Here is a 56094-nt window from a genome sequence, read left to right as displayed (position 1 = left end):
TTCGGCGGCCGACGGAGGCTGAGCGCACAGCACATTCCGCCGAGCAGCGCGCCGAACAACGTGGCAGAGGGAAGCCCGAGCAACCGCAGAAGCAAGATCGCGGCCGTGGCGCTCCCGACGACCAGCAACCACACCCGGCCCGCACGCAGTTGTGCGGGCCAGGTGGTTGGGTCAATCGCCACGGCGGACGACCATACGCGATCTCGGCGTTCCCCTATCCATACAGGACAGGTAATGCAGGCAACAGGATGCCGCCGGGGAGGTCGATGTTGCCGTAGAGGTAGGCCACAGCGAGGACAGCGACGGCCACCATGGTGTAGGCCACGGTCCGCAGTGGGCTCAGGCGGGAGACGCGAATCAGGAACAGCGGCACGTAGATCAGCGTGGCGACGGAGAATCCAAGGAGGAAGACGAGGACCACGAAGAGCAACAGCCAGCCGAAGGCCAGCCCGGTCTGCGCCACCCGCAGATTCCACGAAAGGACCCGGCGGTCGCCCTTGACGACGGCTCGCCCTTCGCGCGCGACGAACAGACCGGTCAGGGCGATTCCGAGCACAGTCACAAAGACCGGCATGAGTCGCGCCCGCGACGCATAGCCTTGAGCCAGAACGAAGGCTACGACGAACGTGCCCAGCACCAGCACCCCGAAGACCAGCGGCCATCTCGATCCCGCGAGTCCGCCTTCCTCGGCGTCATCAGGAAGTTCCGCGTCCCCGGAACCCCCTCCGGTCGGTGTGGCATGCCACCCCGCACCAACCCCGCCACCCACATCGCCCGTCGCTCGCTGCGAGCTGCCACCGGAAGCCCCCACCAGAACGTGCTGAGGCGACTCCTGCACCTGCTCGCGCTCGTCGGTGACCGACGATCCGGCGTCGTCAACCGACCGGCGCCTCCGCATCGCGTTGAAGAGCTTAAGGGCCAGCGGTGCCAGCAGGATCAGGGCCATCACGATGACGAACGGCCGGTGGATCCACTCACCCGTGGTGTAGAGGCTGTCGGTAAGGAAGTAATAGCGCTCCATGGGCACGCTGAGGATGAAACCGATGAGCAACGGCGCCCGGGGGAAGTCGGCTTCCTTCATCACGTAGCCCATGACACCCAGGACGAGCATGGCGACGATCGCGCCGAACTGGCCGGACTCGGCATACGCCGCGACCAGCATGATGAGCAGCAGTCCGGGGGCAAGGTACTGGAAGGGCACGAAGCTCAGTCTCGCCAAGGGCTTGGCGAGGAAGAAGCAGACCACGGAACCGACCACGCTGGCGATCGCGAATGACCACACCACGGTGTACATCACGTCGAGGTGGTTGGTGAGCATCTGCGGCCCCGGCTGAATGCCGTAGGCCAGCAGCGCACCCAGCAACAGGGCCGCCGGTGCACCGCCCGGGATGCCGAACAACAGCGTAGGGATGAGGTCACCCGCTTCCACCGAGTTGGCGGCGCTCTCTGCGGCCACCAGGCCCTTGGGGCTGCCCTTCCCGAACGCCTTGCGGTCCTTGCCCTTCGCTGTCGCGGCGGCCTGGCCGTAGGCCATGTAGGTACCCGCAGTGGCACCCAGGCCGGGCAGCACGCCGGCCCACATGCCCACGAGTACACCGCGCAGCATCATCTTCCACTCGCGCAGCGCCTCGCGGGCGCCCTGCAGCCACCCACCGCCGATGTCGATCTTCTCCGCGATCGCCGTCTTGCGAGCCACCATGTGCGCGATCTCAGCGAGGCCGAACAGGCCGAGTGCGAGTGGAATGAGGCCCACTCCGTCGAGCAGCGAGTCCGCTCCGAAGGAGAACCGGTAGACCGCAGCGGCCGGTGCGGCCCCGATCATGCCGATCAACAGACCCAGGCCGGCCGAGACCAGGCCCTTGAGCATGTTGCCCTTGGACAGCAACGCGGCGAGGCTGATGCCGAGGATCGTGAGCATGAACAGCTCGGGAGACCCGAAGGCCAGCACCAGGGGCTCCGCGATCGGGATCGAGAAGGTCAGGCCCACCGCGCCGAGGGCTCCACCGATCATCGACGCCACGAAGCACAGGGACAAGGCCCGCGCCGCTTGGCCGCGCCTGGCCATCGCGTTGCCGTCCGGCATGATCACCGCCGCTGACGCGGAACCGGGCACCCGCAGCAGGATCGCCGTGATGACGTCCGAGTGGTGCACCACAGCCACCGCGCCGATCAGGATCGGCAGGGACTGGCTCGGATCCAGGGTGATGACGAAGGGCAGGAGGATCCCGACGGCAGCGGTGCCTCCCAGTCCCGGCAGCACGCCCATCGCCAACCCGGCGGCGACCCCGATCGCGAGCATCATCAAGGTGGCAGGGTTCGCAAATCCCGCAAGCGCGTTCAGCGCAGCATCCAGCATGGTGGAGTCCTCCGGTCGGTCCTGGTCCTACTGGACGGACGTGTGGTATTCGTTCTTGAGCATGTCGAAGACGTACTTCTTGACCGAGTCCGGCACGGTCAAAGCCTTCTTGAGCGCCTTGCTCACCTCGGGGCCTGAGTGCAGCGGGTAGTCGCCGAGCGAGTCCTTGCGCTGCTGCTCGAACTTCTTGTCGTCCTTCAGGGTCGGCACGGCGCCGATCACGGCCTGCCGCACTCCTTCCGGGGTCTCCGGGGTGGCCCACACGCTCTTCTCGAAGGAGAAGCCTGCAGCGAGGAACGCGACATACGCATCGTGGGCGGCACCGGACGGCTTCTTCCCATAAAGCATCTGGTAGACCTCAGGCACCGTCGGGAGGTCCTTGAAGTTCGGGTCCCGCACGACGTTGCCGTTGTCGTCGAGGACGCCGAAGGACATCAGCGGCACGGCCTGACCCTTGTCCACCATCGGCTTCACCTGCGTGAGGTAGGCGGACGTGGTCTGGTAGTCGATGTTGGTCTCGCCCCGCTGCATGGCCAGACGGGCCGGTCCCCGGCCCTCGAACCCGAACGTGACCTTGGGGTGGAGCTTCAGCAGGTTGAAGGCCAGCAGGGTGCTGAGGTCGAGACCGGTCGCGCTGATCCCACCGTAGGACAACGGCTTCGGCGGACTCTTCAGGTCCTGGACGGAGTTGATGCCGGAGTCCTTCGAGGCGTAGATGACCCCGCCGGTCCCGGCCACGATGAGCGGCTTCAGAGTGTTGAAGTCGTACTTGACCTGGGGGATGTCCAGCAGCCATTGGTAGGTCGTGGTGGCCGAGGCCACGAGGAACTGCGAGCCGTCATTGGGGTTCTGCTTGACGAACTGGTTCGTCCCCGTGATGCTCTCGCCGCCCTCGCGGTTGACCACCTGGATGGAGGGGCTGCCGTCGAGAGCCTTGCCGAGCGGCGGCGCGAGGACCCTGGCAAAGGTGTCGGTGCCGCCGCCGGCGGCGAACGGGACGATGAGCTGCACGCTGCCCGGCACCTCACCCACAGCATCGCTCCTCGTGCCCTTGCACGCGGTCAGCGTCAGGGATCCGGCCACGGCCAGGCCGATGGCGACGGGAAGGGCCTTGCGCCGTCCAATGATCATCATGGGTATACCTCCGTGGGGTTGACTAAGTGGTCCGGGGCCTCGCCCGGCTGGTGGCTGGCGTTCTGATCTGCTGTCGTGAGGTAGGCGTCGGGCACGATGACATGTCCGTCCATCAGCCGGCGTGCGGTCCTGAAGGCCGAGACCGATGGAACCCGCCACGTGTCGCCGTCGGGATGTACCTCCGCGGCGAGCGGCAACACGCCGGACGGGTGCCCGATGTGGACCGTTTCCCCCTCTTGGCGCGCGACCTCGTGCGGGATGGTGCCACGGATCATGGTGGCGACGGCCGTGCAGATACCACCGGTGACCGCGTAGCTGCGGTGCAGCCGACCCATCGACATCATCGACGCACGCAGCGTCGTCTCACCGGCGCTCTGCTTCGTGCCGTCGGTCCGCTGGTAGTCCCTCGGCGTCCCCACGAAAGTCAGCTTGGGCACCGACGGGCTGGTCGCGGTCGAGGTCGCGGCATCGGGGCTGATGCCGGCCAGGACCGCCGCGTGCGAGCGCACCGCCTCGATCCGGCGCAGCAGTTCCGGGTCGCCATCGATCTGGTCGGGCGACTCGAGGCCTGTGAGGCCAAGGTCCTCCCAGCGCACGAACGCCAGTGGGTTCGCTGCGTCGACCAGACTGACCTCCAGGGTCCCCACGCCCGGCACGTCGAGCTTGTCCGTGGTGTTGCCAGTCGGCAGGAGCTTGCCCGTGACCGCACCGCTCGGATCCTCGTAGTCCAGCCGCAGCGCCGAGCCGCCCCGCGGCACTCCCGGCACGAAGAAGTCGCCGGTGGGGTCGAAGCGCCCGCCCTTGGTCGGCACGTGGGCGACGATCACCTTGTCGGTGTTGACGTTGAGGAAGCGCACCAGCGTGACCGGGTCGGTCGCCTCAACGAGGCCCTCGTCCACAGCGAACGGTCCCACCGCCGCTGAGATGTTCCCGCAATTGCCCCGCCGGTCGATGAGCTCCTGATCGATCGAGACCTGGCCGAAGTGGTAGAGCACGTCCACGCCACGGTCCCTCCCGTCCGAGATCACGGCCACCTTGCTGGTGCTCGAGGTGGCGCCACCGATCCCGTCGACCTGGCGCCGGTCGGGGTCCGGACTGCCGTACGCGGCGAGGATGAACTGGTCCCTGAGCGTCGGCTCCTCGGGGAGGTCCCTCCGGTGGAAGAACAGGGCACGACTGGTGCCACCTCGCATCAGCACTGCGGGGATTCGCAAGACACACCTCTTTGCATGCAACTTGGACTCGGAATGCACGCCACCTTCATGCACTCTGACGCATGAAGTCAATCGCTACTTCTTTCAGGGGGTGTTTACGTGTGCTTAACTCGGAGGCGTCGCGGAGCCCCCATCGCGCGCCGCGCGGGCCGAGCCCAGGTCGGCAGCCGCCTCCGCCCCGACATCCCGGAGCACCTGCGCCATGGCCCGTTCGGCGGGTGTCGGTGAACGCCCCTTCAGGGCGGCGAGCAGGATGCGCCGCCGAGGTGCCTCGTCGCCGAGGGACAGCACGGTGACGTCGTCGCGCAGGTTGGCCAACGCGAGTCGTGGAGCGAGCGCGACACCGAGGCCCACGGCGACCATCGCCTGCGCCTCCTGGTAGTCATTGGCCTCGAACGCCACCGTCGGTTCGAAGCCCGCCCGGAGGGCCGTCCACGACAGCACCTCGGCCACCGGGTGCGCGCCGCCTCGGGTGACCCAGCTCTCATGGGCGAGTTCCGCCATACGGACTTCGCCGCGCCCAGCGAGGTGGTGCGTCGCGGAGACGACCACCTCCGTCGGGTCCTGCAACAGCTCGATGAGCTCGACCTCGGGAACCTCGATGCGCGACCAGGGGTAGTCCCACAGCAGGGTCATCTCGACCCGGCGCCGCTCGAGATGCTCCATGAGCTGTTCCAGCCGGGCGCTGACCACCTTCAGGTCCACACCGGGATGTCCCTGGTGGAACCGGTTGACAGCGACCGGCAGCAGCGACGCGGCGACCGTGGGAAAGGTCCCGAGTCGCAACGATCCGGCGCGCAGGCCGGCGATGTCGTCCAGTTCGCTCTGCAACGCCGCCAGCTGGTTGTCGATCGAGGCGAGGTGCCGCACGATGGCGCGTCCCGCGTCGGTCAACCGCACACCGCGGGTATGCCGTTCGAGCACCGGCTGGCCCACCTCGGCCTCGAGGCGGCGCACCTGTTGGGAGATCGCAGAGGGGGTGTACTGCAGGTCGGCGGCGGCGCCGGTCATCGACCCCCGGCGCGCGATCGCGCCGAGGACTCGGAGCCGGTTGACGTCCAGGCCCACGGAGTCCACTCAGCCTCCGAGGAGGACAGCGATCCTGATCTCGCGGGCGCGGCGCATGTGGGCTCGGGCCAGCCGCTCGGCCGTCTCGGCGTCGCTCGCCTCAATCGCAACCACCATCTGCTCGTGCTCGGCGATGACTTCGTCGATCCGCCCGGGGTGGGCCAGCGTGGTCTTCGGCAGCCGGCGCACGGCGTGCTCGACCTGCCCGAGGAACCGGTCGAGGTAGGTGTTGCCGGCCCCCTCGCGCAGGGCGCGGTGCCAGTCGCGGTTGATCTTGGACAGCCGGGCCTGGTCACCCGCGTCGGCGGCCGCCTGCATCTGCTTGCCGATCGCGCGCAGCTGACCGATGACCTCCTGGTTGGGCCGGCTCGCGGCAAGCCGGGCGGTGAGGCCCTCGAGGTTTTCCCGGACCACGTAGAGGGCGAGGATGTCCTCCAGCGAAAGGGGCGCGACCACGGTGCCGTGGTTGGCCGTCTTGACCGCCAGCCCCTCGTCAGCGAGGCGGCGCAGAGCCTCGCGCACCGGGGTGCGGGACACCTTGAACGCGGCGGCCAGCTCGTCCTCGCGCAGCCAGGCGCTGGGCTGCATGACGCCGTCGAGGATCGCCTCGCGCAACGCGTTGGTGATGCTCTCGGTCGTGCGACCGCGCAGCACTCCCCCGGGCAGGTACTTCTGCAGCTGCCGGTAGGACGGGTTCTCCGAGGCGTCGGTCACCCCAGCACCGTAGCCGCTCTTGGCAACTGCTCACACTGCGGGTACAGTCCGTCGTACACTTTGCATGCAAATTGGATATATCATGCGCCCAAGTCCCGCTTGGGACGAGAGAGGTAGGCCGCGTCCACGAACAACGTCGCAGGAGGACTTCGTGACCGCGAACCGCTCGACCGGCAAGGGCCGGACCACCGCGGCTCCCGTGCTGCGGCTGGCCGTGATCCGCGGGGACGGCATCGGCCCGGAGCTGGTCGACAGTGCCCTTCGGGTGCTGTCGGCCGCGACCGCCCGCACGGGTGACGACCTGGCCGTGACCGAAGAGCCCGGGGGTGCCGAGGTCTACCGCGCCACCGGCGCTGCTCTCGCCCCGGGCACTCTCGAGCGGCTGCGCACCGACTACGACGCCATTCTCAAGGGACCCGTCGGCCTGCCCGAGGTCCGCAAACCGGACGGCACGGAGGCGGGTCTGCTCGGCGGAATCCTGCGCACCGGCCTCGACACCTACGCCAACGTGCGGCCCATCCGCCTGCTGCCGGGCGTGCAAGCCCCTGTCCGGCGCGCGCCAGGCGAGATCGACTACGTCATCGTCCGGGAGAACACCGAAGGCCTCTACCTGTCCCGCGGGCTGGGCGTGGTGACACCGAGTGCGGTGGCGGACCAGCTCATGGTGACCCGCGAAGGATGCACCCGGGTCGCCCGGTTCGCCTTCGAGCTCGCCCGATCCCGCCGGGGCGCTCCGGTCGATGGGGTTCGGCGGGTCACCTGCGTGGACAAGAGCAACGTGCTGCGCAGCTACGCGTTCTTCCGGAGGATCTTCGACGAAGTCGGCGAGGCCTACCCCGACATCGCGCGTGACTACCGCTACGCCGACGCGGCCGGGCACGACCTGGTCGCCCACCCGGAGCTCTTCGATGTGGTGCTGACCGAGAACTTCCTGGGCGACCTGCTCAGCGACGTCGGTGCCGCCACCGTCGGGGGGCTGGGCATGTGCCCGTCCGGCAACATCGGTGACGACGCGTCCTACTTCGAACCGATCCACGGCTCTGCCCCGACCATTGCCGGGCAGGACCGCGCCAACCCCGTCTCGCAGATCCTGTCGGCCGCGATGATGCTGCGCCACTGCGCCCGGCACAACGCCGCCCGGCTCATCGAGGACGCCCTGACCGCAGTGCTCGAGTCCGGTGACGTCCGGGTGCGGGCCGACGGCTCGCCGCAGGCTGGGACCAGCCACTTCACCGAAGCCCTGATCACACACCTACCGAAGGAAGAACCATGATCGATGTCATCGTCGTCGGCAGTGGCAACGCCGGCTTCGCCGCCGCCCACGCCGCCGCGACCCGCGGTCGGCAGGTCGTGCTGCTGGAGAAGGCTGACCAGGCCAACGCGTTCGGCAACAGCTACTACACCGCCGGCGCCACACGGATCGCGCACCAAGGGCTGCCGGACCTGCTCGACATCGTCGACCCGGACGACCGGCACGCGGTCACCGAGGTGCCGGCCTACTCGCCCGAGGAGTATGCCGCGGACCTCGCCAAGGTGACCGAGGGACGCAACGACCCAGCGCTGACCGAGGTGCTGGTGCACGAGTCCGGTCCGACGCTGCGCTGGCTGCACTCGCTCGGCCTGCGCTTCCGGCTCATGTACGAGCGGCAGTCCTACCGGAGGGCGGACGGCAGCTACCTGTTCTGGGGCGGCCTGCACGTCGGCAACACCGGAGGAGGCGAGGGTCTGATGGCCGACCACTTCCGCGTCGCCCAGCAGCTCGGGGTCGACGTCCGCTTCTCCACCCCGGTCACGAAGCTTCTGGTCGAGGACGGCACCGTCGCGGGCGTTGTCGTGGATGACGGGACGGATCGCCAGGAACTCCGGGCGGAGTCGGTTATCCTCGCCGCGGGCGGTTTCGAGGCCAACCCGGAAGCGCGCGCCGAGCACCTCGGCGCCGACTGGGCTCACGCCAAGGTCCGGGGCACGCCCCACAACACCGGAGACCTCATCGCGGCCGCGCTCGCGATCGGCGCCCAGCGCGGCGGCGACTGGTCGAGCTGCCACAGCGTGCAGTGGGATGCGTTCACGTCACAGAACGAGAGCAACCGAGAGTTGACGAATCGGCTGACCAGGCAGAGCTATCCGATCGGCATCATCGTCAACCGAGACGGCCGGCGGTTCGTCGACGAGGGCGCCGACTTCCGCAACTACACCTACGCGAAGTACGGCCGCGACGTGCTTGCCCAGCCCGGTGCCGTCGCCCACCAGATCTTCGACGCCAAGCTGCGTCCGATGTTGCGGGCCGAGGAATACGAGATGCCCGGGGTTTCCGTCGTCGAGGCGGACTCCGTGGCCGAGCTGGCACGGGCCGCGGGGATCGACCCGGACGGGCTGGAACACACCATCACGGAATTCAACGCCGCGATCGACGACGACAAGCCGTTCGACCCCAACGTCAAGGACGGTCGCCGGTCCGACGTCGTGCCGCCCAAGAGCAACTGGGCGGCCATGATCGAAACACCGCCGTTCTATGCCTACGGCGTGACGTGTGGGATCACCTTCACCTTCGGCGGCGTGAAGACCGACACGCACGGCCGGGTGCTCGGCAAGGACGGCGATCCCATTCCCGGTCTGTTCGCGGCAGGCGAGATGCTCGGCGGTCTGTTCAGTGGCAACTATCCGGGAGGCTCGGGCCTCGCGGCAGGCGCGGTATTCGGACGCCGGGCTGGCGCTTTGGCCTGATTTCCTCTGAAGTCCTGAAGCGGAGCCCGGTCGGCGACGTCAGGGTTTGGGGACCGGGACCTCGCTCACGGGCGTGATGGTGCTCGTGCAGATCCGGAACCCGGGCCAGAGGAACTGCTGGAGGGCGGAGACATCGTCGGCCTCGACGACGAAGAAGAGCGTGTGCTGGGCGTTGGCGCCGTAGCGACCGATCAGCCTGACACCGTCGACGGTCGCGTCGTAGAGCGAGTTGGAACCGCCCTCGTCCCTGGGACAGTGCTCCGCGCTGTGCACCTGCGTGATGTGGAAAAGCATCGGGTCTCCTCGTGAGGCTACGGGCCCGCTCCTCATCGTGGCCCTCGTGGCCTCGCTTGTCAGCCAGTCGGCGATATTGTGTCTCAGGCCCACGACGGTCTTCGGGCCAGTTGCAGTTGGCTGACGCCGAGGTAGTCGCTGCGGAATCCCGCCTCGCAGTAGGCCAGGTAGAACTCCCACATCCGGCGGAACGTCTCGTCGAAACCCTGCCCTCGCACCTGTGGCCACTGCTGCCGGAACTGCTCGCGCCACAGGGCCAGCGTCCGCGCGTAGTGCGGCCCAAGCTCTCGGCGGCCCTCGACCCGCAGCGTGGTGTGCGACCGCAGGGTCTGCTCGATCGCCGGCAGGGACGGGATCAGTCCACCGGGGAAGATGTACTTCTGGATCCATCCGTAGCTGTGCCGGGTCGCGAGCAGACGGTCGTGGGCCATCGTAATGGTCTGGATGCTGGCCGTCCCGCCGGGAGCGAGCAGCCGATCCACAGCGGACAGATAGGTGGCCCAGTAGGCCTCCCCCACTGCCTCGATCATCTCGATGCTGACGATGGCGTCGTAGCTCCCGTGGACCTCGCGGTAGTCCGTCAGCGCGATGTCGACGCGGTCGGCGACCCCCGCCGCCCGGGCCCGCTCCAGCGCGAGATCGCGTTGCTCCGCCGACAAGGTGATCGACGTGACGTTGGCGCCGCGCTTCGCGGCGCGAACCGCCAGCGATCCCCAGCCGGTGCCGATCTCCAGCAGCCGGGTGCCCGGGCCCACGCGCGACAGGTCGAGCATGGCGTCGAGCTTGAGCAGCTGCGCCCGCTCGAGCAGAGCACGATCGTCGGCCTCCCCCAGGTGTGCATCGTTGTCGAACAACGCGCAGGAGTAGGTCATCGTGGGGTCGAGGAACGCGGCGAACAGCTCGTTGCTCAGGTCGTAGTGGGCAGCGATGTTGCTGCGCGAACCCGAAAGGGTGTTGTCCTGGTCCTGCGGCAGGCGCCGGTCCACCAGCGCCCGCAACCGTTGCAGCGGAGGCGCAACCAGGCTCGTGAGCCTGGCCGCGAACGGCGTCAGCAGGTCTGCCAGGTCGGTGCCCTCACCCGCCTTCCAGTCGCCGGCCATGTAGGACTCGCCGAACCCGATCTTGGTGTCACGTCCCAGCCGGGCGAAGAAGGCGCCCGGCCGCACCAGCTCGAGCACCGGCGCGCCCGGGGAGTCGTCGCCACGACTGCTCCCATCGGGGTAGTCGACGCGGACCGGGACCATCCGGATCGCGCGCTCGAAGACGAGTCGGGCAACGGTCGCGCTCACCGGAGCCGAAGGCGTCGTGAAGACGCTGGGTGACGTCGTAACGGTCGATGCCGTCATGGTCATACCCCTTCCTGGGGGTGCTGTGGGGGTCGAGACTGGATGGGGAGACGGCGCAGCCAGAGCCGTATGCCGTGGATCCGGATGAGTGCCGAAACACGTTGCGGCATCAACGGATACCGCAAGGCGTAACGGACCAGGGCGGGACCGCTGGCGGCCTCGGGCCGACCTGCGAACGCTGCGCTGAAGACGTTTGCTCCGTCTCGGTGCAGCGCCACCGAGACCGCCACCCGGTCGTGGCTCAATGTGAACCGAAGCCGATAGGAACCGGTGACGTCGAAGAACGGGGAGACGTAGAAGGCCTTGTCGGTGGTGGCACGCCCGTCACGGTCGGGGCGCAACAGGTAGGCGTGGCGCTCCCCATAGGTGTTGTGCACCTCCGCCACGACGCAGGCCAGGTCGCCCTCGCCGGTGAAGCACCAGTGGACCGTCAACGGGTCGAAGACGTGTCCCAGCACCCGCGCATTGGCGAGCATCAGGATGCGGCTTCCCGCGCCGAGGTCGACTCCCTCGACGGCGAGGAATCGTTCCACCTTGGCCTTGATCGTCAGCGTGTCGTCGCCGTCGTGCGCGCCGAAGTGGTCGTCGTGGTCGAACCGCGCGAGCGCTCGCAGGTACCAGGGTTGCCGTGGCACGTCGTCCAGGTCGACGAGCCACTGGTAGACGCGGCTGCGGAAGGAGTAGCGGACCGCTCCGAACCGGTGGTGGGTCAACCGGCCACCGACCAGGGCAGGCAGGTCCGGCAGGTCCGGCAGGTCCGGCAAGGCCGTCAGGCCCGGGACGCTCGCGGAGTCGGCGGTCGAGGGCCCTTGCGCAGCCTCCGGCCCGCTCACCAGTCCACCCCGAAGTGCCGGGCGGCCGCGACACCGGAGCGGCAACCGTCCTCGTGGAAGCCCCAGCCGTGGTAGGCGCCCGCGTAGGCCGTGCGCTCGGTCGCCAGCTCGGGCAGCCGGGCCTGGGCGCGCAGTGACTCGGGGGTGTAGATCGGGTGCTCGTAGGTCATCTGCGCGAGCACCGACTCCGATGCGACCTGACCCGGGTCGTTCAGGGTGACCAGGTACTGGTCCGCTGCCTCCAGCCCCTGCAGCCGGTTCATCCAGTACGACACGACGGGGGGTTCGTCCGGCGTGGTGCAGCCGCTCATCCGGTAGTTCCAGGAGGCCCGGGCACGGGGTGACCGCGGCAACACCGAGGCGTCGGTGTGCAGGACGGTCTCGTTGCGGGAGTATGCGAACTGTTTCAGCGTGGTGACCTCCGCGTCGCTCGGGTCGGTCAACAGCGCCAGCGCCTGGTCCGCATGGGCCGCGAGGACGACGCGGTCGACCCGGGTGACCCGGCCGGTGGCGTCCCGCAGGTCGACCCCGTCGGCGTGGCGGGTGACGTCGGTCACTGCGTGTGCCCGGCGCACGTCGACGAGGCGGTCGGCCAGCCGCTCGACGTACACGTTCGACCCGCCGACGACGGTGTACCACTGGGGAGAGCCGGTCACCGCCAGCATCCCGTGGTGGTCCAGGAACTCGAAGAGGTAGCGCGCGGGATAGACCAGCGAGATCTCCCGGCCCGACGACCACACGCAGGAGACCAGCGGCACCGCGTAGTGCGCGATGAAATGGTCGGTGAACCCCTCGGCCGCCAACCACTCGCCATACGTGCCCAGGTCGTCGCCGCTGCTGCGCAGGAAGGTCGCTGCACGACGGTGGAACCGGCGCACCTGCGCCAACAGGCGCAGGAACCGCGGGTACAGGACGCGTCCCGGTTGGGCGAGGATCCCGCCGGCGCCGCGGCCACCGGCATACTCCAGCCCGCACCCGTCGCAGCGGATGCTCATGCTCATCTCGGTCGGTCGCACCTGCACGTCGAGCTCCGCGAAGAGCTTGCGCAGCCACGGGTAGGTGACGTCGTTGTGCACGATGAAGCCACTGTCCACCGCGTGCTCGGCGCCGCGCGCGTCACGCACTTCGTGGGTGTGCGCGTGTCCACCCAGACGAGGCTCGGCCTCGAACAGCACCACCTCATACCGCCGGGACAGCAGGTGGGCCGCGGTCAGCCCGGAGACGCCCGCTCCCACCACGGCGACCGAACCGCGAGATCCGCCCTCGGCTCGCGCCTGCGATGGGTGCGCACGTGTACTCATGATCTCTCCTCAGGGCGGGTCGCCGAGGGCCCGTGCCGGACCCGGCCGGATGCGACCGCAAGCCAAGGTTAGGGACACTGTTGAAGGTATGTCAAATGTATGTCTAATACCTGTATAGCGCCTTCATGAGCTCTTCGGACCAGGGGCGGCCTGCGGATTGGGGCGCGGAGCAGCCGCGTCGGGCTCTCCAGCCACACCCCGCGCGAGTGGGAGAGCGCGGGGGTGAGCGTGTGGGAGAGCAGGTATGGCGTGCTGGACCCGACGCGGTCAGCCGGCGGTACCGGCTCTACTCACCCGGCGACGAGGCGCGCATCGAGCGGATGAAGGGGCTCATGGCCGAGGGCCTCGCGCCGCCCAGGCGGCCGAGGCACTGGCCGGTCGCAGCACGTCGGCCCTGGCCGGTGCGGGCGCGGTCCGTGCCTGCGAGGTCAGCCGGGCAGCTGGTCGTGGTGGCCGGAGAGGACCTTCTCGGCGACCTCGGCCAGCTTGAGGTTCAAATCCATCGAGGTCCGCCGCAGGATCTCGAAGGCAGCGGCGTCGTCAATCCGATGGTGGGCCATGAGCAGCCCGATCGCCTTGCCGATCTCCCGGTTGGAATCCAGGCCCTGGCGCAGCTCCTGCGCCTCTTGCCCCTGCTCGGCCGCATTCAGCGCCACCGAGCAGAAGGCGGCCAGCACGGAACCCTGGTGGACGGCAGCGTCGGTGAACCCTCCCGCACGGTCGGTGAAGAGGTTCAGTGCACCCAGCTTGCGGCCACCGGGCACGGCGATCTGGAACCCCAGCATGCCCCGCACCGGAGTGGTCGCCAGCACTCGGGCACGCAACGTCGGCCAGGGCACATCCGGGTCGGTCAGGTCGGGGGCCAATCGTGGCTTGTCGTCCACCAGCGCATCCACGCAAGGACCGGCGTGGACTTCCTGTTCGAGCTGCTCCACCATCCGCGCGACCGAGTCCGTGGCCGCGGGGCTGGCCAGCTCTCCTTCGGGCGAGCGGGTCATGACACTGGCGTGGTCACAGCCGGGGACCAGCACCACGGCCGCTGCACAGATCGCCTGATGGGCGTGGTCGAACGCCGGCCCGTGGTAGAGCATCTGCCCCAGAGCGATGAACACCTCGCCGGGGTCGGCCGTACCATCGGAACCTGCCGTTTGTGGCACGTCATTCTCCATCGCCTGTCGAGTCTTCCATGTGTACCCGATCCGTGACCACAGTCTGGACCTTCTGGTCGCCGTGATCCGGAACGGCCCGGCTAGAGGCGCGTCTCCTTGCCCAGCACGTGTCTCAGGGCGGGCTCGAGCTGCGGGTGCCGGAAGACGTGCGCGGACTGCTGCAGGCGGGCCGGGACCACCCGCTGGCTGGCGAGCGCGAGCTCGTCGGCGCCCTCTGACCCCAACAGCAATTGTGGCCCCAGTCGAGGGATGGGCAGCAGGGTTGGCCGACGCAGGACGTTGCCCAGCACCTGTGTGTACTCCCGCCCCTGGACCGGCACCGGAGCGACGGCATTGACCGGCCCGGACAGGTCGTCGTCGAGTACCGCCCGCAGGTAGATGTCGGCGAGGTCGTCGATGCCGATCCACGACATCCATTGGTCACCCGAGCCGAGCCGCCCACCCAGGCCCGCCAGGAAGAGTGGTCGCAGCAGCTGCAGCGTGCCGCCCGCGGGTGACTGCACGATGCCGGTGCGCACCTGCACCGTGCGTATGCCGGCCGAGGCCGCAGGCGCGCCCGCTGCCTCCCATTCCTGCACCACGTCGGAGAGGAAGTCCGAGCCCGGCGCCGCGTCCTCCGCGAGGGTGAGGTCGCCGCGGTCGGCGCCGTAGTAGCCGACCGCGGACGCCGAGACGAAGACGCGCGGACCGTCCTGGGCGCGAGCTGCCAGCTCGGCCAGCGCCCGGGTCGGACCGACCCTGGTGTCGCGCACCTTCGCCTTGTGGGCGTCGGTGAAGCGACCGGCGATCGGAGCACCGGCCAGATGGACCACGGCGTCGACACCGCGGAGCAGGTCGGCGTCGGGGGCCTTCGGGTTCCACTGCCGTTCCAGGAGACCGCTCGCGGTGTGACGCACCAGCCGCACCACCCGGTGACCGGACGTGCCGAGCAACGCGCACACCGCGGTGCCCACCAGCCCGCTGGCCCCGGTCACCGCGACGGTCAGGCCATCCGCTCGCCAGGCTCTGGCCCGTGCGAGGGCAGCCAGATCGGTCGCGAGCTGCCGGTGCCGGTAGACGAACATGGATCGCAGGGCCGCCGCCGGGACGGACGTGCTGACCCGGTCGGTGAGGCGGGTGCGGTCGTCGGACACCGGCCTGAACAGGTGCGTGTGCCTCCACGACAGGACCGAGCCCAGCGGGGCGCCGGTCAGTTGGTCGACGAACTGGCGCGGCGGGTCATAGCCGCCGGGCTGGTGGGAAGCCACCCAGCGCAACCCGCCCGGAAGGCGCAGCACAGCGGTCCCGTCGCGCACCGAGGCCGCCTCCGCGAGCACGCGGACCGGCTGCCACGGCGGGGTGAGCCGGTGGATGGCACCGGGTCGCTCGTGCCAGGCGAAGACGTCCTCGACCGAGGCGGAGACCTCGCTGCTGTGCTCGAAGTCGGTCACGGTGACTCCCGTCGTCGCGGTTGCTTCGTCGTCGTGGGCCGCCGCCCCGGAAGACCCGGGTTGCGGCGCACGATCTCGAGGTTCAGGGCAGTCGCGAGGGCGACCCAGCCGGCATACGGGAGCAGCAGCAGTGCTGCCGGCCGGTCGATCCGGCGGGTGCGTCGAATCAGGTCGAGCGTGGAGACCTCGAGCAGCGCCGTGTCGACGAGGGCGGCGCCAGGACGGCGAGCAGTGAAGAACAACCAGCTCCAGCCGGTGTTGAGCGCGAGGTTGACCGCCCAGCACCGGCTCAACCGTTGCCGATCCGGCCCGGCCGACCCAGACAGTGCCCGGTCGGCGGAGACGGCACCGAGCGTGTAGAGGGCCGTCCACGCGGGCCCGAAGACCCAGCCAGGAGGCTGCCACGGTGGTTTGTCCAGCTCGCGGTACCACCGGGTGCGCACCCGAGTGCCGAGCGCCCCGACCACGGCCGCTGTCAGCGCTCCACCCGCGGTCACCAGGTGAATTCGTCGATCGTCTCTCATCGGGTCGGGTCCTCCTCGCGGCCGGCAGGTGCCTCGTCCAGGTCGGCGAGGATCACCTCTGCCGTCCGCCGGCCGGAGACCAGGGCGCCCTGGATCGAGCTGGTGTCGCGGTGGTCACCGCAGACGTAGCAGCCGGCCCATCGGATCGTGCGCCGGAAGGGGTGTGGGGCCGGCATGGCGGGCAGGGCCCGCGGCAGGTCGTAGGTGGCCAGGTGTTCCCACGCGGAGGTGCTGGTGCCGTAGAGCTGCGCGAGCCGCCGTCGCACGTCGGGCTCCTGCGGCCTCTCCCCCGGCCCGTGCACCCACGAGCTGGCCACGAGGGCACGGTCATCGGGCGAGTACGACGGCGCCGCGCAGGTGATCACCACGGTGTTGTCGACCGGTGACCGGTCGGGGTCGACCACCAGCGTGGGCGTGGCCAAGGGCGGTTCAGGGGCGGCGTGGTACCAGGTCGTCACGCCCTTCCAGGACAGATCCCGCAGACCCGGCAGCAGCCCGGAGGCGGTGCTCCCGTCGGTGGCCACCACGACGGCCCGCGCGGTCAGGTGCTCGTCCTCGGTCTCCACCTGCGTACCCGTCACACGACGCGCACGGCTCTCCAACGTCACCTCCAGGCCCTCAGCCAGTTGCTCTGGGAGCCGCTGCATCCCGCCTGCGGGCACCGCGGACCACCCCCTCACGAAGGTCCGCAGCATGAGGTCGGTGAACCTGCTGGACGTCGACATCTCGCGCTCCAGCAGCAGCCCCGCGAAGAAGGGGGCAAGCACTCGCTCGACAACCTCGTCGGACAGACCCCACCGATGCCATCGGGATCGCGTGGCCCGGTCGGTGCGTCCCCTGAGCCACGTGGCCGGTGCATAGCCGCAGCTGATGGCGTAGGCCGCGAGCGGCAGCAGGTCGCGCAGTCCCCCGATCGGAGCGCGCCGCGCCTCCAGGACCGCCGCGGGACGGTGGCGCGGGTCGTCCAGCCGCCAGAGCCTGCCGTCCAGCTGCACCAGTGCTGCCCGCTCGAAGCGACAGGGTTGGAGGGCGGGGACGTCGATCTGGCGCGGCAGTTCGGGGTATGCCGTGCTGAAAACCTGGAAGCCGCGGTCCAGCTGGAAGCCGTCGAGGCGGTCGGTGCGCACCCTGCCACCGACCGCGTCGGAGGCCTCGAGCAACCGGACGCGCAGACCGCGCCGGGTCAGGGTCCGGCTGCAGCTCAGCCCGGCCAGGCCCGCCCCCACCACCACCACGTCGACCTGCTCAGCCATCTGCGCCACCTACTCCGTCGTGCCCGGTGCGAGACCGGCCGACAGGGCGCACCAGGTCCACATGGACTCACGGGCCGCGGGGGTCTCGCGGGTCCACGGCACCAGGTGCTCGGGCCGGGGCCGTCGATCGTGCCACAGCCGGCCGGTCGGCGGCGCCGGATCGGTGGCGGCCAACCACACCGTGGTGTCCGCGCCGTCGGCGGCGTCACGCAGGATCGGCGCGGTGACGCGCTGGAAACCGGGGAGCGAGGACACGACGCCTGGGGTGTCCGCCCAGCCGGGATGCATGCCGCACACCGTGATCCGGTCGGACGCCCATCGCTCGGCGAGGATCGGCAACAAGGACGCCTGCACCCGTTTGGATCGGGCATAGGCAGTGGCTCCGCGGTATGCACCGCCCAGGTACTCCGGGTCGTCCACCGGCAGGCGCTGGGCGTACATGCCGCCAGAGGTCACGAAGACCACCCGACCGCCGGCTGCCGCGGCCAGCGCCGGCCGCAGCGACTCGGTCATCAGCAGCGGACCCAGCACATGGGTGGCGAGTGACAGCTCGTGGCCCTGCGCCGACTCGGTGCGCCGGGCCGGCATCACACCCGCGTTGTGCACCAGGACGTCGAGCCGGCCCACCTCACGCGCGAACTCGCCCACGAACCGCCGCACGTCCGAAAGGTCGGAGACGTCGCACCGCCACAGCCGCAGCTCGGCGTCGGGAAACCGGCGGCGCAGCTCGTCGCGCACTCCGGCGCCCTTGTCGGCGTTGCGGACCACGAGGTGGACGACCGCGCCGAGAGCCGCCAGGTCGGCACAGGTCTGGCGACCCAGGCCTGACGTAGCGCCCGTGACGGCCACGTGTCTGCCGGCCAGGGCACCCGGTGCGGGGTCGGCGGGCCAGCCCGCCAGTCGCCGCCGGGCGGCGATGCCCAGGCGGGAGTATCCGCCCACCAGGCTCCGGTCCAGGAGGGTGTCGGCCAGTCGGGCCCAGGCCGGGGCCCGCCCCCCGGCCGTCACAGGGCCTCCAGGGCAGTCCGCAGGCCGGCTTCGGCCTCGTTGCCGAGTCGGGTGAACGCTGGCCGCAGCAACCACGCGACATACTTCAGCCCGCCCGAGAAGGCGAAGTGCGCGTCATACGTGACGCTCGTGCCCGACCCGACCGCTGTGAACGTCATGGTGTCCCGCGCGGACATGGTCTTGGTCTGTGCCTCGGCTGTGAACCGGCTCCCCGGAACCACCTCGGTCACGGTGTAGACCAGGGGTATCCGGCGGCCGGCGAAGACGGAGACCACCGCGTAAGTCGTTCCGACACCGCCATCACCGCTGCTGCGCACCGCCTCCTGGGTGCCCGGATCCCACTGCGAGACGTGGCTGAAGTCGGCGAGGTAGGCAAACACCCGCTCGAGGGGCCGGTCCACCACGACGGTGCGACACACCTGCATCACGCCACCACCTTCGTCGAGCCCCCACTGCACCACACTCAATCCTCCCTCGCGAGCCGACTCGGCCACCAGACCCGCGGCCCGAGGTCATGCACCAGAGCCGGGACCAGGAGGGAACGGACCACCACGGTGTCCAGCAGCACGCCGAAGGCGACGATGAAGGCGATCTGCGCGAGGAACAGCAGCGGGATGACCGACAGCGCGGCGAAGGTCGCGGCAAGCACGACCCCGGCCGACGTGATCACCCCGCCGGTGACCGCCAACCCGCGCAGGACCCCCTCACGGGTGCCGTGGCGGGCGCTCTCCTCCCGCACCCGGGACATCAGGAAGATGTTGTAGTCCACCCCGAGCGCCACGAGAAAGACGAAACCGAACAGCGGCACCGACGGATCGGCCCCGGCAAACCCGAGCAGATGGTTGAAGACCAGCGCGGACACCCCGAGGGTGGCGGCAAAACTGAGCACCACCGTGGCCAGCAGCAGCAGGGGTGCCAGCAGCGCCCGCAACAACAGTGTCAGCAGCGCGAAGATGACCACGAGCACGATCGGGATGATCAGCGTGCGGTCGCGCTCGGCGGTGCTGCGCGTGTCCAGGGTCGTCGCGGTGCTTCCCCCGACCTTGGCTTCGGGGACCGCGTCATGGACGGCGCCGCGCAGCGACCGCACCGTCTCGATCGCGCGCTCGCTGTCGGGCGGCGACGTCAGCGTGGCCTGCACCTGGGCGAGGCCGCCCACGGTGGCCGGCTTCTGGCCGGGCTGCACCGGGCCGCCTTGTGGCCCGACGGGACTCACCTGGCTGACGCCGGTCACCTGCTCGGCGGCGGCAACCATCGCCGTGACGCGGTCGGCGGGGCCGATGATGACTGCCGGGCTGCCGGTGCCTCCGGGGAAGTGCCGGGCTGCGACCTGCTGCCCGGTCACCGACGGGACCGGGTTCAGGAAGAGCGAGTCCTGCGACGTGCCCCCGGCCTGGAGTGTCGGGGCGAACGCCGCCAGCACCACCAGGGCCGCGCCGGTGCCCAGCCACAGCGCGCGCGGGCGCCGACCGACGAACCGGGCCACCCCGCCCCAGATCCCCGAGCGCTCGGGGTGCGGCGAGCCGAAGCGAGGTGCCCTGGGCCAGAAGGCGGCCCGGCCGAGGAGCACCAGCACTGCGGGGAGGAAGGTCAGCGCCGACAGGAGCGCCCCGAGGATTCCCAGCGCGCCCACCGGGCCGAGGCTGCTGGTCGAGTTCAGGTCGGACAGCAGCAGGCACAGCAGCCCGGCCATGACGGTCAGCCCGGAGGCCAGCACCGGCGGCATCGACTGCCGCCAGGCCACCGCCATCGCCGCGAACCGCGACTCGTGCTCACGCAGCTCCTCGCGATACCTGGAGGTGAGCAGCAGGGCATAGTCGGTGGCGGCCCCCACGACCAGGATGAACAGGATGCCCTGGCTCTGGCCGTTGAGGGTCAGCACGCCGTGGTCGGCCAGCAGATAGACGAGACCGCTGGCCACCGCGAGCGCGAACAGTGCGCTGATCAGCACCGCGAAGGGCAGGACCGGGCTGCGGTAGACCAGGACCAGGATGACCAGCACCACCAGCACGGCAACCAGCAGCAGGATCCCGTCGATTCCCGCGAAGGCGGCACTGAGGTCTGCGGTGAACCCGGCAGGACCCGTGACGTAGCCGCGCGCACCCCCGGGCAGGCCCGCGCTCACCCGGGCGCGGAGCCGATCGACCACACCGGCCACGTCGGAGCCCGCGTCGACCGGCACGATGAGCTCGACCGCCTGGCCGTCCCGGGACGGGATCGGGCCAGCCACCTGCCCGACCACTCCGTCGAAGTCGGCGAAGGCCTTGGCGTCGGCACGGGCCCGGTCGGTGACCGCCGCGTCCAGCCCGGACCGGTCGGCATACAGCACCACGGCCGGCACGGTCTGCTGGTCGGTGAACTGCTTCTGCAACCGCGCGACCCGGGTGGCTTCGGCGCTGGCCGGCAGGAAGGCCGCGGCGTCGTTGGTCTGGACGGTGCTCAGTTTGCCGGCCAGCGGACCGGTCACCCCGCCGACCGCCAGCCAGACGAGCACCAGAAGGACGGGTGCGGCCCACCGCCACCCGCTCGCCCGTCGGCCGTTGCTTCTTGAACTACGCATGGCTAGACAGTCTAGGGATTATCTAAAGATTGTCTAGCCCTTGCTCGATTGATTAACTCCACGGGTCAACCGACTCGACGCGGACCCTAGCGAGGCCTCCCGGGGGCGTCGGTCGGAAGGTCACGCCCCGACGCCCTGATATCGCCGCAGCGCCTCCCGGCGCTCCTCGGCGTGGTCGACCAGGCGCCTCGGGTAGTCGTGTGCGTAGCCGTCCGGCGCCCTCCAGGGACGATGGACCGCCGAGCCAGCCAGGTGGCGCAGTTCGGGCACCCAACGGCGCACGTAGTCGCCGTCGGGATCGAAGCGCTCGCCCTGGGCCGTCGGGTTGAAGACCCGGAAGTAGGGTGCGGCATCCGTGCCTGTCCCGGCCACCCACTGCCACCCGTGGTTGTTGGACGCCAGGTCACCATCGATGAGGTGCTGCAGGAAGTGGCGGGCTCCCACCGGCCACCACACGTGCAGATCCTTGGTCAGGAAGCTCGCGGTCACCATGCGGAGCCGATTGTGCATCCAACCCGTCTCGAGCAGCTGGCGCATGCCGGCATCGACCAGCGGGTAGCCCGTGCGTCCCGCCTGCCAAGCGTGGATCGCGTCCCGCGGCTCGTCATACCGCAGCCCGGAGAGTGACTCGCGCAGATCCGTCCAGGCCGAGCTGGGGTGGTGCCACAGCACGTCCGCGTAGAACTCGCGCCACGCGAGCTCGGTGACGAATCGCTCAGCGTTGCCACCGTGCTGTGCCAGACGTGGTGCAAGGTCCGCCAGGAGAGTGCGCGGGTGGACGACACCCAGCTTGAGATAGGGCGACAGTCGCGACGTCCCCTCCCGGTCCGGTCGGTCCCGGTCGACGTCGTATGCCGCAAGGCCAGTCGCGAGGAACCGTTGCCACGTCTCCCGCGCGCCAGCCTCCCCCGGCACCGGGAGGCCGGCCGACTCGCTGCCGTTCGCCGCCTGATCCACCATGCGGACAGCCTCGAGGTCGTCGTCCACCTCGAGCCAGCGCGGAGTCGTCACGCGCTGCTCCGGGCGGGGCCAACCGTGCTCGCGCCAGGCCCGCGCGAAGGGAGTGAAGACGCGATAGGGCTCGCCGTCGCCCTTGCGCACGCTGCCCGGGCCCACGGCATACGGCGTCCCTGTGGGCACCAGCTCCACGCCTCGTTCCGCCAAGGTTGTCGCCACCTGCCGGTCGCGCCGCCGACCGTAGGGAGTGGTCTCGCGCGAGATGTGGACCGAGCGGGCGCCGACGGCCGCCGCGAGCTTCGGGATGACCCTCCGGGGATCGCCGACGCGCAGGACCAGCCGCCCGTCGTAGGCCTCGTCCGTGGCCTTCAGTGTGGCCGCGAGCCAGGCTCGCCGGGGGCCGCCCGCCGACCGCCACAGGCGAGGATCGACGACGAAGACGGGCACCACTCCCGCTGGCCCGGCCGCCCGGTGCGCGGCAGTGAGCGACGGCAGGTCCTGTCGCCGCAGGTCCCTCCGCAGCCACAGGATGCTGGCGTCTACCATCAGGCCACGCCACCGTGGAACGTCCCTGGGCGGGACCGAACTGGACGCATCGGGGTCCGTGCTCCGCTCAGTGGCGGCGGAGGCGGGGGTGGCGATGCTCCCAGCGCTGCAACGTGTCGCCGATGAGCCACAACGTGGGTGGCCACAGGCCCACGAACAGCGCCCGGCGCTCCGCGTTTCCGCGCTCTTCCTGGTCGACGGTCTTGGCGCGGATCCACAGACCGATACACAGTCCAACCGCTCCCAGCGACGCGACGTGCAGATGTGTGCTCCGCGCACCCAGCGTGTGCAATGTCTTGTCCACCATCAGGTCTCCCGTGTCAGTGTGGCCCCGTGGGGTAATGGGCCATCACGTTAACCCCCACGACGGGACCCCGCCTTCCGGACCGGTCAAAGGAGACTTCCGATGCTGACCATGCTCACCCGTTGGATGCTCGGGACCGGTTTGGTCTCCTGGCGATATCTGTGGATGACCACCCCGCTGCACCGGTCCCAGAGCATGGCGGCCGGCGACGAGGATCTGCCACCGGTCCTGCCACGCGGTCTGCTCGACGAGGCCAACCAACTGGCGGGTCACGGCGTCGGTCCCCTCTTCCACCGCACCTTCACCATCCACATCGCCGAACCTCGGTGCACCGCCGAGGAATTGATGGCCGAGATCGTCGACGACTTCGCCCGATTCGTCCCACGGGAGGTCGTGGGGGTCGCCAAGGACGACGCGGATGCCTTGAGCGTCGGCACCGAGATGGTGGTGCAGATGCCCGGTCCCTGGGACGGGCCGGTCCGCGTCGTCGAGGTGACCCCTCGGGTGCTGCGGCTGGCCACCCTCCGAGGCCACCTCGAGGCGGGTCAGGTGCGTTTCAGCGTCGAGCCGGACGGCCCGGACCTCCTCTTCCAGGTCGAGACCTGGGCCCGCAGCGCCAGCTCGCTGGTGCGGCTGCTCTACAGCCACCTGAGACTGGCCAAGGAGATCCAGCTGAACATGTGGGTCCGCTTCTGCCTCGCAGCGGCCAAGGCGGCACACGGCCACCCTCGAGACGGCGTGCACGTGCGCACGCGGGAAGTGCCCGAGGAACTCCTGCCCACCGAGCCGATGCCCGATGCGGGCACTCGGCTGACGAACCGTGTCCCCGGCCCGGTCAACATCCTGCCGTTCCGGTTCGCCCCGTCCTATCGGCACGCTGCGGCGTTGTTCGGAATCACCCCGAGCACCTCGGCCGTGACCGTCACGCCACACGAGCTCATCGTGCACTTCGGCCCGTGGCGGCTCCGCACGGCCCGCTCGAACATCGAGGGCGCGCAACGCTCCGGCGGATTCTCCTGGCCGCGGACCGCGGGGCCCGCCCACCTGTCGCTGGCGGATCGCGGCATCACGTTCGCGACCAATGCCGACGACGCGGTTTGCGTGACCTTCCGTGAGCCGGTGCCGGGCCTCGAACCGACCGGTCGGCTGCGCCACCCGGGCATGACGGTGACCGTGGCCGACCCCGACCTGTTGCTCTCACTGCTGGCCTGACACTGGCTTGACCGACCTCCCCGGCTGTGATCCGTGCCCGCGCGGCCGGGCTGCGCGCCGACCCCTCAGCCCGGGTGCTTGCTGTGCAGCGCGAAGCGGTCTCGGGTCCGGGGGGCGGCATCCGAAGGCGCATGCACCAGCCCGTCGACGACCACCGGCCTCGGGAAGCGATGCCCATCCTCCAGCGAGGCGCTGACGATGCGCTGCATGCGTTGGCCGCAGCGGCGATAGAACCGCACCTGGGTCCTCCGCCCGAACAGGCTCCAGCCCAGTCGCAGCAAGGGCCCCAGGGTCGGCGCGGGCTCGGAGACCCCGCGCGTCACGAACTCCACGTGGCCACTGTCCACATGTTTCACGACCTCGTAGCTCATGCGGCCCCGCTCCACGTGGCCCTCCAGCGTGTCGTAGGACCAACCCCACACGCGGGTTCCGTCGTCGCGGAGCTCATCGATAACGTGGGTCACCCGCACCCCCATGGAGAAGTGCAGGCCGTAGAAGCGCGCCTCCAGCAGCATGTCGCGGCCGATCAGGGGGCTGGCCGCGGCATACGCACCCCTGATGATGGAGGGCTCCGGGGCCTCGTAGATGTCAATCAGCCGACGGGCCAGCTCCCAGGCACCACCCGGCTGCGGGTCGCCGGGCAACTCGTCGGGCAGGCGGCTGCGGTGCAGGTCGTGGTGCCAACCGGGCTGCGCCAGCTCCTCGTCCCGGAAGTTGGGTTCACGAGTCCGCAGGTCTTCCAGCGCCCCTCGGTGGTCCACCCGACCAAACCAGTTCCGATAGCCCACCTTCACCTCCGGAACTCTACGGCGCCGACCAGGACCCAGCGAGTCGAGGGCCCACACCGCTGACGTCGAGCCCGGCCGGTGAGCCGGTGTGTGCTGAGCGGAGTCAGACGTCGAGAGGGCCGCGGCGTCTGGCTGAGCGGTAGGCCGGCTCCCGCAGCCGTTCCACCCAGGAATATTGCTCCGTGCCCGGCAACTGGTGCCGGATGGGATCGTGACGGTCGTGCTCGTGGTCGGTGACCTCGGCGCCCAACTGCATGGTGCCCAACGGCATCCACCGGCCCGTCCCGAAGGCGCACGAGACCGACATGGTCAAGGGGGGCGTGAGGTGGTCCCCGGTAGACGGTGTGAGCGGCGCCAGGCGCAGCAGGAGCGGACCGGCCGGGGTGCGCACGGGCAGGAGGGTCGTGAGCGGGCCGACAGCCGACGACGGACGCAACCGGAGCACGAAGCGGCCGAGCGCGTTCTCACCGGTCGAGGCAAACAGCAGGTCGGCCCAACCGCGATCCTGGCCCGTGTCACCGTCATCGCGTTCTTCGTCGGACAACGGGATGCGTACCGCCATGCCGTAGATGTCCGGGAGTCCGGGTGGAAGGCCCATGGCGCGTGACATGCGCACCAGGACTCTGACCGGTCCGGTCTCGTCCAGCCACGGCACTCCCGTGTCGGCGCCAACACGCTGGAGTATCGCTTCGTAGGTCCGGCCCTGGGGGTGCAGAGGCCGCCCGCGTCGCAGCGAAGCGGCTGCTCCGAAGATCAGCGCAAGGCAGCGGCCGGCCGCCGCCGACGCAACGGCCGTGGCGTCTGTCGACCTCGTCATCATGATCCTTCCCTTGCCGTGGCTCTACTACCCGCAGTCACCGGTTCCACGCTGTCACCCGACCGACGACCCGGCGTCGGCGTCGGCGTCGGGCAACGCTCAGCGCCGCGTCTGACCCCCGCCGGCCCGGCCCCGCCTACGCCGCGCCCGGCTGCCGGGGGGTGCCATGCTGGGCCGGTGCGTCGGGAAGAGCTGTGGTCACGGCTGCGCCACCGCCTGCGGCGGCTGGTCCGACGCATCTGGCCCGGTGCGCCCCGCAGCTGGTCGGACATCCCGTCGACGCTTCGACCGGCGACGGCCCAGGTCAGCAGGTTGACCGGCGCGGCAGTGCTGGCCTACCTCGCCTCGGCGGCTCTCCACTCGCCTGTGATCGACCTGACCGCACCGCTGACCGCCCTGCTGGTGGTGCAGGCGTCAACCGTCAGCACGCTGCGCATGGGCCTGGTGCGTGTCGGGGCGGTGCTGACCGGTGTGTTGCTGGCGATCGGGGTCTCGTCCTCCTTCGGGTTGGCCTGGTGGAGCCTGGGGGCCGTGGTGGCCGTCGCGCTGGTGCTGGCGCGGGTGCTCCGGCTCGGCCCCCAGTCCTTGGAGGCCGCGATCAGCGCCATGCTCATCCTCGGCGTGGCCTCGCACAGCCTGGCCGCCGAGACCCGGGTGATGAACACCCTCGTCGGCGCCGGAGTGGGGATCGTGATCAGCCTGCTGGTGCCGGTCACCATCCCGAACACCCGCGCCCGGCATGCGGTCCGGGGCGTTGCCCGTGCTCAGGCGGCCCTGCTGGACCGGGTCGCCGACGCACTCGCCTCGCGAGTGCCGGCTCCGCAGGAGGCGGACGAGTGGCTGGGCTCCCTGGACGACATCGGTCGGGAGCTGGCCGAGGCGGCAGACGCCGTCGACGTCGTCGAGGAGCGGCGCAAGCTCAACCCTCGAGCCCTCGCCGCGTTGCGCATCCATCCGGAGCTGCGGGTCGGCCTGCAACGGCTGGACCAGTGCCGATCGGCCGAGCGCGCCCTCATCGTGGTGATCAAGCAGGAGACCACGACGCCGAGAGCCCGCGACGACCGGACCCGTGAGCTGCGCCGCGCCTTCTCGGTGGTGGTGGACTCGCTCAGCCAGGCGCTGGACGTCTTCGGCGACCTCATCGCCAGCGACCGGGCCGAGTCCGCCGAGGAGGCCCGCGACCGGTTGGCCGAGCTCGTCGCCGAGACACGGGCCATCCTGACCGAGCTCACCATGATCGACGTCGACGCGCAGGTCGACAGCGGCACCTGGATGCTCCAGGGCTCGATGCTCGTCTCCATCGACCACGTCCTGCGGCAGCTCGACCTGGAGCATCCCGAACAGGCCACCTCCGCATGGAACCCGCGCCCCGGCCTGGAGTGGTTGCCGCGCACCGTCGCAGAGACGGGCCAGAGGCTCGGCAGGCCGGTGCGCGGCCGGGTGAGCGCGCTCATGCGGGGTCGCAGGCGCCCCTGACCGCGGCCGCCGGCGCGCGCCGTCCCCGGGCTGGCGTGGACGCGCTACCCCGTGCGCGAACCCCCCCCCCCCGCATCGTTCTCAACCATTTGGTTGACGGGCCTTGGAGTGGCGGCCTATCCTCGTGATCAACCAAAAGGTTGAGGAGAAGGACGACGACATGGCCGACCAGCTCTCCCGGGTCTTCGCAGCGCTCGGGGACCCGACCCGACGCGACATCGTGGCTCGGCTCGCCGCGCAGGACGCCACCGTCGGAGAACTTGCAGCGCCGTATGACGTGTCGCTGCAGGCGGTTTCGAAGCACCTCAAGGTGCTCGAGGACGCCGGTCTCGTGACCCGCACTCGGGACGCGCAGCGCCGACCGTGCCATCTCGAGGCGGAAGTGTTCGACCTCATGACCAAGTGGATCGAGCGCTACCGCAGCGAGGCCGAGGAGCGCTACCAGCGTCTGGACGCGGTCCTCGCGCAGATGCAGGGCAGGACCATCAGAAGCCACGACCAGGGAGCAGCATCATGACCACCACGCAGCACGGCACCAACCACGCGGAGGCGACCATCGAGGCGATCCCCGACCTGCCGGTGGTGAGGATCACCCGCGACTTCGAGGCGACCCCCGAACAGATCGTCCGGGCGCACACCGATCCCGACCTGTTCGTCCAGTGGATCGGTCCGAACGGCATGGACGTCCGGATCGACCGGTGGGTGACCGGGACGGGCGGGAGCTACCGCTACTGCTGCTCGCGGGACGGCGAGGAGTTCTGGTTCTACGGATCGTTCCACTACGTGGGCAGCGACCGCCTGGTGCAGACCTTCACCTGGGAGGGCATGCCCGAAGGAGTCTCGTTGGAGACCATGACCTTCGAGGACCTCGGTCACGGCCGCACTCGGATGGTCAGCACCGCGGTGGTGGAGAACCTCGAGGCCCGGGACGGCATGCTCGCCAGTGGCATGGAGGTCGGCATCAACGAGGGCTACGCCAAGCTCGACGGTCTGCTCGCCGCAGGTGCGTTGTGAGCGACAGTGCCGCCGCGGAGCGGCACCGTCGCGTTGCGCAGCGGTTTGGCTCCGCCGTCGCGGGCGTCGCGCCCGGCGACTGGGATTCACCCGCCCCCGTGGCCGGCTGGACGGCACGTCACGTCCTCGACCACCTGCTCGAGTGGAGCCGGGCCTTCCTCGCCTCGGGTGCTGGCGTCGAGCTGCCGGCAGGCCCGTCCACGAGCACCGATCCCGCGGGGGCGTGGGCAGTCCACGCAGCAGCTGTGCAGGAACTCGTCGAGGAGCCCGGTGACCGGTCACTGTCCAACCCGCACACCGGCGACGTGCCCCTGGCTGTCGCGATCGACCAGTTCTACACGAGCGACGTCTTCATGCACACGTGGGACCTCGCCCGCGCCACCCACCAGGACGACCGGCTCGACGAGGCGGAGTGCGCGAACCTGTTGGCAGGGATGGAGCCGCTCGACCAGATGCTCCGCGAGAGTGGACAGTACGGCGCTCGGGTGCCCGTGCCGGACGACGCAACGGCCCAGGACCGGCTGGTGGCCTTCATCGGTCGTGATCCGCTGTGGCGCCCACCCGCCCGTTCCTGATCGGTCGCGAGACCTGTTTGGCCAGGCACGGCGGCATCCCCGCGGTGGCCGTCGCCTCCTCGCGCCGGTAGACGCTGGGCGGGACACCCACCAGTTCGGTGAAGCGAGTGCTGAAGGTGCCCAGTGAGGAGCAGCCCACCGCGAAACAGACGTCGGTGACGCTGAGGTCGCCGCGGCGCAGCAGCGCCATCGCACGCTCGATGCGCCGGGTCATCAAGTAGGAGTAGGGCGACTCTCCGTAGGCCAGCCGGAACTGGCGGCTGAGGTGTCCTGCCGAGACGTGCACGCCCCGGGCGAGTGCCTCGACGTCCAGGGGCTGCGCATAGTCGCGGTCGATGCGGTCGCGCACCCGGCGCAACAACGCGAGGTCGCTCAGGCGCGGCGAGGCGGGGCGTGCCGCAGCAGGGACGGCCGCGGTCGGAGCGAACTCGCGGATCATCACCTCATGGTACGCAGCGATGCAGTTCATGACCCGAACGCTAGGGACGATCGCATGCCGTGTGCTTCTCGATTCCTGACCGGTTGACCGCCCGCAGCGCCCCGTGGCCGCACCGCGCCTGCGAGAATCACGCCCATGAACCGGTATGTCGTGCTGTTGCGTGGCGTGAACGTGGGCCGGGCCAAGCGGATCGCCATGGCGGACCTGCGCGCCCTGCTGTCCGACCTCGGCTACGAAGACGTGCGGACCCACCTGAACAGCGGCAACGCGGTCGTCTCCGCGACGCGCACGTCGCCCGAGCGGGTTGCCACCCGGGTGCAGCGGGCCCTGGCCGACCGGCACGGCCTCGAGGTCGGATGCGTCGCCCGGTCCGGCGACCAGTTGCGCGCGACGATCGCCGGGCTCCCGTGGCCGGAGAGGGCGACCGCGGGCGCCAAGCTGCTGGCCCACTTCCTGTCCGCCGACCCCGACCCGGCCCTGCTGGAGGCCCACGACCCGAGATCGCTCGACCCCGGGCGGATCGCCCTGGGCGAGCGGGTGATGTACCAGTGGTGCCCCGACGGTGTCCTCGCCGCGCCACCGGCCTCCGCCTGGCTCGAGAAGCAGACCGGGGTGGTTGCCACCGGCCGCAACTGGAACACCGTCACCAAGCTCGCCGCGATGCTGGACGCCTGATCCTCGACGGTCCGTGCTCGTCAGATGTCGACAATTCAGTAGTCGGTACTGAGGCTGCGGCTGCGCGACGCGGGGCACGCGGACGAGACGATCGCCTGCGCGCTGGGCATCCCCGCCCAGAGCGGCTCGGTCATCCTGCGGGTGGCGACGGCCAAGCTCGACAAGCTCGCGCAGAACTGCCCCGAGCGCTCGCTCCGGTCCGCCGAAGGGGCCCCGCCCTGGTCCAGGCACTGGCAGTACCGCAGCTTAGGGTTCCGCGCGGGCGTTCAGCCGCCACAGACCTCGTCCACGTGTCTGCGGGCGGGGCTCTCGAGTCTCGCCCGGAGGGCGCTGAAGAGCTCCGCGGCGCGCGTTCCGGTCCAGTCGCGGGGCAGCAGCTCGGTCGCGAGGCCGGGGTCGAGGAAGGGCAACCGACGCCAGGAAGTCAGGGCACGGACGTAGTCGGCGAAGGCCTGCTGCTCGTCGTCGGGGCCGCGCCGGCGCCGCCACCGGGTGAGGACCGGTCCGTGAGCGGCGCGGAACTCGGCATACAGGCGATCCAGGCCGTCGAGGTCCCACCAGGTGCTCGCCTCCTCGCGCACGTCCCGGAAGCCGAGGTAACTGGCCCCGAACAGGTCGACGTAACGGCTCAGTCCGTGCCGCTCCAGCACGTCCCGCGTCTCGCCCTCCAGGTGGCCGGGCGCGATCCACACGCCGGGGCCGACCGTGCCGAACCCCAGCCAGGTGAGCCGTGACCGCAGAGTGTGGCGGTGCTGCCGCTCCGTCTCGGGGACGCTGAAGACGGCGAGGATCCAGCCGTCCTGCAGGCTGGCGCGTGGCCGCTGGAAGATCCTTCGGTCGCCCTCGTCGAGGATGCTGCGGGCCCGCTCCGACAGCGCATAGCCGGCGGTGCCGCCGTGCCGCTCGGGCTCGAGGATCCCCCGGCGCTTGAGCCGCGAGATCGACGAGCGGACGGCGGCCTCGTCGACGTCAAGAGCGGCCATCAGGCGGATCAGCGAACCGACCCCCAGCCAGCCACCGACGTCCCGCGCATACAGGCCGTAGATCGTGACGATGAGCGCGCGCGGCCGTGCGGCAGCCGGGCTCGGCCCCGGTCCGGCGCTGGCGGTGGAGGACACGAGGATGACCCTAGCGCCTTCGGCACGGTCGTCACGAGAGCGCGATGTCCATTCATGACGAACTCTTGACTGTCGTCACAGTCGGAGCATACTGGTGCGCACACCACCCGCGGACGCGAAGAGGTCACCGATGGAGCTCGCCCCCTCAGCCCACGTGGACACGTTCTGTCGTGACAACCTGCCGCCGCAGGACCTCTGGCCGGAGTTCCTCTTCACCATCCCCGACGTGCAGTATCCCGAGCGGCTCAACGCCGGCGTCGAGCTGCTCGACGCGACGATCGAGCGGTTCGGGCCCGACCGCCGCTGCCTGCTCACCCCCGACGGGCAGACCTGGACGTATGGCGACCTGTTGCGTCGGGCGAACCAGGTCGCCGGCTACCTCGTGGACGAGTGCGGGATCGTGCCCGGCAACCGGATCATGCTGCGGGGACCCAACAACCCGTGGCTGGTCGCCTGCTGGTTCGCGGTGCTCAAGGTCGGGGCCGTCGTCATCCCGACCATGCCGCTGCTGCGGCCGCGCGAACTGCTCACCATGGCGGAGATCGCCACGTTCGACCTCGCTCTGTGCGACCACCGGTTCACCGCCGACCTCGAGGCCGCGGGCATCCCGGGGTTGCGGATCGTGGAGTACTCCGGCTCGGGCCAGTCCGACCTGGCCGCCCGGATCGCCGACCAGCCCACCGAGTTCGACGCGGTCGACACCGCGGCCGACGACGTCTGCACGCTCGCCTTCACCTCCGGGACGACCGGCCGGCCCAAGGCGACGATGCACTTCCACCGAGACGTGCTCGCCAACGCCGACACGTTCTCCAAGCACCTGTTGCGCCCCGAGCCGGACGACCTGTTCACCGGCACCCCGCCGCTCGCCTTCACCTTCGGGCTCGGCGGACTCGTCGTCTTCCCGATGCGGGCCGGCGCCGCCACGCTGCTGGTCGAGAAGGCCACCCCCGACGAGCTCGCCGGGCTGATCGGCGAGCACCACGCCACCATCTGCTTCACCGCGCCGACCGGCTACCGCGCCATGATCGCCGGCCACCACCACCAGGAGCTCCGGTCGCTGCGCCGCGGGGTGTCGGCGGGCGAACACCTCCCCGAGGCCACCTGGCGAGCCTTTTACGAGGCCACCGGCGTCAAGCTGATCGACGGCATCGGGTCGACCGAGATGCTGCACATCTTCGTCTCGGCGGCCGACGACGACATCCGGCCCGGCGCCACGGGGCGTGCGGTGCCCGGCTACGAGGCGGCGATCGTCGACGCGCAGGGGCAGCCGATCCCCGACGGCGAGCCGGGGCGGCTTGCGATCAAGGGACCGACCGGGTGCCGCTACCTCGCCGACCCGCGCCAGACGGCATACGTGCAGAACGGCTGGAACCTCACCGGGGACACCTTCATCCGCGACGAGGACGGCTACTTCTGGTACCAGGCGCGCAGCGACGACATGATCGTCTCCTCCGGCTACAACATCGCGGCCCCGGAGGTGGAGGAGGCCCTGATGCGGCACGACGACGTCGTCGAGGCAGCCGTCGTCAGCGTGCCCGACGAGGCCCGTGGCGCACTGGTCAAGGCCTTCGTCGTCCTCCACGACGACGCGAAGAAGGCCGTGCGCGACCCGGCGGCGGGGGCGGCCAAGATCAAGGAGCTGCAGGACTTCGTCAAGGCCGAGATCGCGCCCTACAAGTACCCCCGCGCGATGGAGTTCATCGACGACCTGCCGCGCACCTCCACCGGCAAGCTGCAGCGCTTCCGGTTGCGTCAGGACGGCTGAGGCATGCGGATAGCCGTCATCGGGGGCGGTCCGGGCGGCCTCTACTTCTCGGCTCTGGTCAAGGCCCTCGGCCCCCAGCACGAGATCACGGTCTGGGAGCGCAACGCGGCCGACGACACCTTCGGCTTCGGCGTGGTCTTCTCCGACGAGACTCTCGGGGGCATCGAGCACGCCGATCCGGTCGTGTTCGACCAGATGCAGCGGGAGTTCGCGCGCTGGGACGACATCGACGTCCACTTCAAGGACACCGTGATCACCAGCGGCGGCCACGGGTTCGCCGCGATGAGCCGCAAGCGGCTGTTGCAGATCCTGCAGGCCCGGTGCGCCGAGCTGGGCGTCACGGTGCACTTCCGCACCGAGGCACCACCGCTGGCCGAGCTGCGGGCGAGCCACGACCTGGTGCTCGCGGCAGACGGGCTGAACTCTGCGGTGCGTCGGGAGCTCGCAGCGACCTTCCGGCCGACGCTGGACCAACGGCACTGCAAATACATGTGGCTGGGCACCGACAAGGTCTTCGAGGCGTTCAAGTTCTACGTCCGCGACACCCCGCACGGCGTCATGCAGATCCACGGCTATCCCTTCGACGCCCACGGCAGCACCTTCATCATCGAGATGAACGACGAGGTATGGCGTGCGGCCGGCTTCGCGGCGTTCGCCGAGCGGGAGTTCCTCCCCGGAGAGTCCGACGAGAAGTCCATCGCGGTGGTCAAGGACCTGTTCGCGGACGTGCTCGAAGGACACGACGTGATGGCCAACAACTCACGGTGGATCAATTTCACCACCGTGCGCAACGAGCAGTGGCGGCACGACAACGTCGTCATCCTCGGCGACGCCGCCCACACCGCCCACTTCTCGATCGGTTCCGGCACCAAGCTGGCCATGGAGGACGCGCTCGCCCTGGCGGCGTGCCTGCACGAGCACGCCGACCTGGACACCGCACTCGAGGCCTACGAGGCGGAGCGCAAACCAGTGGTCGCGTCGACCCAGCGCGCCGCTCAGGCGAGCCTCGAGTGGTTCGAGAACCTCGGCCAGTACACCCACCAGGACCCCGAGCAGTTCGCGTTCAACATCATGACCCGTAGCCGGCGAGTCACCTACGAGAACCTCAGGGTTCGCGACCCCGAGTTCGTGGAGCAGATGGATGCCTGGTTCGCCCGGCGGGTGCGTGACGGCATACCAGTGCCGGAGCGGCCGGGGCCCACGCCGCCCATGTTCCAGCCGTTCCGGCTGGGCGCCCTGGAGCTGGTCAATCGCGTGATCTGCTCTCCCATGGACATGTACGTCTCGCGTGACGGCATGCCGGGTGACTTCCACTTCGTCCACCTCGGCGGCAAGGCGCTCGGGGGCGCGGGCCTCGTGATGACCGAGATGGTCTGCGTCTCCCCCACCGGCCGGATCACCCCCGGCTGCACCGGCCTGTGGAGCGACGAGCAGGCGGCGGCGTGGCGACGGCTGACCGATTTCGTGCACGACAACAGTGCCGGCAAGATCGGCATCCAGGTGGGCCACTCCGGGCGCAAGGGATCGACGAAGCTGATGTGGGAGGGCATCGACCAGCCTCTGCCCGAAGGCAACTGGCCGGTCGTGGGGCCGTCGCCCATCCCCTACCGAGAGGGCGTCAACCAGGTGCCGGAAGAGCTCAGCGAGGAGCAGATGCGGGACATCCTCGAGGAGTTCGTCACGGCCGCTCACCTGGCCGACACCGCTGGGTTCGACCTGCTCGAGCTGCACTGCGCGCACGGCTACCTCTTGTCCAGCTTCATCTCTCCGGTGACGAACAGGCGCACCGACGGCTTCGGCGGCGACCTCGCCGGCCGCCTGCGCTACCCGCTCGCGGTGTTCCGGGCGATGCGGGCGGCCTGGCCCGTGGACAAGCCGATGACGGTGCGCATCTCGGCGACCGACTGGGTGGAGGGCGGCATCACCGGCGAGGACGCCGTCGCGGTGGCGCGCGCCTTCAAGGCCGCAGGTGCGGCCGCCATCGACGTGTCGTCGGGGCAGGTCACGCCCGACGAGCAACCGGAGTTCGGGCGTTCCTACCAGACGCCGTTCGCCGATGCGATCCGCAACCGGGTCGGCATACCCACCATCGCGGTCGGTGTCATCTCCTCCTGGGACGACGTCAACTCCCTGGTGCTCGCCGGCCGCGCCGACCTGTGCGCCATCGGCCGCGCCCACCTCTACGACCCCAACTGGACGCTGCACGCCGCGGTCGAGCAGGACTACGACGGGCCCGGCGCGGTCTGGCCGCTGCCGTGGCGGGCCGGCCGCCGCAAGCCGCAGACCGGCCGTAGCGACGGACCCAAGCCCCGGCTCACCCTCATCCGCGAGGGCGGGCACGCAACGCGCCACGCCCGGTGGCGACCCGAACCCAAGGAGTGACATGTCCGCCCTGTCCGACTTCGCCGCGGCCCTCGCCAGCGGCGCGATCAGCGTCATCGACCTCACCGCTCCCCTGTCGGAAGCCACCCCGATCCTCGAGCTGCCACCGGAGTTCGGCCAGACCCAGCAGTTCCAGCTCGAGGAGATCAGCCGGTATGACGACCGGGGGCCCGCGTGGTACTGGAACAACTTCCACACCGGCGAGCACACCGGCACCCACTTCGACGCCCCCAACCACTGGGTGACCGGCAAGGACGGCGCAGACATCGCGTCGGTGCCCGTCGGCAAGCTGATCGCGCCCGCCGTGGTGCTGGACTTCAGCGACCGCGTCGCCGCTGACCCGGACTTCCTGGTCGAGATCGATGACATCAAGGCCTGGGAGGCGGAGCACGGGCCGCTGCCCGATGGCGGCTGGCTGCTGGTGCGGACCGGGTGGGACGCGCGGACCACGCAGGAGTCGGCGATCAACGCCAACGAGACCGGTCCGCACAGCCCCGGCCTCTCGGCGGAATGTGCTCGCTGGGTGGCGCAGGAGTCGCCGGTGCTGGGCATGGGGGTCGAGACCGTCGGCACGGACGCGGGGGCGGCCCACTCGTTCGACCCCGCCTTCCCCTGCCACTCCTACTTGATGGGCAGCGACAAGTACGGTCTGACCCAGCTGCAGAACCTCGCGTCGCTGCCGGCCACGGGTGCCGTGGTGATCGCCGGACCGCTGCCCATCGTGACCGGATCCGGCTCTCCTGCGCGGGTGCTGGCTCTGGTCGAGCGATGAGGCACGGGTCGGTCTCGACGGCCGCCGGCCGGCCTCGGCAGGCGCCGGAGGGGGCCCGGTGAACGTCGCGCAGGCGGTGGGGCGCGCCCTGGCCGCGGTCGGCGTCGACCACGTCTTCGGTGTGGTCGGATCGGGCAACTTCCATGTGACGGGCGGCCTGGTGGCGGGCGGCGCCCGCTTCGTCGCGGCCCGCCACGAGGGCGGCGCGGCGACCATGGCCGATGCGTATGCCCGGATGACCGGCTCGGTCGCGGCCCTCACCGTGCACCAGGGGTGCGGGCTGACCAACGGCATGACGGGTATCACCGAGGCGGCCAAGAGCCGCACTCCCCTGCTCGTGCTGGCGGCCGAGGCGACCAACCCGTCGTCCAACTTCTTCGTCGACCAGGACGGGCTAGCCCGTGCGGTGGGCGCCGTGCCGGCGCGGATCACGTCCGCCGAGACCGCCGTCGACGAGGCCCTCGCAGCCGCCGCACTGGCGCTGCACGAGCGCCGCACGGTGCTGCTGAACCTGCCGCTGGAGGTCCAGGGGCGGCCGGCGCCGGAGAGCTGGGACGACGCGGCCCTCGCTGCGCTGGCACTGCCCGCTCCGGAGCCCGCGGCGCCGCCGGGCCCGGAGCACGTGGCCACCCTTGCCGAGGCGATCGCACGGGCGGAGCGGCCGGTGTTCGTGGCGGGTCGCGGCTCGAGGGCGCCGGCCGCAGCGGCCGCGGTGCGTGCGCTGGCGGACCGGTGCGGGGCGCTGCTCGCGACCTCAGCCGTCGCCAAGGGTCTCTGGCACGACCACGCCTGGTCGCTCGACGTGTCAGGGGGATTCGCCACCCCGGCGGCGGCAGAGCTGATCCACGGAGCCGACCTGATCGTCGGGTGGGGCTGCTCGCTGAACATGTGGACCATGCGGCACGGCCGGCTCATCGGGCCGGACGCCACGGTCGTGCAGGTCGACGACACGTCCGAATCGCTCGGCGCCCAATGCGAGCTCACCTTCGGCGTGCTCGGTGATGTTGCCCTGACCGCGACCGCGGCCCTCGAGAAGTTGTCTCGCACGGGCGCCCCTCCCGGCGGTCCGGTCGGCACGCCACGGGGCGAGCCGATGGTGCCCACACCCGAAGGTGCAGGCGACCACGGTGGTGGGCACACGGCATACGGCTATCGCACCGACGCGGCGCGCGAGCTCTTGGCGGCCTCGGGACGTTGGCGTGACGTGCCCTATGTCGACCAGTCGGCCGAGGGCCGGATCGACCCGCGGACCTTGACGATCGCGCTCGACGAGCTGCTGCCGGCGGAGCGGGTCGTCGGCGTCGACTCGGGCAACTTCATGGGCTACCCGAGCATGTTCCTCGACGTGCCGGACGAGCTCGGATTCTGTTTCACGCAGGCCTACCAGTCGATCGGGCTGGGGCTGGCCACGACGATCGGGGCGGCGCTGGCGAGGCCCGATCGGCTGCCCGTCGCGGCGCTCGGCGACGGCGGGCTGATGATGGCGGCGGCCGAGCTCGACACGGTGGCGCGACTCGGCCTGCCGATGGTGGTCGTGGTCTACAACGACGACGCCTACGGCGCCGAGGTGCACCACTTCGCACCGGGCGGTGACCCGCTCGACACGGTGCGTTTCCCGCCGACCGACATCGCGGCGATCGCCCGGGGCCACGGTTTCAGCGCGGTCACCGTCACCGCGGTGGACGAGCTCGGCCCGGTGAGGGAGTGGCTCGACGGGTCGCGGGACACCCCGCTGCTGATCGACGCCAAGGTGACCCCCGACGAGCCGGCCTGGTGGCTCGAGGAGGCCTTCCGCGGCCACTGACCCCCGTGTGCTCACCCTGGGCCGCTTTGCTCAGCCCAGGCCGCTCACCGGTACCCCGGGAGCGGCCTGGGCTGAGCACGGTCCGCTGCGATCCTCACTCGGCGTGCCGGTCGGCATTCGCGTGTATGGCGTCCCGCACGTACTGCGACAGGCCCTGAGCCTCTAGCGACTCGTCGTAGGTGGACGTGTAGCGCGGGTCGCTGACGTAGAGGTCGCCGAGGTTGCGGTGGAAGGCGTGGTCACAGGCGTAGAAGCGCCGGTTGATGTGCTCCCGGTGCGCCTCGGCTGCAGCCATCGCCGCCTCGCTCGTGGCCGGCTCGCCCGACCGGAACGCCTGCAGGAAGGCGCTGTTGAGCTCGTCGGTCTCGGCCTTGACCTCCGCCCAGTCGGCCTTGGTGTAGTTCTTCGTGCGCTGCTGGCTCTGCTTCCACGCGTCGGTGTCGCCCCAGCGCTGCTGGGCCTCGTCCTGGGCGTCGTCGAAGTTGTCGCCGAACAGCTCCCTCATGTCCTGCTCGGTGGCGGGCTTGTCGTTCATCTCGTTCTCCAGTGCTCGGTCGATGGCCGCGACGAGACCGCGCATCTCGTCCAGCCGGGACATGACCGCTGCGCGTTGACGGAGCAGGTGCTCGGCGACGTCGGCGTCCGGGTCGTCGATGAGGAGTGCGATCTTCTCGAGCGCGAACCCGAGCCGCCGGTAGACCACCACGTGCTGCAGGCGCGTGAGGTCCGCGTCGGTGTAGAGGCGGTAGCCGGCGGTGCTGCGTTCGCTCGGTCGCAACAGCTCGATCGCGTCGTAGTGGTGCAACGTCCGCACCGTCACGCCGAATCGGTCCGCCACCTGACCCACGGTCAACAGCTCGCCGGCCCGCCTCGTCACCTGTGCCATCTCGGTCATGTCCCTACCGTGTCGCCTCACGCCGCGTCAGGGTCAAGTCTCTTCTCCGCGTCCACCGGGCTGGTCCCGCTAGCGAGGCGTCAGGACACAGAACTCGTTGCCGTCGGGATCGGCCATGACCACCCAGCTGACGTCGCCTTGGCCGATGTCGATCCGGGTCGCGCCCAGTGCGACGAGACGCTCGACCTCGGCGTGCTGGTCGGCTCCGGCCGGGGGCGCGATGTCGAGGTGCAGCCGATTCTTGCCCAGCTTGGCCGCCACCGGTGGCCCTCCCCACGAGATCTTGGTGCCGCCCTGCGGTGACTGGATGGCGGTCTCCTCGGCCTGGTCCCGCACCAGGGGCCAGGCCAGCGCCTCGCTCCAGAAGTATCCGACCGCCGGGGTCCCGTCGCTGGCCAGGGCCCCGATGACCCCGGTGTCGGTCAAGAAGTTGTTGCCGGGCTCGATCACGCAGAACTCGTTGGCCTCGAGGTCAGCCAGGACCACGTGCCCTTCCTCGGGCCGCTGACCGACATCGATGTGTCGGGCCCCGAGGCTCAGCGCACGCTCCACGATCGCCTGCTGGTCGTCGTCGGACGTCGAGGTCAGGTCGAGGTGCATCCGGTTAGGTTGACGTTTCGGCTCGTCGCTGTGCGCGAACTCCAGCCGGAACTCGGTCTCCCTCGTCGGCAGGAGCACGAAGACGCCGTCCGGGTCGTCGACCGTCTCACGCCCCAGCAGCCCGGCCCAGAAGCGGGCCAGCTCGCGGGGTTCGTGCGCGTCAAAGGCGAGAGCCACGAGGTTAGACGTCATCCGTGAACGCTACGGCGCCCGGCAGATTCGCTGCAACGACATTGATCGCCCGGTCTGCGCCGGCGCGCGGTCCTTCGCCCCAGAGTGGTCAGCGGTGCGCCGATGTGAGCCCTTGGCAGGGGGTTTCGGCCGGGCTAACGTGAGTGGTCCCACGCTTCTCCCGGAGGTTGGCATGACGACTCAGGCCCCATCCAGCTCATCGTCCGGGGCGGCGTCCCCGGGACAGTCCATGGAGCCGCAGGCCAGGCTCGATCTCTACCGAACGATGGTGCTCTGCCGCACCTACGAGGAGGCGATCCTGCGCGAATACCACGCGGACAAGGGACCGGGCTTCGACATCGGCAAGGGCCTGATACCCGGCGAGATGCACCTGTCTGCCGGTCAGGAGCCGGTGGCGGCCGGGGTCTGCGCCCACCTCACCGCCGACGACGCGATCACCGCCGCCCACCGACCGCACCACCTGGCGATCGCGCACGGCGTGGACCTGCGCGCGATGACGGCCGAGATCTTCGGCCGCGTCGACGGGCTCGGGAAGGGCCGGGGCGGTCACATGCACCTCTTCGACCCTGCGACGCACTTCTCCTGCTCGGGGATCGTCGCCGAGGGCTTCCCGGCGGCACTGGGACAGGCCTTCGCCTTCCGGCGGCGCAAGACGGACCGGGTGGCGGTCGCCGTCGCGGGCGAGGGCGCGGCCAACGCCGGTGCCTTCCACGAGGCCCTCAACCTCGCCGCGCTCTGGGCGCTGCCCGTGGTGTTCGTCGTGGAGGACAACGACTGGGGCATCTCCGTGCCCCGCGACCTGTCGACCGCGGTGGACTCCAACGCCGTCCGGGCGACGGCCTACGGCATACCAGGGGAGCGGGTGGAGGACAACGACGTCGACGCCGTCCACGAGGCGGCGCGGCCGATGGTCGCGCGTGCTCGTGCCGGTGAGGGCCCGTCCCTGCTCGAGGTGCACACCCTGCGGCTGTGGGGCCACTTCGAGGGCGACGCCCAGGGTTATCGGCCGGACCGGGAGAAGGTCCACGAGGACGACCCGATCCCGATCTACGAGAAGCGGCTGCGCGACGCCGGTGTGCTGGACGACGAGCTGGTCCAGCAGGCCGCAGCCGACGCCACCACGAAGGTCGAGGACGCCATCGAGTTCGCCAAGGCGAGCGCCGTGCCCGACCCGTCCACCGCCACCGACTACGTCTTCGCGTGAGGGAGCAGCAGACATGACGATCACCGAGACGCCGCAGGGCACCCGCCGGCTGACCACGTCCAAGGCCATGGTCGAGGCGATCGACCAGGAGATGGCCCGAGACGAGTCCGTGTTCTACATGGGCGAGGACGTCGGTGCCTACGGCGGCATCTTCAGCTCCACCACCGGCCTGCTCGACAAGTACGGGCCCGGACGGATCATCGACACCCCGATCTCCGAGACCGGCTTCATCGGCCTCGGCATCGGCGCCGCGGTCGAGGGGATGCGCCCCATCGTGGAGCTGATGTTTGCCGACTTCATGGGCGTCTGCCTGGACCAGATCTACAACCACATGGCCAAGATCCACTTCGAGTCGGGCGGCAACGTCACCGTGCCGATGGTGCTCACCACCGCGGTCGGCGGCGGCTACTCCGACGGCGCGCAGCACTCCCAGTGCCTGTGGGGCACCTTTGCCCACCTCCCGGGCATGAAGGTCGTGGTGCCGAGCAACCCGGCCGACGCGAAGGGCTTGATGACGTCGGCGATCCGGGACGACAACCCGGTCGTCTACCTCTTCCACAAGGGCGTCATGGGGCTGCCCTGGATGGCCAAGAACCGCCGCAGCACCGACGAGGTCCCCGAGGGAGAGCACGTCGTGCCCATCGGGGAGGCCAAGGTCGTCCGGCCGGGCAGCGACGTCACCGTCGTCACCCTGTCCCTGTCGGTGCACCACAGCCTCGACGTGGCCGACAAGCTTGCCGAGGACGGCGTCGACACCGAGGTGATCGACCTGCGCAGCCTGGTGCCGCTGGACCGGGACACCGTGCTGGAGTCGGTGCGCAAGACCGGCCGCCTCGTGGTGGTCGACGAGGACTACCTGTCGTATGGCGTGTCCGGCGAGATCGTGGCCACGGTCGCCGAGACCGACCCTGGAATGCTGCGGGCCCCGGCCCAGCGGGTCGCGGTCCCGGACGTGCCCATCCCCTACGCCCACGATCTCGAGTACACGGTGCTCCCCCGGCAGGACCGGATCGAGCGGGCGATCAAGGCAGTGCTGTGACCGACGTGCTCTTTCCCCCACTGTCCAAGGACACGCCAGACTCCGAGGGGGTGCTGTCCACCTGGTTCGTCTCCGACGGCGCCTCCGTGTCGGCCGACCAGCTGCTGGCCGAGGTGCAGGTCGACAAGGTGTCGGCCGAGGTGCCGGCACCGGTCGCCGGGGTCGTGCGCCTACTCGTCGAGGAGGAGGCGGCCGTGCGACAGGGGACGCCGATCGCCCGGATCGAGTAGCCGCAACTCGCCTGGGTGATCGGCGGGACGGGCGCCACTACTCCGATAAGTCCAGGTGGTGCGCCGCGGCCCGTGGCAGACTCGGGCCATGCCGCTCGCACGTATGCGCTCCGTGGTCCTCGATTGCCCCGCCCCCAAGGCACTCGCCGAGTTCTACCATGCTGTGCTCGGCGGGGAGGTCACGTTCGTCGAGGACGAATGGGTGGTCCTCACGGTGGACGGTCTGCGTCTGGCGTTCCAGCAGGTGGAAGAGTTCGCGGCGCCGACATGGCCGGATGGCGAGCGGCCGCAGCAATTCCACCTCGACCTGACGGTGGACGACGTCGACGCGGTCGAGGCTCGCGTGCTGGAACTGGGCGCCTCGAAGCACGACGTACAGCCGGGCCAGGCAGCAGGTGACTCGTTCAGGGTCTACCTCGATCCGGCAGGTCACCCCTTCTGCCTCTGCTGGGACTGAGGCGAGCGGTACCCGCCAGCGAATCGCGTGGGTCGCCCGGCTCGGGGTCCTGCCGATCGGGCGCTCGCCGTCGCCGCAGACGGTCCAGCGTGTCGGGGGCGCAGGGCGTGTCGCGGTGCTAGCGTCAGCGCTCACTAGTTCTCAACATCTACCGAGGGGTTCACCGTGATCGCGCTAGGCATCATCCTCATCATCATCGGACTGATCGTCGCCAGCCTCAAGGTCCTGCTATGGATCGGCATCATCCTGCTCATCGTCGGGCTCGTGCTCAATCTCGTCCCGATTGGCGGCACCCGCCGACGCGTCTGGTAGCGCGCTCCGCGGGCCCCTGCCCAGGGGCCCGCGGAGCCGGTTTGTGCCGGTGGCGCTCTACTGCGCCCGGGGGGGGACACGGGGGATGGCGGCACGGTCGAAGAAACTTCTATGGTCGATGTCGAAGACGTTGGCGCTCGTTCGACGTACGGATGAGAAGCATCTCCCCGGCAACCAATAGGAGTGATCAAGATGCCGCGTTTCATGGGATTCGTGAGGATGGAAGAGGGCGTCGGCACGCCGCCACAGGCGCTGTTCGACGCGATGGACGCCTACATCAGCGAACAGGCCGCCAAGGGTGTGTTCCTCGACGGCGGCGGTCTGTACGGAACTGAAGACGCCGTGAACTTCGTCGTCCGCAAGGGCGAGGTCAGCCGGGTCGACGGGCCGTACGCCGAGGCCAAGGAGGTTGTCGGAGGCTGGGCCATCCTGCAGTACGACACCCTCGAGGAGGCCGTGGCCGATCAGCGGGAGTTCGCCGAGTTGCACGCCAAGTACTGGCCCGAGATCACCGTGGTCGCCACCTTGCGTCAGATCTCCACGGGCCCTGACACACCGGGCGACTGAACAGGATTCACTACGCTGGCCTCGTGCCGGCAGAAGACAGTGCGGACGACCCGGCCGAAGCCATCGTCGCGGCGTGGCGGGCCGAGTCGGCCCGCCTCGTCGGTGCTCTTACCCGGATGACCCGTGACGTGGAGCTGGCCGAGGACCTCGCCCAGGACGCACTCGTGTCCGCGCTCGAACAGTGGCCCACGACCGGGGTCCCGAAGAACCCGATCGCGTGGCTGATGACCATCGCCAAGCGGCGCGGCATCGACCACTTCCGGCGCGCCGACAGCCTTCGCCGCAAGATCGAGCAGGTCGAATATGCCCGCGGGGTAGGGGATGAGCAGATGCCCGACCTCGCCGGCCAGGTCGACTACGTCGAGGACGACGTCTTGCGGCTCATCTTCTTGTCCTGCCACCCCTGCCTGACTGCCGAGTCCCGCGCCGCGCTGACGCTGCGTCTGGTCGGAGGGCTCACCACCGCAGAGATCGCCCGTGGCTTTTTGGTCACGGAATCGACCATGGGACAACGCATCTCACGAGCAAAGAAGACACTGTCCGCAGCACACGCCGAGTTCGAGCTGCCCACGGGGGTGGAACGGGCCAGGCGTCTGGACGATGTCATGGCCGTGATCTACCTGATCTTCAACGAGGGATACACCGCCACCTCTGGCCAGGAATGGATGCGCCCCGACTTGGCGAGCGAGGCGACCAGGCTCGCACGCATGCTGGTCGACGTCGCTCCCCACGAGCCCGAGGTGCTCGGGCTGCAGGCGCTGCTTGAGCTCCAGGGCTCGCGGATGCCCGCCCGGCTCAATGAGCACGGCACGCCGGTCCTGCTGGAGGCGCAGGACCGGACGCGGTGGGACCAGTCGCTGATCCGGCGCGGGATGGCCGCCCTGGAGCAGGCGGAGCGCCTCGCCGCGCGCGGCAAGGCGGTCGGGAAGTACTTCTTACAGGCCTTGATCGGCGCCCAGCACGCCCGCGCAAAGCGCGCCGAGGACACGGACTGGCGTCGGATCGCAGCGCTGTATGACGTCCTGGCCGACGCCGCACCGGGGCCGGTCGTCGAGGTGAACCGGGCTGTCGCGCACGGGCGAGCGTTCGGCCCGGACGCGGGGCTTGCGGTGCTGGAGGGGCTGGACGCTGGTGCGCTCGGCGACTCGCCGCTCGTGCCGAGTGTGCGCGGAGACCTGCTCGAAAGGGCCGGGCTCCACGCGCGGGCCAGCGAGGCGTTCGCCGAGGCGGTCGCGCGCACCAGAAACGAGGGCGAACGTACGGTCCTGCAGGCTCGAGCCGAACTGAACCTGAGTCGCGCCTCGAGACCCACTGAAGTCTCAGGAGGGGAAGAGCCTGCATGTGATCGGCAGCCCCGGCCTCGTCCAGACGCTGATGGCCCTGGGCCTGGTCGACGAACTCCGGCTGATGATTGACCCGCTGGTGGTGGGCGGCGGAAAGCGCCTCTTCCACGATGACGGGGGCTGCGACCGCTGCAGCTGGTCGACAGCGTGGTGACCGGCACGGAGGCGATCATCGCCACCTACGCCGAGGCAGCGGGCTGACCCGGCAGATGATCGACGGCGTGCACGCCGTCGCCCTCCGGCGTGAGGCTCGGCTCAAGCCTGTGCGGAGGTGAGCGTCCGCGCGAGCGGCTCGAGGGCCTCGATCAGCTCGTTGAGCTCGGCCGTGTTTAGGACCTCGTAGGGCACGACGGCGAGGTCGTCGGTCAAGGCCTCGACTCGGTCCTTGGCCTGTCGGCCGGCAGGAGTGAACGTCGCCTCGTCCTTGATGAGTCCCCGGGTTTTCATCCCGTCGATGAGGGCGGTCAGTTGCATGGTGGGGAGGTGGTGGATCCGGCCGAAGCTCCTGGCCGGGATCCCGATGTCGAGGGCGGACAGGACGTGGGCCTCGAGGCCGCCGATGCCCTCGGCCATGAGGGCGACGATGTGCCCGTCGCCGCGATGCTCGCGCAGAAGTGAGGCGGCGTGGAAGAGGCGGGTCACCGGATCCCGCGGAAGCGGCAGGGTGCGCAGCGCGGCGTACATGGGGCGGCCTTCGAGCGGAGCGCTGGTCGCGGCCTTGGTGAGCAGCTCGACCGCGCGGGTGAAGCCTGGCGTGTCGACGAGGCCACCGATGATCTGACGCAGCGCATTGGCACAGCCATGCTGGCGGGCGGCGATCGCAGCCTCCGGTGTGGTCGTGTTCCAGACCTTCGGGATGTGGCGGGCCACCTCACCCGGTGCGAAGTTGTAGAAGAGCGCGTGGACCACCTCGGCGGGCACAGAGCTGCCGAGCGGTGCCGCCCGACCGGCGAAGTAGGTGTCCCAGTAGTTGGTGAAACCCAAGGCGAACATGGCCTCGTTGGGTTCGTCAGCCGAGTAGGGGATGACGCCAATCGGCTCGACGAGGTCGAACATCCTGCGAGCCAGGGGGCTCATCGCGGTGAACGCTGCCCTGTGCTCGCTGGCCCCCGCCCGCTCCCGGTCTGCGGCGTGCGCACTCGCGTCGGTAGGAGGATTCGCGTGTCGGCCCCCTGCCGCGGGCGGCGCCTGCCCTGGAAAGTCAGCACTCGTCATACCTTCGGCATGATGTGAAGGCCACTGGACGAGCTCGATCCTGTAGCCGTCGGGATCATGGAGCCACGTGGTCCAGAAGTCCTCCGAGCCGCTCGGCGAGGTGGGCTCCTGCACGTCGATGCCGAGCGCAGCGAGGCGAGCGACGGCATCGTGCAAGGCTTCCACCTGGATGACGAGGTGGTTGAGACCCACCGGGATGGTCGCCTCGGCACCGGGATCGTGGACGAGTTCGAGGCTGACGAACGGGTCGGTCGGCAGCTTCAACATCGTCAGACTGCCGAGCTCTGTCGCGGGCACCGCACCGACGACGTCGTACCCGAGGTGGGAATAGAACTCCAGCGAATGATCGAGGTCCTGCACACGGAGGCCGACGTGCAGCGTCCTCATGCTTCTGCCTCCACCGACGGTGTCATGTTCTGCTCGACCGGGAACATCAGGTGGGTGACGCGATCTCCCTGGACGCACTCGATCGGGTCGCCCAGCGGGACGTCGTCTGCACTCAGCTCGCCGAAGAAGGGCCGGCCCTGTCCCATGACCACGGGCACGAGGTCAACAGCGACCGCGTCGAGCAGGCCGAGTTCGAGGCATTGCCGCGCGATGGTTCCGGCCGTCACCGCCACCGTGCGTTCGCCGGCGATCTCCTGGGCCTGGGTCACCGCCGCCTCCACGCCGTCGGTGACGAAGTGGAACGGTGCGGCCGGGTGGTCCTCGACCCAGTCTGTCGGGATCTGGTGGGTCAGGACCACCACCGGCACTCCCATCGTGTGCATGCCATCCCACCCATCGGTGAAGTCGAACAAGGTGCGTCCGCACACCAGCGCACCCAGCCCGCCGGCCCACTTGTGCCAGTACTCGGCGCTGGCCCTGCTCATGTGCAAGGTGATGCGGTCATCGACGGTGCGGATCTCGACGTCGCCGTTCTGCAACCACTCGAAGAGCCGACCGATCGTGTTGTCCTGCTTGGCGATGTAACCATCCAGCGACATTGACGCATTGGCGATGACCTGTCCCACGGCGTCCTCCTTCAACTCGAGATCGCTTCCTCCTATCGACCAGTGAATCGAACAGAACTCATCTCGTCATCATCCCTGTCATGGTCGCCGACAGGCTCACCTGGCGTCCCCCTCGGCGGTCGCGGTCACGGCACTGATGACTTCCACTGCGGCACCAGACACGCAGCAGCCCGGGTTCCGCCATGGCTCCGGCCCACTCGACTGGCACTTGACTGGACCACTGCGAGGGAGGATTCTAAAAGTGTAGTGATTTGTTGTTAGAAATCAGGTCGTGATGGCTGCTCAACACCCTTCTCCATCGCTCGGACGCAATCCTGTCATCCGAGCAAGCAGCACCGGACTGCTCGTCGGCATGATCGTTGGTGTGATCTTCATCGGCAGCATCGGCGTCGGCATCGCCCTCGGCCTCACGCTGGCCCTGGCCGGGGGGATCCACACAACGTCCCCCTACGGCCAGGGTCACGGCTGAACCGGGTTCGCGCCATGGGCGCCGATGGGCCATCGCCCGGGGTGACGTCGCCCTTGGGTCCGGGTAGGTGACTCGGTCTCGAGGGCTGCTGGGCGTGTTGGTGGGGGCTGCGTTCGTGGTGTTCGCCCAGGCGTTCATGATCGCGCCGATCCTGCCCCGCCTGGCGGAGGTGTTCGGGGTGGGCGTCGGCGTCATGGGCCTGGCGGTCCCGGCCTACCTGATCCCCTACGGGGTGATGACGCTGGTATGGGGTCCGGTCGCCGACCGATTCGGCCGTCGCCCGGTCATCCTCGTCGCGCTGGCCTGCTTCACCCTGCTCGCGCTCGTCACCTCGCTCGCACCGTCGACCGGCTGGTTCATCGGTCTACGGGCCGCCGCCGGACTCGGTGCGGCAGGCATCGTGCCCGTCTCGTTGATGCTGATCGGAGACCTGCTCGACTACGCCGAACGCGGCCCGGCCATCGGGTGGCTCTTCGGCGGGATGGCAGCCGGGATGGCCGCCGGATCGACCGCTGGCGCACTGGCCGAGCCGATGATCGGCTGGCGGGGGCTCTTCGCCGTGGTCGCGGTCGGAGGGGCCCTCTTGGCCGTCGCCGGCGCCCGCCTCATCCCAAGACGTTTGGGCGTGAGCGAGTCAATGTCGATCCGGGCAGTCGCCGCCGGCTACGCCGCGTTGCTACGGCAGCCCCGAGCCCGGCGCTGCTACGCCTACGTCGCGGTGAACGCGGTGCTGCAGTCGGGGATCTACACCTGGCTCGGCGTGTACTTGCACGGCCGGTACGGGCTCGGCCCCATCGGAATCGGCCTGGCCCTGCTCGGCTACGGCGTACCCGGCTTCGCCTTCGGCCCGATCCTCGGTCGCGCGGCGGACCGGTTTGGGCGGGCCCGACTCATCCCCGCTGGACTCGTTGTCACGGCTGTCGCCGCGGCCGGCCTCGCGCTACCGGGGTCGCTGGTTCTGGCGGCGCTGCTGGTGACGCTGCTGTCCTTGGGCTATGACCTGACCCAGCCCCTGCTCGCCGGGATCGCCACCGACCTTCCGGCCGCCCGCGGTCAAGCTGTCGCCTTCATGGCCGTCGTGTTGTTCCTCGGGTTCGGCACTGGCAGCCTCGTCTTCCAAGCCGTACTCCCGGCGGGGTTCGGCGTCGCCTTCACGATCTTCGCGGCATCCGCGGCCGTTGCTGCCAGCGCTGCTGTGCCGATATTCGCCCACGAACGCCCACCAGCGCCCCATCCTGCCTGACGCGCCCTGCTGTGAACAGCAGCCACATCAGGCTCTCTTCGGGACTGATGGGGCCTGTTTCGAGTGGAGTGATCCGGGTATCGGCGTTGTTGAAACGTTCGCTGCCATTGATGAAGGTAGGACTTGATGACTTCGCTCGATATGGCCTCAACAAACACGGTGTCCAGGGTCGCTCACGACCTGTCGTTAGCGACATGGTTCGGGGGCTCGCTGATGGGCGCGGTGGGCTTGAACGGCGCGACCGCAAAAGCCAAAAGCCCCTCCGAGCGCGTCCGCTTGTCGTCCCTGGGGTGGGCTCGGTGGACACCCGTTCAGATCGCCGCGGCCGGCATCCACACCGTCGGTGGGTTGGGCCTGATCGGGGGAAACCGTAAACGGCTTGCGAACGATGGGGCTACCCAGGCCAACACGGTCGTCAAGACCTTGGTGACAGTGGTGGCGATGGGCGTGACCGGATACTCCGGATGGTTGGGCAAGCAGGTCGCCGAGCGGGTGAGCGAGGGTGCGGAAGGTGCGACGGAGCCCTCAGCCGGTGCGTCGGACAAGCTCGCCAAGGCGCAGAAGCAGCTCCAGATGCTGCAATGGGCCATTCCTGCCCTGACCGGTGTGCTCGTCGTGCTGGGCGCGCAGCAGGGCGAGCAGCAACGAGGCCTGAAAGGGCTTCTGGATCTCTAGGGGATCAACCGCGACGACCAGACCCTGTGCCGCTGTGCAACTCCCGCAGCTCGCTTTGTAGGTGAGCGCAGGAGCTGTCCGAACTGGTCGCACACCCGTGAGGCACCGATCAACACGAGTCAACGGTGGTTGAGGGCCCGGCTCCAAGTCTGCATGTGCAGCACGCGACCCTTGCGCCGGCGCTCGAAGGCAAGGGTCTCGGTGAGGTCGAAGCCAGAACGTCTGGCCACCAGCCCCTGGGATCGGATGGGCACCGCCTCGCCCGGCACGCAGAGCGGCCGCGTCATCGGACGGTGACGGTATCACCGATGCGGATCCGGCCGGTGACGATCGGCTCGGCGTAGACCGCGAGCAGCAGATCGCGCTGCTCCCCCAGGGCTTTCAGCACTCGGCCGTGTCGTGGTACGTCGCCCTGTTGCACGTCGACGGTGCGACACCGTTCGATCTGCTCCGTCACGTAGAGCCGGACGCCACCCATCTCGAGCGTCCGCCCGAGCCAGCCGTCCTCGGCATACGGCTCGTCGGTCTCCACAACGAGGTTGGCGCGGAAGCGGCGCGGGTCGAGCGGTTCGTCGTCGCCGACCAGCTCGGCCGCCGCAGCAAGGGTGGCGGTGCCGATGAGGCTGACCGGCGCGGCGTCGTAGTGCTCGACGACGCCCAGCCCTGGCCGCACCGTCTCCCCCTCACGCACGAGCTCGACCGACTCGCCGAACAGCTCCGACAGCCGCTCGTTGAGTCGGGGGTCGGAGGCCAGCAGCGACGTCCCGTCGGGCAGCGCCACCATCGTCCCGCTCTCGTCCATCGATGCGCTGCACCCGAAAACCGGGTCCATCCGGTGGAATCGCCGCGAGTTCTTGCCGCTGGCAAACCGTCCGCTGCCGTCGCGGACCGCCCACCACCTGTCGCCCACCAGCCCACGGTCGTCCAGCTCGACCGCCTCCAGCCGCTCCCCCAGCATGGACTTGACCGGGTAGCGATGGATCTCGCGCACGGTCAGACTCACACCAGCCTCCTTGCAGGCCTTCGCCGCACTTGTCCCACCGAGCCTCTCACGCGAACTTCGGCGCAACGAGCGAGATCCCGGCCGGAGACTGGAGCCGCGCCCGCACTCGACCACGGCTCACCCGCCATCTCGCCCGAGCCACTCGTCGCGGAGCATGGCAAAAGGTCAGGTCGTCCAGCCAGCGCCCGTCGCGGCCGAGCACCGATGCCACGGCACGACGCTCCTGACGCAGACCGAGCCGGCGCAGCAGCCTGGCCGACGGCACGGCGTCGGCGAAGACGTCGGCCGTGATCCGGCGCAACCCCATCTGCCCAAACCCGATCTCCAACAGGGCCGCGGCAAGCTCGGTGCCCAGCCCGATGCCCTGCACCGACGGGTGCAGCACGTAGCCGAGCGTGCCCTCGCGCTCGGTCGTGCCCTCCGCGGTGATGCATCCCGCGAGGCGTATGCCGATCGCGGCGTCGCCGATGACCGCGCCGGTCTCGCGGTCGCAGACCGCCAGCGCGAGCTGCGGCCGCTCGGCTCCCGGTCTCCCCCGCGCCACCCGCGCAGCGACTCGCGCCCGCGTCTCCTCCATGGTGAGGACGCCGTGGCTCAGGTAGGCGACCACCTCTGGCAACGAACGAAACCCGTGCACGGCCTCGGCGTCATCCACCGTGAGCGGACGCAGGGTCAACCGTGCGGTGTGCTGCGGCCAGGCGAGGTCGGAGAGGTCACCGATCATGTGAGATCGGGACCGCTGCGGACGTGCTCGAAGATCAGACTGGTCTCCACGTTGGCCACCCCCGGCCGGTTGGTGAGGTGGTCGAGCACGAAGTCGCGCAACGCGTCCGGCGACGCCGCGGCGACGTGGACGAGGTAGTCGTTCGCGCCGCTGACGTGGTAGGTGCCGAGCACGCCCGGCAACCGCGGCACCCCTTCGCGGAACTGCTCGAAGTGCTCGCGCTGGTGGCCCCCGAACCGCACCGCGACCATCGCCTCGATCGGCAGTCCCAGCGCGGCCACGTCGACGTCGGCGTGGATGCCGCGGATGACGCCCCGCTCGCGCAACGACCGCACCCTCGCCACGCAGGTCGACTCCGCGATCCCCGCCTCCCGAGCGAGCGCGTTGTTGGGCATCCGCCCGTCTGCCTCGAGCAGGGCCACGAGGCGTCGGTCCACGTCGTCGAGCCGCGGCCGCGGGCGCGGGTCGGGCCCCGGCGCACGCGCTGGTGGGACAGGAGACACGACCGCGAGCCTAGCGGCGACGACGGGCGGCGAAGACGGAGTGGAGCCACCGAGCCGCGGGGTAGCCGCGCCGGGCCACCCCAGCTCGATGCACGATCTGCGGCCGCGCGCGGCGGCGGCCTCCGTCATACGAAGCAAGACCTCGCCAACAGGGTCACTTTCGCATGTTCTGCGGATCTATTGCCCTATGTCGTGGATCCTTCCATCATGAGCGGACCGCCGTTGACCCTCTGGAGCCATACATGACCACCACGCCAGCTTTCACCGATCCTCTGTCGACCCGCGCCGTCCACGCCGGTCGCGACGACCTGGCCGCCGCCGGAGTGCACGTCCCGCCGATCGACCTGTCGACGACCAACCCGCTGCCCGACGTCGAGCACGGCGGCGACGCCTACGAGACCATGGCCACCGGCGGGCGGCCGACCGCCACCGACAGCCACGTCTACCAGCGGCTCTGGAACCCCACCGTGGCCAGGTTCGAGACGGCCCTGGCCGAGCTCGAGGGATGCGAGGAGGCGGTCGCCTTCGCGAGCGGCATGGCCGCGCTCAGCGCCTGCCTGCTCGCCACGGTCTCCGCCGGCAAGTCGCACGTCGTCGCCGTGCGCCCGCTGTATGGCGGGTCCGACCACGTGCTCGCGACCGGCCTGCTCGGCACCGCCGTCACCTGGGCCACCGCCGACACCGTCGGCGACGCGATCCGCCCCGACACCGGCCTGGTCGTCGTCGAGACCCCCGCCAACCCGACCCTCGAGCTGCTCGACCTGTCGGCGGTGTGCGCGCAGGCCGCCGACGTGCCGGTGCTCGTCGACAACACCTTCGCCACGCCGGTCCTGCAGCGTCCCCGCCGGCAGGGCGCCGCGCTGGTGCTGCACTCGGCCACGAAGTACCTCGGCGGCCACGGCGATGTCATGGGCGGCGTGGTCGCGGCCGGCCCCGAGTGGTCGAGCCGGCTGCGCCAGGTGCGCGCGCTCACCGGCGGGCTGCTGCACCCGATCGCGGCCTACCAGCTGCACCGTGGGCTGCAGACCCTGACCATCCGCGTCCGCGCCCAGCAGGACGGCGCCCGCCGGCTCGCCGAGTGGCTCGCCGAACAGCCCGCTGTCGACGCGGTCCACTACCCCGGCCTCGCCGGATGCGACCCGCAGGGACTCGTCGGACGCCAGATGTCCGGTCCCGGAGCGGTGCTCGCCTTCAGCGTGCGCGGTGGGTATGCCGCGGCCGCGCAGGTCGCGGACGCGGTGCAGCTCATCACCCACGCCGTGTCGCTCGGCGGCGTCGACAGCCTCATCCAGCACCCGGCGTCGCTGACCCACCGGCCCGTCGCGCCCGAGGCACGCCCGGCCGCGTCGGTGCTGCGCCTTTCGGTCGGCCTCGAGGACCCCAGCGACCTGATCGTCGACCTCGACAAGGCCCTCGGCGCCGTCACCCCCACCACCTGATCCTCCCGGTCCCCGCTCGCCCACAGCGACCGAAAACGTCACGAAGATCCGCCGGGGCCCGGCCTAGGCTGGGCCCCGGACTGCCACGACGGGGACGGGAGCGAGGATGACGGCATACCAGCCCAACGAGGCCGAGCTGGGGCACCTGCGCCGCTGCATCGAGCTGGCGCGTGAGGCGCTGGCCGACGGCGACGGCCCCTTCGGCTCGGTGCTGGTCGGCGGCGACGGCACCATGCTGGCCGAGGACCGCAACCATGAGGTGTCGCGCGGCGACGAGACGCGGCACCCGGAGTTCGCGCTGGCGCGGTGGGCGGCGAGCCACCTCACCGCGCCGGAGCGCGCGGCGGCCAGCGTCTTCACCTCGGGTGAGCACTGTCCGATGTGCTCGGCCGCGCACGGCTGGGTCGGACTGGGGCGGATCGTCTACATCCACTCCTCCGCGCAGCTGGTCGGCTGGCGCCGCGAGCTCGGCGCGCCCGACTCGCCGGTGCGCCCCATCCCGGTCCAGGAGGTGGCCCCTCAGGTCGCGGTGGAAGGGCCCGTGACCGGGCTCGATGAGGAGATGCGCGAGCTGCACCGCCGCTCCGTCGCCGGCGACGCCTGACCCGACAGGGGTGTGCTCCGCCGATATGGTGCGGGGCCGGTTCGTGTCCCCCGGGCCCATAGATGGCCCGCGGCGCGCGGCCCTAGCGTTCTGGCACTCGGCCCCTCGCTGCGGCCGAGCCGCGATGCTCGAAGGGAGTCCCATGGCACCGGCCCGCACGGAGCGCGAGGTCCTGCTCGCGACCCGCGGGCTCACCAAGGAGTTCCGTGGCTTCCAGGCGGTCCGCGGCGTCGACCTCGACATCGAGAGGGGCACGGTCCAGGCGTTGGTCGGGCCCAACGGCGCGGGCAAGACGACGTTGTTCAACCTGCTCACCGGGGCTCCTCACCCCGACCTCGGGCACGATCACCCTCGAGGGCCGCGACATCACCGGGCAACAGCCCGAGCAGATCGCGCACCTCGGCGTCGCCCGTTCCTTCCAGATCACCAGCCTGTTCGACCAGCTGACCGCCCTCGAGCACCTCGAGCTGGCGCTCGCCTCCCCGACCGGGCTCGGCCGGCGGTTCTGGCAGTCCGAGCGCCGCCTCGCGACCTTCCACGGACGCGCCCACGAGCTGCTCGACCAGGTCGGTATGGCGCACCTCGCCCACCGCCCGGCCGGCCAGTTCGCCTACGGGCAGAAGCGGGCCCTCGAGCTCGCGCTCGCGCTGGCCCTCGACCCCAAGCTGCTGCTGCTCGACGAGCCGACCGCCGGCATGGGTCTGGAGGACGTGGACCGCACCATCGAGCTGGTCCGGCGGATCGCCACCGGCCGCACCGTCGTGCTCGTCGACCACAACATGCACGTCGTCGGCAGCCTCGCCGACCGGGTGACCGTCCTGCAGCAGGGCGAGATCCTCGCCGAGGGGACCTACGACGAGGTGCGCACCAACCCTGACGTGGTCACGGCATACCTCGGACAGCCCCATGCTTGAGGTGACGAGCGTGTCTGCCTGGTATGGCGAGGCGCAGGTCCTGACCGACGTGTCCCTCGCGGTGCACGAGGGTGAGGTCGCCACGCTGGTGGGCCGCAACGGCGCCGGCAAGACGACCCTGCTGCGGTGTGTCATGGGCCTGCACCGCAGCCTCGAGGGGCAGCTGCGCCTCGACGAGCGCGACCTCGACCGGCTCTCCCCCAACGCCCGGGCCCGGGCCGGCATCGGCTGGGTCCCCGACGACCGCGGGATCTACGCGAGCCTCACCGTCGAGGAGAACCTCACGCTTCCCCCCGTCGTCTCGGCCGACCGTGCCTGGCCGGTCGAGCAGATCTACGAGGCGTTTCCGGCGCTCGCCGACCGGCGAGCCTCCATGGGCACGCAGCTGTCGGGTGGCGAGCAGCAGATGCTCGCGATGGCCCGGGTGCTGCGGATGGGTTCCTCGTTGCTGCTCCTCGACGAGCCCAGCGAGGGCCTGGCCCCGGTCATCGTCCAGCGCATCGGCGAGATCATCCGCCAGATCACCGACCACGGCGTCGGCGTCCTACTCGTGGAGCAGAACGTCACCTTCGCGGCCACCGTCGCCGACCGCCACTACCTGCTGGCCCAGGGCCGCGTCGTCGAGCAGCTGGACAACGCGCAGTTCCAGGCCCGCGAGCACGAGCTGCTCGAGCACCTCGGCATCTGACCCACCACCTCCACCCCCTGACCTCCAAGGAGTCGACATGGCACGCAAGACCAAGAGCGCCGCGATCGCGGCCTGCATGACCGGTGCGCTGGTGCTCGCCGGCTGTGGCGGCGGCGGTCCGAGCGCCGGGGGCGGCAAGATCAGCGACGACAAGGTCGTGCTCGCCGTGCTCAACGACCAGTCCGGCGTCTACAAGGACCTGTCCGGGCCCAACAGCGTCGAGGCCGTCAAGATGGCCGTCGCCGACTACCAGAAGAAGTACGGCGACAAGGCCGTCGCGTCCGACATCGAGGTGATCAGCGCGGATCACCAGAACAAGCCGGACATCGCCAACACCAAGGCGCAGGAGATGTATGACCGGCAGAAGGCCGACATCATCCTCGACGTGCCCACCTCGTCGGCGGCGCTCGCGGTGGCAGGGGTGGCCAAGCAGAAGAAGAAGCTCTTCATCGACGTGGGCGCCGGGACGACGGAGCTGACGGGTGCCTCGTGCAACAAGTACACCTTCCACTGGGCCTACGACACGGCGATGCTCGCCAAGGGCGCCGCGAGCCAGGTGAAGAACGGTGGGAAGAAGTGGAGCCTGGTCTATCCCGACTACGCGTTCGGCCAGGACATGAACAAGTCGTTCACCTCCGCGATCAAGGAGGGGGGCGGCACGGTGCAGCAGAGCATCCCGACGCCCTTCCCCAACGACAACTTCGCCACCTTCATCACCAAGGCCGCCTCGAGCAAACCCGACGTGATCGGCACCATGGCCGCTGGCGGTGACCTGATCAACTTCGTCAAGCAGTTCAACCAGTCGGGGATGCGGGACAAGGCGACGCTGGCGGTGGGCCTGATGTTCATCACCGACATCCACTCGCTCGGCGTCGACCAGTTCGCGGGCACCACCTTCACCGACGCGTGGTACTGGAACTTCGACAAGAAGAACCGCGAGTGGGCCGACCGGTTCACGGAGAAGACCGACACCCGGCCGTCGTTCGCCCACGCCGCGAACTACTCCGCGGCGCTGCAGTACCTCGAGGCGGTCCAGCGGGCCGGCACCGACGACTCGGACGCGGTGGTCGGCGAGCTCGAGGGCAAGAAGCTCAACGACGTCTTCCTCCGTGACGGTGAGGTGCGCGCCGACCACAACGTCATCCACGACACCTACCTCGCCGAGGTGAAGAAGAAGAGCGAGGTCAACGAGC

At 69.9% G+C, this 56094-nt stretch carries 58 protein-coding genes and 1 pseudogene (2 of these 59 cut by a window edge); 28 read left to right on the top strand and 31 right to left on the bottom strand.

Annotation, left to right across the window (positions count from 1 at the left end; genetic code table 11):
- From FCN22_RS05270 to FCN22_RS05245, 6 genes are all read right to left on the bottom strand, one after another.
- Positions 1-182: the 5' portion of an AbrB family protein gene (locus FCN22_RS05270; protein ID WP_202911410.1), read on the bottom strand. The gene continues 910 nt to the left of window position 1, outside the view; the window shows 182 of its 1092 coding nt (coding positions 1-182); the start codon lies at positions 180-182; its stop codon lies off the left edge, out of view.
- A 32-nt stretch (positions 183-214) separates the two neighbouring features.
- Complete coding sequence (locus FCN22_RS05265) at positions 215-2356, bottom strand: tripartite tricarboxylate transporter permease (protein ID WP_137120471.1); 2142 nt, start codon at positions 2354-2356, stop codon at positions 215-217.
- Between the two features lie 27 nt (positions 2357-2383).
- Complete coding sequence (locus tag FCN22_RS05260; RefSeq protein WP_137120470.1) at positions 2384-3490, bottom strand: type 2 periplasmic-binding domain-containing protein; 1107 nt, start codon at positions 3488-3490, stop codon at positions 2384-2386.
- Positions 3487-4704 carry a 2-methylaconitate cis-trans isomerase PrpF family protein gene (locus FCN22_RS05255; RefSeq protein WP_137120469.1) on the bottom strand — a complete coding sequence of 406 codons (1218 nt, stop codon included), beginning with the start codon at positions 4702-4704 and terminating at the stop codon, positions 3487-3489. The genes FCN22_RS05260 and FCN22_RS05255 overlap by 4 nt, the downstream gene beginning before the upstream one ends.
- A 105-nt stretch (positions 4705-4809) precedes the next feature.
- Entirely contained in the window at positions 4810-5781 is a 972-nt protein-coding gene (locus tag FCN22_RS05250; RefSeq protein WP_238384534.1) for a LysR family transcriptional regulator, read from the bottom strand.
- Complete coding sequence (locus FCN22_RS05245) at positions 5782-6486, bottom strand: GntR family transcriptional regulator (RefSeq protein ID WP_137120468.1); 705 nt, start codon at positions 6484-6486, stop codon at positions 5782-5784.
- 151 nt (positions 6487-6637) lie between these two features.
- Between FCN22_RS05245 and FCN22_RS05240 the strand changes: the two genes are divergently transcribed.
- Together FCN22_RS05240 and tcuA are read left to right on the top strand one after the other, a co-directional pair.
- The gene (locus FCN22_RS05240; RefSeq protein WP_202911409.1) at positions 6638-7759 is read left to right on the top strand and encodes an isocitrate/isopropylmalate dehydrogenase family protein; all 1122 of its coding nucleotides are present in this window, start codon (positions 6638-6640) and stop codon (positions 7757-7759) included.
- Positions 7756-9210 (top strand): FAD-dependent tricarballylate dehydrogenase TcuA, encoded by a 1455-nt coding sequence (gene tcuA / locus FCN22_RS05235; protein ID WP_137120466.1) that lies wholly within the window; start codon positions 7756-7758, stop codon positions 9208-9210. Before FCN22_RS05240 ends, tcuA begins: the two co-directional genes overlap by 4 nt.
- A 39-nt stretch (positions 9211-9249) precedes the next feature.
- Here tcuA and FCN22_RS05230 read toward each other — a convergent pair whose 3' ends face one another.
- The 13 genes from FCN22_RS05230 to FCN22_RS05170 all read right to left on the bottom strand — a co-directional run bounded on the left by FCN22_RS05230 (position 9250) and on the right by FCN22_RS05170 (position 22738).
- Positions 9250-9504: a DUF3303 domain-containing protein gene (locus FCN22_RS05230; protein WP_137120465.1), complete on the bottom strand. Its 255-nt coding sequence runs from the start codon at positions 9502-9504 to the stop codon at positions 9250-9252.
- A gap of 83 nt (positions 9505-9587) precedes the next feature.
- The gene (locus FCN22_RS05225; protein WP_137120464.1) at positions 9588-10850 is read right to left on the bottom strand and encodes an SAM-dependent methyltransferase; all 1263 of its coding nucleotides are present in this window, start codon (positions 10848-10850) and stop codon (positions 9588-9590) included.
- Positions 10851-10852: 2 nt separating this feature from the next.
- Complete coding sequence (locus FCN22_RS05220) at positions 10853-11683, bottom strand: DUF1365 domain-containing protein (RefSeq protein WP_238384533.1); 831 nt, start codon at positions 11681-11683, stop codon at positions 10853-10855.
- Positions 11680-12984 (bottom strand): NAD(P)/FAD-dependent oxidoreductase, encoded by a 1305-nt coding sequence (locus tag FCN22_RS05215; protein WP_137120463.1) that lies wholly within the window; start codon positions 12982-12984, stop codon positions 11680-11682. The genes FCN22_RS05220 and FCN22_RS05215 overlap by 4 nt, the downstream gene beginning before the upstream one ends.
- Positions 12985-13412: 428 nt before the next feature.
- The gene (locus tag FCN22_RS05210) at positions 13413-14141 is read right to left on the bottom strand and encodes a GAF and ANTAR domain-containing protein (RefSeq protein WP_202911408.1); all 729 of its coding nucleotides are present in this window, start codon (positions 14139-14141) and stop codon (positions 13413-13415) included.
- Positions 14142-14233: 92 nt separating this feature from the next.
- Positions 14234-15583, bottom strand: coding sequence for a TIGR01777 family oxidoreductase (locus FCN22_RS05205; protein ID WP_137120461.1), 1350 nt, complete (start codon positions 15581-15583; stop codon positions 14234-14236).
- The gene (locus tag FCN22_RS05200) at positions 15580-16107 is read right to left on the bottom strand and encodes a TspO/MBR family protein (protein ID WP_137120460.1); all 528 of its coding nucleotides are present in this window, start codon (positions 16105-16107) and stop codon (positions 15580-15582) included. Before FCN22_RS05200 ends, FCN22_RS05205 begins: the two co-directional genes overlap by 4 nt.
- Positions 16104-17360 (bottom strand): NAD(P)/FAD-dependent oxidoreductase, encoded by a 1257-nt coding sequence (locus FCN22_RS05195; RefSeq protein ID WP_137120459.1) that lies wholly within the window; start codon positions 17358-17360, stop codon positions 16104-16106. The genes FCN22_RS05200 and FCN22_RS05195 overlap by 4 nt, the downstream gene beginning before the upstream one ends.
- 9 nt (positions 17361-17369) lie before the next feature.
- A complete protein-coding gene (locus FCN22_RS05190) occupies positions 17370-18368 on the bottom strand; it encodes an SDR family NAD(P)-dependent oxidoreductase (protein WP_137120458.1) in 999 nt (332 codons plus the stop codon).
- Positions 18365-18829 (bottom strand): SRPBCC family protein, encoded by a 465-nt coding sequence (locus FCN22_RS05185; RefSeq protein WP_238384532.1) that lies wholly within the window; start codon positions 18827-18829, stop codon positions 18365-18367. Before FCN22_RS05185 ends, FCN22_RS05190 begins: the two co-directional genes overlap by 4 nt.
- A 2-nt stretch (positions 18830-18831) precedes the next feature.
- Complete coding sequence (locus FCN22_RS05180) at positions 18832-20928, bottom strand: MMPL family transporter (RefSeq protein ID WP_137120457.1); 2097 nt, start codon at positions 20926-20928, stop codon at positions 18832-18834.
- Positions 20929-21048: 120 nt separating this feature from the next.
- Positions 21049-22431 (bottom strand): cryptochrome/photolyase family protein, encoded by a 1383-nt coding sequence (locus FCN22_RS05175; protein WP_137120456.1) that lies wholly within the window; start codon positions 22429-22431, stop codon positions 21049-21051.
- 67 nt (positions 22432-22498) lie between these two features.
- Complete coding sequence (locus FCN22_RS05170; protein WP_137120455.1) at positions 22499-22738, bottom strand: hypothetical protein; 240 nt, start codon at positions 22736-22738, stop codon at positions 22499-22501.
- 99 nt (positions 22739-22837) lie between these two features.
- On the opposite strand from FCN22_RS05170, the gene FCN22_RS21855 reads away from it, so the two are divergent.
- Positions 22838-23947 (top strand): DUF1990 family protein, encoded by a 1110-nt coding sequence (locus FCN22_RS21855; RefSeq protein ID WP_202911407.1) that lies wholly within the window; start codon positions 22838-22840, stop codon positions 23945-23947.
- Positions 23948-24012: 65 nt separating this feature from the next.
- Here FCN22_RS21855 and FCN22_RS05155 read toward each other — a convergent pair whose 3' ends face one another.
- Both FCN22_RS05155 and FCN22_RS21565 read right to left on the bottom strand, forming a co-directional pair.
- Entirely contained in the window at positions 24013-24741 is a 729-nt protein-coding gene (locus tag FCN22_RS05155; protein ID WP_202911406.1) for a DUF1990 family protein, read from the bottom strand.
- 97 nt (positions 24742-24838) lie between these two features.
- The gene (locus tag FCN22_RS21565; protein ID WP_152185036.1) at positions 24839-25345 is read right to left on the bottom strand and encodes a hypothetical protein; all 507 of its coding nucleotides are present in this window, start codon (positions 25343-25345) and stop codon (positions 24839-24841) included.
- A 384-nt stretch (positions 25346-25729) separates the two neighbouring features.
- Between FCN22_RS21565 and FCN22_RS05150 the strand changes: the two genes are divergently transcribed.
- The 4 genes from FCN22_RS05150 (at position 25730) to FCN22_RS21845 (ending at position 28617) form a co-directional block, all read left to right on the top strand.
- Positions 25730-27028, top strand: a complete 1299-nt coding sequence (locus FCN22_RS05150) for an FUSC family protein (RefSeq protein WP_152187035.1) — start codon at positions 25730-25732, stop codon at positions 27026-27028.
- 160 nt (positions 27029-27188) lie between these two features.
- Positions 27189-27545: an ArsR/SmtB family transcription factor gene (locus FCN22_RS05145; protein WP_137120453.1), complete on the top strand. Its 357-nt coding sequence runs from the start codon at positions 27189-27191 to the stop codon at positions 27543-27545.
- Positions 27542-28042 carry an SRPBCC domain-containing protein gene (locus FCN22_RS21850; protein WP_202911405.1) on the top strand — a complete coding sequence of 167 codons (501 nt, stop codon included), beginning with the start codon at positions 27542-27544 and terminating at the stop codon, positions 28040-28042. The genes FCN22_RS05145 and FCN22_RS21850 overlap by 4 nt, the downstream gene beginning before the upstream one ends.
- Complete coding sequence (locus FCN22_RS21845) at positions 28039-28617, top strand: TIGR03086 family metal-binding protein (protein ID WP_202911404.1); 579 nt, start codon at positions 28039-28041, stop codon at positions 28615-28617. The genes FCN22_RS21850 and FCN22_RS21845 overlap by 4 nt, the downstream gene beginning before the upstream one ends.
- Here FCN22_RS21845 and FCN22_RS05135 read toward each other — a convergent pair.
- On the bottom strand, positions 28574-29056 hold the full coding sequence (locus FCN22_RS05135; RefSeq protein ID WP_137120452.1) for a helix-turn-helix transcriptional regulator: 483 nt from the start codon (positions 29054-29056) through the stop codon (positions 28574-28576). The two genes, FCN22_RS21845 and FCN22_RS05135, sit on opposite strands and share 44 nt — an antisense overlap.
- Before the next feature lie 135 nt (positions 29057-29191).
- On the opposite strand from FCN22_RS05135, the gene FCN22_RS05130 reads away from it, so the two are divergent.
- Positions 29192-29731, top strand: coding sequence for a DUF1697 domain-containing protein (locus FCN22_RS05130; RefSeq protein ID WP_137120451.1), 540 nt, complete (start codon positions 29192-29194; stop codon positions 29729-29731).
- Positions 29732-29997: 266 nt separating this feature from the next.
- Here FCN22_RS05130 and FCN22_RS05125 read toward each other — a convergent pair whose 3' ends face one another.
- Positions 29998-30849 (bottom strand): PaaX family transcriptional regulator, encoded by an 852-nt coding sequence (locus FCN22_RS05125; protein ID WP_137120450.1) that lies wholly within the window; start codon positions 30847-30849, stop codon positions 29998-30000.
- Positions 30850-30979: 130 nt separating this feature from the next.
- Between FCN22_RS05125 and FCN22_RS05120 the strand changes: the two genes are divergently transcribed.
- The 4 genes from FCN22_RS05120 to FCN22_RS05105 are packed head-to-tail and all read left to right on the top strand — an operon-like array spanning position 30980 to position 37572.
- Positions 30980-32614 (top strand): AMP-binding protein, encoded by a 1635-nt coding sequence (locus FCN22_RS05120; protein WP_137120520.1) that lies wholly within the window; start codon positions 30980-30982, stop codon positions 32612-32614.
- A 3-nt stretch (positions 32615-32617) separates the two neighbouring features.
- A complete protein-coding gene (locus FCN22_RS05115) occupies positions 32618-34996 on the top strand; it encodes a bifunctional salicylyl-CoA 5-hydroxylase/oxidoreductase (RefSeq protein ID WP_137120449.1) in 2379 nt (792 codons plus the stop codon).
- Between the two features lies 1 nt (position 34997).
- Entirely contained in the window at positions 34998-35768 is a 771-nt protein-coding gene (locus FCN22_RS05110; RefSeq protein ID WP_137120448.1) for a cyclase family protein, read from the top strand.
- A 58-nt stretch (positions 35769-35826) separates the two neighbouring features.
- Positions 35827-37572, top strand: a complete 1746-nt coding sequence (locus FCN22_RS05105; protein ID WP_137120447.1) for a thiamine pyrophosphate-binding protein — start codon at positions 35827-35829, stop codon at positions 37570-37572.
- Positions 37573-37666: 94 nt separating this feature from the next.
- On the opposite strand, the gene FCN22_RS05100 is transcribed toward FCN22_RS05105, so the two are convergent.
- Together FCN22_RS05100 and FCN22_RS05095 are read right to left on the bottom strand one after the other, a co-directional pair.
- Positions 37667-38467 carry a MerR family transcriptional regulator gene (locus tag FCN22_RS05100; protein ID WP_202911403.1) on the bottom strand — a complete coding sequence of 267 codons (801 nt, stop codon included), beginning with the start codon at positions 38465-38467 and terminating at the stop codon, positions 37667-37669.
- A 69-nt stretch (positions 38468-38536) separates the two neighbouring features.
- Positions 38537-39259, bottom strand: a complete 723-nt coding sequence (locus FCN22_RS05095; protein WP_137120446.1) for a VOC family protein — start codon at positions 39257-39259, stop codon at positions 38537-38539.
- Between the two features lie 229 nt (positions 39260-39488).
- Here FCN22_RS05095 and FCN22_RS05090 point away from each other — a divergent pair, with 229 nt between their 5' ends.
- From FCN22_RS05090 to FCN22_RS22110, 8 genes are all read left to right on the top strand, one after another.
- Positions 39489-40463, top strand: a complete 975-nt coding sequence (locus tag FCN22_RS05090) for a thiamine pyrophosphate-dependent dehydrogenase E1 component subunit alpha (RefSeq protein ID WP_137120518.1) — start codon at positions 39489-39491, stop codon at positions 40461-40463.
- A gap of 13 nt (positions 40464-40476) precedes the next feature.
- Positions 40477-41502, top strand: a complete 1026-nt coding sequence (locus tag FCN22_RS05085) for an alpha-ketoacid dehydrogenase subunit beta (protein WP_137120445.1) — start codon at positions 40477-40479, stop codon at positions 41500-41502.
- Entirely contained in the window at positions 41499-41732 is a 234-nt protein-coding gene (locus tag FCN22_RS05080) for a lipoyl domain-containing protein (RefSeq protein WP_137120444.1), read from the top strand. The genes FCN22_RS05085 and FCN22_RS05080 overlap by 4 nt, the downstream gene beginning before the upstream one ends.
- A 103-nt stretch (positions 41733-41835) precedes the next feature.
- On the top strand, positions 41836-42189 hold the full coding sequence (locus tag FCN22_RS05075) for a VOC family protein (protein WP_238384531.1): 354 nt from the start codon (positions 41836-41838) through the stop codon (positions 42187-42189).
- A gap of 165 nt (positions 42190-42354) precedes the next feature.
- The gene (locus FCN22_RS21840; RefSeq protein ID WP_202911402.1) at positions 42355-42501 is read left to right on the top strand and encodes a hypothetical protein; all 147 of its coding nucleotides are present in this window, start codon (positions 42355-42357) and stop codon (positions 42499-42501) included.
- A gap of 192 nt (positions 42502-42693) precedes the next feature.
- Entirely contained in the window at positions 42694-43068 is a 375-nt protein-coding gene (locus tag FCN22_RS05070) for a YciI family protein (protein ID WP_137120442.1), read from the top strand.
- 23 nt (positions 43069-43091) lie between these two features.
- On the top strand, positions 43092-44483 hold the full coding sequence (locus FCN22_RS05065; protein ID WP_137120441.1) for an RNA polymerase sigma factor: 1392 nt from the start codon (positions 43092-43094) through the stop codon (positions 44481-44483).
- Positions 44410-44565, top strand: coding sequence for a dihydrofolate reductase family protein (locus FCN22_RS22110; RefSeq protein WP_137120440.1), 156 nt, complete (start codon positions 44410-44412; stop codon positions 44563-44565). Before FCN22_RS05065 ends, FCN22_RS22110 begins: the two co-directional genes overlap by 74 nt.
- Positions 44566-44666: 101 nt before the next feature.
- Here FCN22_RS22110 and FCN22_RS05055 read toward each other — a convergent pair whose 3' ends face one another.
- Together FCN22_RS05055 and FCN22_RS05050 are read right to left on the bottom strand one after the other, a co-directional pair.
- Complete coding sequence (locus FCN22_RS05055; RefSeq protein WP_137120439.1) at positions 44667-46013, bottom strand: SCO6745 family protein; 1347 nt, start codon at positions 46011-46013, stop codon at positions 44667-44669.
- Entirely contained in the window at positions 46010-46639 is a 630-nt protein-coding gene (locus FCN22_RS05050; protein ID WP_137120438.1) for a dihydrofolate reductase family protein, read from the bottom strand. The genes FCN22_RS05055 and FCN22_RS05050 overlap by 4 nt, the downstream gene beginning before the upstream one ends.
- Before the next feature lie 536 nt (positions 46640-47175).
- Between FCN22_RS05050 and FCN22_RS05045 the strand changes: the two genes are divergently transcribed.
- Positions 47176-48351, top strand: coding sequence for an MFS transporter (locus tag FCN22_RS05045; protein WP_202911401.1), 1176 nt, complete (start codon positions 47176-47178; stop codon positions 48349-48351).
- A gap of 126 nt (positions 48352-48477) precedes the next feature.
- Positions 48478-49026 carry a hypothetical protein gene (locus FCN22_RS05040; RefSeq protein WP_238384530.1) on the top strand — a complete coding sequence of 183 codons (549 nt, stop codon included), beginning with the start codon at positions 48478-48480 and terminating at the stop codon, positions 49024-49026.
- Between the two features lie 119 nt (positions 49027-49145).
- On the opposite strand, the gene FCN22_RS21560 is transcribed toward FCN22_RS05040, so the two are convergent.
- Genes FCN22_RS21560 through FCN22_RS05025 form a run of 4 tightly spaced genes read right to left on the bottom strand, consistent with a single transcriptional unit; the run spans position 49146 to position 51256 of the window.
- Positions 49146-49313, bottom strand: a complete 168-nt coding sequence (locus FCN22_RS21560) for a hypothetical protein (RefSeq protein WP_162308138.1) — start codon at positions 49311-49313, stop codon at positions 49146-49148.
- Positions 49310-50029 carry an MOSC domain-containing protein gene (locus FCN22_RS05035; protein ID WP_137120437.1) on the bottom strand — a complete coding sequence of 240 codons (720 nt, stop codon included), beginning with the start codon at positions 50027-50029 and terminating at the stop codon, positions 49310-49312. The genes FCN22_RS21560 and FCN22_RS05035 overlap by 4 nt, the downstream gene beginning before the upstream one ends.
- Before the next feature lie 46 nt (positions 50030-50075).
- The gene (locus FCN22_RS05030) at positions 50076-50753 is read right to left on the bottom strand and encodes a GNAT family N-acetyltransferase (protein WP_137120436.1); all 678 of its coding nucleotides are present in this window, start codon (positions 50751-50753) and stop codon (positions 50076-50078) included.
- Positions 50750-51256 (bottom strand): Lrp/AsnC family transcriptional regulator, encoded by a 507-nt coding sequence (locus tag FCN22_RS05025; protein WP_238384529.1) that lies wholly within the window; start codon positions 51254-51256, stop codon positions 50750-50752. The genes FCN22_RS05030 and FCN22_RS05025 overlap by 4 nt, the downstream gene beginning before the upstream one ends.
- A gap of 242 nt (positions 51257-51498) precedes the next feature.
- Here FCN22_RS05025 and FCN22_RS05020 point away from each other — a divergent pair, with 242 nt between their 5' ends.
- The 6 genes and pseudogenes from FCN22_RS05020 to FCN22_RS05000 all read left to right on the top strand — a co-directional run.
- A complete protein-coding gene (locus tag FCN22_RS05020) occupies positions 51499-52695 on the top strand; it encodes a trans-sulfuration enzyme family protein (RefSeq protein WP_137120434.1) in 1197 nt (398 codons plus the stop codon).
- A gap of 106 nt (positions 52696-52801) precedes the next feature.
- On the top strand, positions 52802-53299 hold the full coding sequence (locus FCN22_RS05015; protein ID WP_137120433.1) for a nucleoside deaminase: 498 nt from the start codon (positions 52802-52804) through the stop codon (positions 53297-53299).
- Positions 53250-53612: pseudogene (locus tag FCN22_RS22920) on the top strand (ATP-binding cassette domain-containing protein); the annotation flags it as partial. The gene FCN22_RS05015 and the pseudogene FCN22_RS22920, both read left to right, overlap by 50 nt.
- On the top strand, positions 53506-54213 hold the full coding sequence (locus tag FCN22_RS22100) for an ABC transporter ATP-binding protein (protein ID WP_338016633.1): 708 nt from the start codon (positions 53506-53508) through the stop codon (positions 54211-54213). The pseudogene FCN22_RS22920 and the gene FCN22_RS22100, both read left to right, overlap by 107 nt.
- A gap of 10 nt (positions 54214-54223) precedes the next feature.
- Positions 54224-54901: an ABC transporter ATP-binding protein gene (locus FCN22_RS05005; protein WP_238384528.1), complete on the top strand. Its 678-nt coding sequence runs from the start codon at positions 54224-54226 to the stop codon at positions 54899-54901.
- Positions 54902-54938: 37 nt separating this feature from the next.
- A protein-coding gene (locus FCN22_RS05000; protein ID WP_202911400.1) for an ABC transporter substrate-binding protein crosses the window boundary here: on the top strand, positions 54939-56094 show its 5' portion. The gene runs 80 nt beyond the window's last position; 1156 of the gene's 1236 nt are visible here — the first part of the coding sequence; it begins with the start codon at positions 54939-54941; the stop codon falls past the right edge of the window.

Source organism: Segeticoccus rhizosphaerae (genome assembly GCF_005222685.1).
Classification (GTDB): Bacteria; Actinomycetota; Actinomycetes; order Actinomycetales; family Dermatophilaceae; genus Segeticoccus; species Segeticoccus rhizosphaerae.
The sequence above is the reverse complement of the archived record's forward strand: the minus strand, read 5'-3'. Positions and strand labels throughout refer to the sequence as shown.

Excerpts from the sequence above, each read along its gene's own strand:
- FCN22_RS05265 (WP_137120471.1), bottom strand. The coding sequence starts at position 2,356 with ATGCTGGATGCTGCGCTGAACGCGCTTGCGGGATTTGCGAACCCTGCC.
- FCN22_RS05260 (WP_137120470.1), bottom strand. The coding sequence starts at position 3,490 with ATGATGATCATTGGACGGCGCAAGGCCCTTCCCGTCGCCATCGGCCTG.
- tcuA (WP_137120466.1), top strand. The coding sequence starts at position 7,756 with ATGATCGATGTCATCGTCGTCGGCAGTGGCAACGCCGGCTTCGCCGCC.
- FCN22_RS05230 (WP_137120465.1), bottom strand. The coding sequence starts at position 9,504 with ATGCTTTTCCACATCACGCAGGTGCACAGCGCGGAGCACTGTCCCAGG.
- FCN22_RS05225 (WP_137120464.1), bottom strand. The coding sequence starts at position 10,850 with ATGACGGCATCGACCGTTACGACGTCACCCAGCGTCTTCACGACGCCT.
- FCN22_RS05215 (WP_137120463.1), bottom strand. The coding sequence starts at position 12,984 with ATGAGTACACGTGCGCACCCATCGCAGGCGCGAGCCGAGGGCGGATCT.
- FCN22_RS05200 (WP_137120460.1), bottom strand. The coding sequence starts at position 16,107 with ATGAGAGACGATCGACGAATTCACCTGGTGACCGCGGGTGGAGCGCTG.
- FCN22_RS05195 (WP_137120459.1), bottom strand. The coding sequence starts at position 17,360 with ATGGCTGAGCAGGTCGACGTGGTGGTGGTGGGGGCGGGCCTGGCCGGG.
- FCN22_RS05180 (WP_137120457.1), bottom strand. The coding sequence starts at position 20,928 with ATGCGTAGTTCAAGAAGCAACGGCCGACGGGCGAGCGGGTGGCGGTGG.
- FCN22_RS05175 (WP_137120456.1), bottom strand. The coding sequence starts at position 22,431 with ATGGTAGACGCCAGCATCCTGTGGCTGCGGAGGGACCTGCGGCGACAG.
- FCN22_RS05170 (WP_137120455.1), bottom strand. The coding sequence starts at position 22,738 with ATGGTGGACAAGACATTGCACACGCTGGGTGCGCGGAGCACACATCTG.
- FCN22_RS21855 (WP_202911407.1), top strand. The coding sequence starts at position 22,838 with ATGCTGACCATGCTCACCCGTTGGATGCTCGGGACCGGTTTGGTCTCC.
- FCN22_RS21565 (WP_152185036.1), bottom strand. The coding sequence starts at position 25,345 with ATGTCACGCGCCATGGGCCTTCCACCCGGACTCCCGGACATCTACGGC.
- FCN22_RS05145 (WP_137120453.1), top strand. The coding sequence starts at position 27,189 with ATGGCCGACCAGCTCTCCCGGGTCTTCGCAGCGCTCGGGGACCCGACC.
- FCN22_RS21850 (WP_202911405.1), top strand. The coding sequence starts at position 27,542 with ATGACCACCACGCAGCACGGCACCAACCACGCGGAGGCGACCATCGAG.
- FCN22_RS05135 (WP_137120452.1), bottom strand. The coding sequence starts at position 29,056 with ATGATCCGCGAGTTCGCTCCGACCGCGGCCGTCCCTGCTGCGGCACGC.
- FCN22_RS05130 (WP_137120451.1), top strand. The coding sequence starts at position 29,192 with ATGAACCGGTATGTCGTGCTGTTGCGTGGCGTGAACGTGGGCCGGGCC.
- FCN22_RS05120 (WP_137120520.1), top strand. The coding sequence starts at position 30,980 with ATGGAGCTCGCCCCCTCAGCCCACGTGGACACGTTCTGTCGTGACAAC.
- FCN22_RS05115 (WP_137120449.1), top strand. The coding sequence starts at position 32,618 with ATGCGGATAGCCGTCATCGGGGGCGGTCCGGGCGGCCTCTACTTCTCG.
- FCN22_RS05110 (WP_137120448.1), top strand. The coding sequence starts at position 34,998 with ATGTCCGCCCTGTCCGACTTCGCCGCGGCCCTCGCCAGCGGCGCGATC.
- FCN22_RS05100 (WP_202911403.1), bottom strand. The coding sequence starts at position 38,467 with ATGACCGAGATGGCACAGGTGACGAGGCGGGCCGGCGAGCTGTTGACC.
- FCN22_RS05095 (WP_137120446.1), bottom strand. The coding sequence starts at position 39,259 with ATGACGTCTAACCTCGTGGCTCTCGCCTTTGACGCGCACGAACCCCGC.
- FCN22_RS05090 (WP_137120518.1), top strand. The coding sequence starts at position 39,489 with ATGGAGCCGCAGGCCAGGCTCGATCTCTACCGAACGATGGTGCTCTGC.
- FCN22_RS05085 (WP_137120445.1), top strand. The coding sequence starts at position 40,477 with ATGACGATCACCGAGACGCCGCAGGGCACCCGCCGGCTGACCACGTCC.
- FCN22_RS05075 (WP_238384531.1), top strand. The coding sequence starts at position 41,836 with ATGCGCTCCGTGGTCCTCGATTGCCCCGCCCCCAAGGCACTCGCCGAG.
- FCN22_RS05070 (WP_137120442.1), top strand. The coding sequence starts at position 42,694 with ATGCCGCGTTTCATGGGATTCGTGAGGATGGAAGAGGGCGTCGGCACG.
- FCN22_RS05055 (WP_137120439.1), bottom strand. The coding sequence starts at position 46,013 with ATGAGGACGCTGCACGTCGGCCTCCGTGTGCAGGACCTCGATCATTCG.
- FCN22_RS05040 (WP_238384530.1), top strand. The coding sequence starts at position 48,478 with ATGACTTCGCTCGATATGGCCTCAACAAACACGGTGTCCAGGGTCGCT.
- FCN22_RS21560 (WP_162308138.1), bottom strand. The coding sequence starts at position 49,313 with ATGACGCGGCCGCTCTGCGTGCCGGGCGAGGCGGTGCCCATCCGATCC.
- FCN22_RS05030 (WP_137120436.1), bottom strand. The coding sequence starts at position 50,753 with ATGATCGGTGACCTCTCCGACCTCGCCTGGCCGCAGCACACCGCACGG.
- FCN22_RS05020 (WP_137120434.1), top strand. The coding sequence starts at position 51,499 with ATGACCACCACGCCAGCTTTCACCGATCCTCTGTCGACCCGCGCCGTC.
- FCN22_RS05015 (WP_137120433.1), top strand. The coding sequence starts at position 52,802 with ATGACGGCATACCAGCCCAACGAGGCCGAGCTGGGGCACCTGCGCCGC.